Genomic DNA, 57671 nt, shown 5'->3' on the forward strand with positions numbered 1-57671 from the left:
CGAGAATAACGAAGGAAAACGTGTATACGTGACCGAAGTCATTGCCGATAATGTCCGTTTCTTGGAGTCAGCTAACCGTGATAATAGCGGTGGCGGCGGTGGGCAACCAATGCGTGAAGAGCCTTCTTATGGAGGCGGCGGACGCGCGAACAATAACAATAATTCGCGTAGCAACAATCAGGATCCTTTTTCCGATGACGGAAAACCGATTGATATATCGGATGATGATTTGCCATTTTAACATGAGCTGATACTCTTAGGAGATATGGGTTACATGATAGGAAAGGACTGAAAAGCATGGGCTTCAAGCAAAGAGAAGGCGGAGACAACGATAAAAGACCGGCACGTCGTGGCGGCCGTAATAAACGTCGTAAAGTGTGCTTCTTCACAGCTAACAAAATTACTCACATCGATTATAAAGATACGGACTTGCTTCGTAAATTTATCAGCGAACGTGGAAAAATTTTGCCACGCCGTGTAACAGGTACTAGCGCTAAATATCAACGCATGCTGACGATTGCAATCAAACGCTCCCGTCAAATCGCATTATTGCCATACACAACTGAGTAGTTTTTACTCAGCTTGCATACGAAGCAGTCGGCTTATAGCCGGCTGCTTTTTTGTATATATCAATAGAATTATTAATAACAGATCCACTCTAACAAATGGAAGAATTCAATACTGTGGTGATAGAAGCATTCAAGGCTCAAATGAATTATAATAGAGTCTAATCTACTGAAAAGGTACAGGCAGCAGGAATAGCTGTTTATTTCAGAATAAACACCAGGAGTGGATATGAATACATCAAAACGTAAAGGCAAACAGAGAAAAAAGAGTCTGAAAAACTGGATTATAGCTACTCTTTTACTTTCCATTATATATGTATGGTTACAGCAAAAAGATGATATAAATAATATGTGGCCTGGGACAACAATCCAAGAAGCTCTGCCAATCACCGGCCTACATCCTGTGGTAGCAGAGAATGAGAAATTATTGGTACGTAAGGCAGCGAGACGTGGAATAGAGATTGTTATCACCCACGGTTACCGAAGTTCCGAGGAGCAAGATGCACTATTCAACCAAGGACGCTCAAGCGCAGGCAATATCGTTACTAATGCACGTGGTGGTGAGTCATATCATAACTACGGATTGGCAATTGATTTTGCACTGAGGACGCCTGAGGGTGATGTGGTGTGGGATATGGAACGTGATGATAACGGCAATGGCGAGGCAGACTGGATGGAAATTGTGGATCTTGCCAAAGAGTTAGGTTTCACTTGGGGTGGAGACTGGGCAAACTTTCCGGACTATCCTCACTTGCAGATGGATTTTGGACTGAGTATTAATGAGTTAAAACGTGGTAAAAGACCCCCTGACTCTCAGTAAAAGGTGTTATATATACACTTAAATGAATAATTATTAGATAAGCTCTGCATTTTGCAGGGCTTTTTTCTTTCTTTTGTAAAATAAATGATAAAAGATGACAATTTGGTCTTTACATTAGCAAATAAATAAAACTATACTAGATTAACTAGATTTTTTACTCTGATCGCACATATTATTTCAATTGTAAGCATAACGGCTCCGGTTCAATAAAATTCAGCTATAGATCGAGATATAATCATCACTCATATATGTAACATTTACCTCACGCAAAATTAAGAATGTCTACTTAAATCAAAGCATACACATACACTAAATGTAACTATTATGTTATGTATATGTTATATCGGCTAAATGCCTATGTTCACCTCATAGCCAAAAACAAGATAACACCTCTCAAAATTCCTGCTATATGCCTTTATAGTATTACTAATATCCAAATCTGTAGTATAAAAAACATTTATACCAAAAATCTCAAAATAAGCATTGACGTTAGCTAAAATTACACGTATGATTACATTAATTATTTTGATATATAATTCCGCTAGGAATTATCAACATTAATTGACCAATGGTCTAAATATAAGTCTCTTAAACTTGTTTCTCCTAACAATTTGGTATTTTGTATAAGCTATTGTTCGTTATCTTCAAGAACTTGGAAATATACAGTGGATGCATTTCTCTACACACGAATACAATCTACGGAAATTATGGGGTTAGGGTGATTGATTTGAATACAGAGCTATTGGAAGTCAGAAATCTAACAACATCATTCAGAATTGAAGATGACTATTATGCAGCAGTGGATCACGTTAACCTTACGGTGAAGAAAAATGAAGTGTTGGCAATTGTAGGTGAATCCGGGTCAGGTAAAAGTGCTTTTGCATTCTCTCTTATGGGTTTGCATAACAAAGCAAAGATCGAAGGCCAGATCCTCTATAAAGGACAAGATATTGCCAACATCTCCCCAAGCAAGTTAAACAAGCTACGCGGCAAAGAAATGGGCATGATTTTTCAGGACCCATTGTCCGCACTAAATCCTCTAATGATTATTGGTGAACAGATTGAAGAGATTCTCACACTTCATCAGTCCAAGCTGTCTTCTAGAGAGAAGAGAGAAAAGGTCATTCACTTATTGAATCAGGTAGGAATTCCACGTCCCGAACAAATATACAAGCAATATCCCCACGAACTATCTGGTGGTATGAGACAGAGAATTGTTATTGCCATTGCGATTGCCAACAAACCGGAACTACTCATAGCCGATGAACCAACGACGGCGCTTGACGTTACGATTCAACTACAGATTCTGGAGCTGATCCGTGATCTGAAGAATGAAATTAACGCAGGCATTATTCTGATTACACATGATCTGGGTGTCGTAACTGAGATGGCTGATCGCGTTGCAGTTATGTATGCAGGCGAAATTGTTGAAATCGCAGATATCTTCACATTGATGAACGATGCGAAGCATCCATATACCCGCTCATTGTTGAACTCTATTCCCACCCTGTCTGAAGAAAGATCCAAATTACATGTCATCCAAGGCATCGTACCATCACTCAAAAATCTTCCTCGCAAAGGGTGCAGATTCAAAGCCCGAATTCCATGGATTAGTGAATCGGCTCATGAAGAGAACCCACAGATGCATGAAATTGCACCAGGTCACTTTGTACGGTGTACCTGTTACCAGCACTTTCATTTCCCTGACCAAAGCTGAGGAGGAATAACATAATGGCATTACTCGAAGTAGAAGGGCTTAAGATACACTTTCCGATTCGCGGTGGATTGCTTAAACGGGAAATTGGCAGTGTAAAGGCTGTTGATGATGTTAGCTTCTCCATTGAAGAAGGACAGACTTATGGTCTGGTTGGCGAATCAGGTTCAGGAAAAACAACAACAGGCAGAGCCATTATTGGGCTAAACCATGTCACTGACGGAAAGATCCTGTTTAACGGCAAAAATCTGGCTACGGAGCGACGTAAGAACAGGCAGCTCCAGCGGGATGTACAAATGATTTTTCAAGACCCATATTCATCACTGAATCCAAAGAAGCGGGTTATCGATATTATCGCTGAGCCGTTTCGTAACTATGAGCGTCTGACAGCTACCGAGGAGAAAAGACAAGTAAGAGAATTACTTGAAAAGGTTGGCCTGAGTCCGGAATCAATCTACAAATATCCTCATGAATTCTCCGGCGGACAGCGTCAACGGATAGGCATCGCACGGGCTATTGCCCTGAAGCCGAAGTTAATTATCGCTGATGAACCTGTATCTGCACTCGATGTATCGGTACAGGCTCAGGTACTCAACTTCATGCAGGAAATTCAAAAAGAATTAAATCTGACCTATCTGTTCATCAGTCACGATCTGGGTATCATCCGTCATATGTGTGATGAGATTGGAATTATGTATAAAGGTCGATATGTGGAACAGGGCACAACAAATGATATTTTTGAGAATCCGCAACACATCTATACCAAACGTCTCATTGCAGCCATTCCGGATATGGACCCAACCAAACGAGAGGAAATGGTAGCCTTCCGTCAACAGGTCAAATCCGAGTATGAACATTCATACCGAAATTTCTTTGATGAGGAAGGACTTGCATACTCGCTCAAATCCATTTCCGATACTCACCGAGTAGCTCTACCTCAGAAAGGTTGAAGGCCATATGTGGAAAACGATAGTACGCAGAATTATCATAATGATCCCTCAGATCTTTTTACTTAGTCTTTTGGTCTTTCTGATGGCCAAGGCCATGCCGGGCGATGCACTAACCGGATTGCTTGATCCAAGCGTTGATCCCAAAGCATTGGAAGCCCAGCGAGAGAGATTGGGATTGAATAATCCTTGGTATGTGCAATATTGGGACTGGATCAAAAACGCCATCCAAGGTGATTTTGGGCAATCCTTCCGTTTCAAAATGCCGGTTACCGACTTGATCGGTCAGCGTGTAGCAAATACATTCTGGCTCGCACTGGCGACACTTGTACTGACTTACCTGATCGCTATTCCACTGGGTATCATCAGTGGTCGTTACAACGATACCTGGTCTGATCGGTTGATCACGGGATACACTTACCTGGGGTTTGCCGCACCATTGTTCATCTTCGCACTGGTGATGGTATGGATCTTCGGATTCCACTTCGGCTGGTTCCCGACAGGAGGTAGCGTTGCGCCGGGTCTTACACCAGGCACATTCAGCTACGTAATGAGTAAGTTCTATCATCTATTATTGCCGGCATTATCGATGGCACTAATTACAACGGTATCTACGGTTCAATATTTACGTAGTGAAATCATTGATATCAAGCATAAGGAATTCGTTATTACTGCCAGAGCCAAAGGCGCCTCGGAATCCCGGATCTACAACAGGCATATCTTGAGGAACTCACTATTACCTATCGCCGCGTTCTTCGGATATGAGATTACAGGGCTTATCGGAGGTACGGTATTTATTGAAAGTATATTTAGTTATCCAGGTATGGGGCAGTTGTTCCTGAGTTCCATCTCATTGCGTGACTTCAGCGTTGTGACTGCACTCGTATTGTTGTATGGCGTAGCTTCCATTCTCGGGGCATTGCTGTCTGACATAATTCTAGGAATTGTAGATCCACGTATACGGATCAAGTAAGAACTTGAAGATTTCGGGGTGAAAACAAGATGAGCAAGGCCAACGAGGTAGTTGTAACTTCACAAAAGGTTGATAAAAGCCCCTCCAGCTTGAGTATTTTATGGAGGGAGCTTGTCAGAGATAAGGTGGCACTAATCTCGCTCATTTTCTTGGGCTTGGTCATGTTGCTGGTATATGGCACGTCTCTCATTCTGAATCAGGATGATATCGTACGCGTGGATCTGTTTGCCTTATATGAACCACCATCCGCGAAATATTGGTTAGGAACGGATTATGGAGGTCGTGATGTATTTGGCCAGCTGGTCATCGGTACACGTAACTCCCTGACCATTGGAATTATCGTAACGTTAATGACTGGCTTCATAGGTATCTTAATTGGCCTTTTATCCGGTTATTTCGGTGGAATGATAGACAACCTGTTTATGCGTGTTGTTGATTTCTTCATGATCCTTCCGATGTTGATGATTGTTATCGCGTTTGTTACGGCAGTACCGAAATACAATATCATCTCGTTCTCTCTAATCATGACGGCATTTCTCTGGATGGGTATCGCCAGATTGATTCGCTCCAAAGCATTACAGGAACGGGAACTGGATTATGTAAAAGCTTCAAAAACATTGGGCTCTTCTCATCTGAAGATTATGCTCTCACAGGTTCTTCCGAATCTGAGCTCCATTATTATTGTAACGATGACATTGAATCTCGCTGCCAATATTGGCCTCGAATCCGGGCTGTCTTTCCTCGGGTTTGGTTTTCCCGAAAGTACGCCTAGTCTTGGAACACTCGTAAGTTATGCACGTAATCCGCAAACCCTGGAATCCAGATGGTGGATATGGCTACCCGCATCGGTACTGATTCTGGTATTGATGTTGAGTATAAATAATGTCGGTCAAGCCCTAAAGCGTGCGACTGATGCAAGACAAAGAAGAGGTTAAAAAAAGGGAGGAAAGGTTCATGAAAAAGGGATTATTTTCACGGGGACTATTTTTCACGATGATGTTGGTCTTTGTATTGGTGCTCGCAGCGTGCTCTGAGAAAGAGGCAGCTACTCCAGCTCCAGCTTCCAACACAGAAGAGGGAAAAACGGAGGAAAAACCTGCTAATGAAGAGGGCGTTTACTCCATTGATGACTTCAACAATGTCAAAACGAATGAGGGTACTGCGATCGAGGGTGGATCGATTACATTCGGACTTGTATCGGATACTGCTTTTGAAGGTACACTGAACTATAACTTCTATTCCGGTAACCCGGATGTTCAGGTACTGCAATGGTTCGATGAGCCATTACTTACATGGGACAAAGACTATGTGTACACCAATGATGGTGCAGCAACATATGAGACATCTGAAGATGGCAAAACGTTCACACTGACCATTCGTGACAACGTAAACTGGCATGATGGCAAGCCGGTAACGGCTGAAGATCTGCAATTTGCTTATGAAGTTATTGGTAACAAAGCGTATGATGGTCCACGTTATGACTCCAACTTTACTAGCATAGTAGGTATGGAAGAATTCCATGCTGGAAAAGCAAAAACAATCTCTGGTATTAAAGTGCTGAGCGACAAACAAATCAGCATTACGTATAAAGAATCCACTCCGTCCCTGCTGACAGGTGGCGTATGGACGTATCCACTGGCTAAACATATCTTCGGCGATATGGATGTAGCAAAAATGTCTTCTTCCAAAGAAGTACGTGAAAAACCAATTGGTTTTGGTCCATTTAAAGTGGATGTAATCACTCCGGGTGAGTCTGTAACTTATGTTAAGAACGAAGACTACTGGCGTGGGGCTCCGAAACTGGACAAAGTGACTCTGAAAGTTATCAACCCGACAACGGTTGTTCAAGAACTGAAATCTGGCGGGGTAGACCTCGTGGATGCATTCCCGACAGATCAATACAAAGATAATGCTAACCTGTCCAACGTAGAATTCCTGGGCGCAATCGATCGTGCTTATACGTACATCGGTTTCAAACTGGGTACGTGGGATGAAGAGAACGGAAAAGTTGTAAGCAATGCCGAAGCAAAAATGGGCGACAAAAAGTTGCGTAAAGCCATGTGGATGGCTGTAGATAACGATCAAGTAGGTAAACGTTTCTATAATGGTCTGCGTTGGAATGCAACAACCCTGATTCCACCGTCTCACCCAGAATTCCATGATTCCAACAATCCGGGTGTAGCATATGATCCAGAAGCAGCGAAAGCATTGCTCGACGAAGCTGGTTACAAACTGGATGGTGAATTCCGTACGAATCCGGATGGAACACCACTCGAAATCAACTTTGTATCCATGACTGGTGGAGACACAGCTGAACCATTGGCTCGTTATTATGTTCAATCATGGGCAGCTATTGGTTTGAAAGTAAATCTGGAAATGGTTGAGTTCAACAGCTTCTATGACCGTGTAGGTAACACAGGTAAAGATGATCCAAACATTGATGTGTATCAAGCAGCATGGGGCGTTGGTATTGACGTAGATCCATCTGGTCTGTATGGCCGCGATGCACTCTACAACTTCTCCAGATTCTCCAGCGAAGAGAATGACAAATTGCTGGCACAAGGTATCTCAGCTGAAGCATTTGATGTAGACAAGCGTAAAGAGATCTACAATCAATGGCAACAATACATGGTAGATGAAGTTCCTGTATTCCCTACACTGTATCGTGCAGTTGTAGCACCCGTTAACAAACGTGTAATGAACTATGCGATTGGTGATGGAACAGGCGTTTACCTGAGCGACCTGCAAGTTAATGCAGACAAAGCAGTTGTAGCTCAGTAACACATTCTTAAATTAGCAGCTGTAAGGATTGGGGTCCTTTAAGAAGCCGGTTGCTAGATTATTAATGAAGAATTCTCCTGGGAAAATGAATAAAAAGTGTCTTTAAAAACATGGATTCTGTACACTCTGGCATGGGTGTATGGGGTTCATGTTTTTTTTGTAACCAAAAAATAAAAAAAATTTAACTTTTTTTCAAAAAAGTGCAGACAAAATGCCTCTTTACTTCGTCTATATAGGTAAGAGGTGATCATCTTATGAAAAAATGGTGGAAACGGGCAGGTATGCTGCTAGCTCTCTTGCTTATTATATATTTGGGTGTGAAACCGGACATGCTGGTAGGCAAACCGGGAATTAAAGCTGAATCTGCGGTACTAATGGATATGAACTCTGAACAGATCTTAATGGATTTTAACGGCTCCGAAGAGATTGCTCCGGCAGGCGTCAGTAAGTTGATGACAGAACTGTTAGTAATGGAGGCCGTGATCAATGGTGATATAGGCTGGAATGATCTTGTTAATGTGAGTCTGTATGCCAGCTCCGTGGGGGGTAGTCAACTGACCCTGAAACAGGGAGAGCAGTTCACCGTTCAGGAGTTGTTCGAGATCGTAGCTGTCTATTCAGCCAATGATGCAGCGGTTGCTCTGGCTGAACATATCAGTGGTACAGAGCAGAAGTTTGTGCAACAGATGAATCAGAAAGCAACTCAGATTGGGCTGTCTGAGGATACACAATTCACGAATTCAACGGGCCTCAGTGAAAAGCTGCTTGGTCCTAACCGTCCAATGGATATACAAGGGCAGACCTTAATGACGGCTATAGATGCATGCAAGCTTGCGCGATATCTGCTGAATAACCATCCCGAGATTTTAAGAATCTCCAGTCAAATGCAAGTATCAATGCACCAAAAAGGGATGTACATGAGTAACACGAACTGGATGTTGTCCTCCATTGGTGGGCCGTATGCTTACGATGGGAATGACGGATTAAAGACCGGGTATGATGAAGATTCCGGATATCATTTTGTGGGGACAGCTGAACGTGATGGCAAAAGACTGATATCAGTTGTATTTGGAACAGATACTCGTGAAGGGCGTTTTGTGGAGACTCGGAAGTTATTCAACTATGGGTTTTCGGGAAACCGAGTCAGACCAGATTATTGAAGCATTACGCAAGCGTTAGTACGTTAGATAAGATATGAGGGCTGTCCGCAGGTTCGACTGAACATGTGGTAGCTCTATTTTATCGAATCGGGGGTAAATTGATCCATATAACCATATTATTAAATTGACATATGGTTTTCTTTTGTTTTAAAATGACCAGTGAGTCATTATTATTCAACTCGGTTTAATATATATGTACCAAACCAACTGTACGATACTGAATTTACGATCTGATCGGGAGGTAACTTGTGATGCAAAAACAAATGAAATGGCCGCTAATCCTGTTCGCCATAGGGGTATTTATGGCTGCGCTGGATAACGGGATCATCACCTCTTCACTGACCACCTTAAATGCATCATTTGGTGTGTCGCCAACATGGGGAGCATGGACGATTACGCTTTACACGCTTGGGCTTGCGGTGAGTGTACCTATTGCAGGCAAACTGTCGGACCGTTATGGTCGCAAGAAGCTATTTTTGATTGAAGTGGCGTTGTTTGGGATCGGGTCCCTGCTTGTCGCGCTGAGCACATCGTTTACCTTTTTCCTGATTGCTCGTGTCATTCAAGCTTTGGGCGGTGGTGGGATTTTTATCATTGCCAGCTCATATGTATTAAGCAAGTTCCCGGCAGAGCGACAAGGTACAGCCTTGGGTCTACTGGGAGGGATGAATGGTGTTGCCGCTATCTTGGGACCCAATGTCGGTGCTTTTATACTGGATCTGACTGGCAACTGGCATTGGTTATTCCTGATTAACGTGCCTATCGCCATTCTGCTATTCATAGCAGGTATTCGATTTATTCAGGAAGAGCAGGAACTGAATCGTGCAGCAGTGGACTGGAGCGGTATTGCTGTCCTAACGTTGGGTGTACTCAGTTTAATGTATAGCTTCAGCAATCTGGACGGTGTGAACATGCTTCAAAGCCTGGGATCACCGATGTTCTACGGTTTCTTCTTGGCAGGTGTAATCATTCTGGTGCTCTTTTACTTCATGGAAAAAAGGCTGGAAGGATCTGAACGTGAACCTGTTGTATCGACACAGCTTCTGGGCATTGCGTCCTTTCGCTGGACGCTGTTGATTGCCTTTTTCTCCGGAGCCATTCTGGCCTCGGTGATCTTTATTCCCGGATTTGTTGAGCAATATCTCGGCGTATCCAATACGGCCTCCGGGTACTGGTTTACTCCGCTTGCGCTGGCATCTGGCATCGGGGCAGGTGGAGGTGGATACCTCGTTGACCGCAAAGGGCCAATCTGGACGTTATCGGTTGCGGGGCTGCTATCTGCCATTGGATTCCTGCTGTTCCCGCTATGGGTGGAGCATATCTGGCAATTTGTCATCGCGAGTACACTCGTAGGTATCGGTTTCGGTATGATGCTTGGTGCGCCAGTTAACGTACTTGTCACGGAACAGGCGGGGGAGAACAACAAGGGCATCGCGGTAGCGACCAGTTCGTTATTCCGCCAGATGGCGATGGCTATTGCACCTACGATTTTCGCTGGATTCCTGGCACGGTCGTTCATTAATCTGGGGTCCAACATTCAGGCAGGATTTGCTGACAAAGGAATTCAGGTGCCTCCGGAGATGCTGGAGCAATATGCATCGGGTGGAGCAGCAGGGAGTGATGTCTCCAGTCTGACAGAGGGCCTGTCCCAGATTCCTGATGAAGGCATCCGTGATGTGTTGCTCCAGGCAGTGCATCAAACGACAGGGCAGGGTTATAATGGCCTTTTCTGGTCTGCGGTGGTATTCAGTGTGCTTACGCTGGTAGCTGCGCTTATAACGGGACGTCTGCGTCAAAAAGAGAAGAGCCAACATGTGGAAAGTATATCCACAAACTGATTCGATAACGTTAGAAATGAAGAGAACAGTGTACCTTTTGTAGCTAAAAAGGAGTCGCTGTTCTTTTCAATTTAACCGGATTGTAACTTTTCTTGCTCTCGCAATGATTACAATAGAACGAGCGTAAGCGGTGTCTTGATTCAAGAGAGAGAAAACTTCAGTGAACACCGAGTCACAAGGCATCCCAGACGTTTAATTGGTATTATATAAGTTGAACGAATCGTTACACTTCATCACTGCGAGTTCAGAATAACCTTCCGATCGCTGTTATCCCCAGATTTTTTTAAATTACCTTATTCAAAAGGTAAAAATCCGTTGATAAAGGCGAGCGCTACGCTTCTTCAGGTTTTTTCTGACCTCTCCGTTATTAGTGTAAATATTAGATGAAACTTATATAGTAGGCAGTATCATTTCGATAGTGAAGAAGGAATCGATGGATGAAAAGCAGAACTAAAGATAAGAAGAAGAAAAGAAGAAAAGGCCTATATATAACGCTCGTTTCGCTTGTTGTTTTGTTAATCGGAGGGTATTTGTTCCGTCAGCAGCTGGCTGTAGCGGCATTTGATCTGTTTCTCGCCGGTTCGGTAGAAGATCAGTTATCCCGCTCTTATGTACCGCAAGAAGGCAACAACACGCCTGATCCAACGGTATACCGTAAGGAACCTTTCTCCGTATTACTGTTAGGTTCGGACAAACGCGCCTATGAGAAAACGCGTGGACGTTCCGATACCGTCATCTATGCTGTAGTACGTCCGAAGGAATCCCGTGTGTTGTTGGTATCCATTCCACGTGATACGTATGTGCAGATTGTAGGACGGGATGCCAACAAGGACGGCGAAGATGATTATGATAAGCTGGCGCATGCCTATGCTTTTGGTGGGGAGAATATGTCCATCAATACCGTGGAGAAATTTCTTGATGCTGATGTGGGTTATTATGCAACGATCAACTTCGACGGAATCAAAAAAGTGGTTGATGCGCTTGGTGGTGTAAAACTGCCAATCGATGAGGACATTGTGAACAAGAATCCGGATCACGTGCAATTCACGATTGAAGGTGGTAAGCCGATCTATGACGGGCAGGAAGCACTGTATTATGTAAGATACCGTGAGGATAGCGATTTTAATCGTACCAAGCGGCAGCAGATTTTCTTGAACGCGATGGCGAATGAGATGCTGAATTTGAATCAAATCGCCAAAATTCCGGAATTGATTCAGATCATGGGAGACAGCTTCCAGACGGATATGCGAGCATCTTTCATTATTGATCTGGCTAAACAAGTGCTTACTCAGGAGAAACCGCAGATTTCAAGCTTCACCATTCTGGGTGAGGGGATGAAAAAAGACGGTATCTATTATGGTCAGGCTGACGAGAAAGATGTCCAATATGCCAAAGAGCTGATTAACAACTGGATGGATCAATCGACCCCAGCCGGTGAAGTCATGATCCCTGACCGGCAAAAGATTGAATAACCAATTCCATACCAATGATGTGTTGTAGACCACAATCAGCAGTACGTTTATTCGCGGGCTGCTGTTTTTTTTCTTTGTATTGAGAACTATTATCCTTTTGGAACATCCTGCGTTCTGATCCGTATAATATAAGTTGAGCGAGATAAGTTGAACGAAGAAATTCACAAGGAGGATACACAAGGGTATGAACATCGCATTTTTTTTGCTACCCAAACAAGAGGTTACGTGCGTGACGTCGGATTCTACGCTGCGGCAAACGTTGGAACGGATGGAATATCATCGTTTTACGGCGGTACCCATTTTGAATAAAGAGGGCAAATATATTGGTACGGTTACCGAAGGCGACTTACTGTGGTATATGAAGAATGCCGAGGGAAAGATTTCATTTGAAAACGCTTCAAAGTTCTTGCTCAAGGATGTTCCCCTTCGCTTGGATATTAAACCTGTATCCATTAACGCCAACATGGAGGACCTGATTAATCTCGCTAAAGTTCAGAACTTTGTTCCTGTGGTCGATGATATGGATCGGTTCATCGGTATTGTCAGACGGAGTCAGATTATTGAGTACTGCGAGGGCATTGTAGCCAAAGAATCGATCAAGGCTAAGTAAGGCTGTTACGAATTTAAACATTATTGTGTCATGATGGATAATCACAGCCGTCCGGTATCATGTTAAACTTAAGAAGTCCTGAACAAGGGCCGCATTCGAAGTTTTTTACAAATATATAGGTCGATAGGATGTACGGAGGACTCCGCATAAGTACCTGACATCAGTTTCGGAGAACTTCTCCGCTTTTTGGGGTAATTTTGCGGGCCCTCTTTTTATGCTATAATCGAGAATAAAGCTTTTTCGGGGGAGAGTGACTTTCGCCAAATGCCTAAAGAACTGGATGTAGCCAAACGCGCTAAAGTGATTGAATGGCTGAAAACCGAAGTGCTTGATCAGGTATCCCGATTATTCAAGGCGTTATGGGAAGGCAGTACAACTCGAATCGGGGACAGTCTTGCCAGTTTGATTATGAGTAGTTACATATTGGGCCGCAGGCTCGGTATTCCTTTCAAGGATCTGGATGCACTGCTAGTTGAGAAGTTGAAAAAGCATAAACAGGAAGGTCACCAGCTTGAAGACTGGTACCAGGATATTTCCTCGCTAGAAGATCATATGCGTAAGAGGTGAATTTGTTGAAATTTAGCTTTAAATCAGCTGTTTGGAGCGCAGTTTATCTGCTCTTGCTACTTTCGCTGTTAACTCCTTTATCGGTACTTGCCATATTTTTTATGATGATTCCGGGAGTTATTTTGTATGCTTCATTATCTTTAAAATCATTTATATGGCATCTCGTGCCCGTAGCCGTTATTTTGGTCGTATTCCACCCCATCTATCTGTTACTATTGCTCATCTTTACCCTGCCTGCGATCGTTATGGGTCACGCGTATAAAACACGCAAATCAGCCCTGTTCGCGCTGATGGCGGGAAGTGGCATGATGTTGGCAGAATACTTGTTGTTGCTCTTGGTCGGCAGCGTCATTTTCCAATTCGACCTGTCCAGTTATATTGAAGATGTGGTCAAATTGACCATTGAACCGTTAACCAATACATCGAATCAGATGATTAACGGTTTTGCATGGACACCTGAGATGACCGAGGATGTTGCCAAACAAACACAACTTATGATTCCGTTTGCTCTCGTTGTCACATCGATGGTAATGGCCTTTATTACACACGCCATAGCTCGTCCAATTCTGAACGTGATGGGTGTGGTGGTATCGAAGCTTCCACCAGCGAGAGAATGGCGTATGCCGCGTGCATTGATCTGGTATTATTTCCTTGCTCTCTTGATCGAAGTGATCTCCAGACAAAGTGATGGAACATACTGGACCATGATTGCCATGAATCTGTCGCCGTTAATTAATCTGGGCTTCATGATTCAAGCGATCGGTTTCTTCTTCTTTCTCTCACATACAAAGAAATGGAATCCGGTTATACCATATTTCCTGGCGGCAGCGGTCTTCTTCATTGGTCCGCTTCGGATTATCGGAATTATCGATCTGGCGTTCCCGCTTCGTGAGGCAATATCGAAATCAAAACGATAGGGTGATGAGTCATGCCTAAATTTCTGAAGAAACGCTGGCACGGCTACTATACCGTATGGGCGTTCATACTGCTGCTGTTGCTCGTTATGTTCGTTACCATTTATAACTGGACGCTTGGTTTGATTAGTCTGATACTGGCTTCGGCGCTGGGAATCGTCATGATTAAGGCGGAGCTCGCGTTCCGCCGTGAGCTTAACGACTACATTAATGGCCTATCTATTCGGATCAAACGGATGGAGGGGGAAGCGGTCAGCATGCTTCCATTCGGAATTGTGCTGTACAGCGAAGATCGTACGGTAGAGTGGCATAACCGCTTTGTCGCGGAGATGTTCCAGGAGAAGACAATGGTGGGTAATCCGCTACTTAATATGTTTCCCAAACTTCCTCAGCCTAAAGAGAAGAAAGATGGGACGAAGGAACATTCATCCAAGGAGTTGCATGACGAATTCCAGTTGGATGATCGGCATTATGGAGTTATTCATAACCCGCAGGAGCGGTATGTATATGTATACGAGATTACGGAGCTAGCCATTCTTCGTGATAAATATGAAAATGAACGCCTTGCATTGGGAATTCTCGTTCTGGATAATCTGGACGAGGCTGCCCAAGGCATGGACGATCAACAGCGTACAGCGCTGATTGCTCGAGTGACCAGCGAAATTACGTCTTGGGCCAAGCGGTACGAAGTGTACCTGCGCCGTCTGTCTTCTGATCGTTATCTGTTGATGCTGAATCATAAGTCTTTGCAGGAACTGGAGCAGAGCCGATTTGTCATTTTGGATGAGGTTCGGGAGATGACTGCTGACCTCAAAGTGCCAATGACACTCAGTGTTGGACTGGCGTTTGGATCGGATAGCATCAGTGAGATGGGAGAACTGGCACAGTCCAGTCTGGACATGGCACTTGGACGTGGTGGTGATCAGGCTGCCGTGAAGTCCGGACAACGCCTGTCTTTCTATGGCGGCAAGTCTAACGCAGTGGAGAAACGGACACGGGTAAGAGCCCGCGTTATTGCGCACGCGCTGCGTGATCTGATGCAGGAGAGCGACCGGGTGCTCATCATGGGGCACAAAATTCCGGATATGGACGCGATCGGCGCATCCATCGGAGTGTGGAAAGCGGCCAGTCTGTACAATGTGGAAGCCCGAATTGTTCTGGATGGAATTAATCCATCGATTGAACGCATGATGGAGCAAGTGAACAAGGACGAGAAGTTGTCCAAAGCATTTGTATCACCGGAACAGGCAACCCAGATGATGACCGAGCACACGTTGCTGGTGGTAGTGGATACCCATAAGGCCTCCATGACCATGGAGCCAAAACTGGTACAGTCTGCTACCCGTGTCGTCGTTGTGGATCACCATCGCCGGGGCGAAGAGTTCATCAATGACGCAGTGTTGATCTATCTGGAACCTTATGCGTCCTCTGCTGCCGAATTGGTAACCGAACTCTTGCAATACATTCATGATAAGGTACAATTCACTCCGCTAGAAGCTACGGCTCTACTTGCTGGGATTACGGTGGATACGAAGCATTTTGCACTGCACACGGGGTCCAGAACGTTCGAAGCGGCAGGTTTCTTGCGCCGTAGCGGTGCGGACACCATTATGATCCAGCGGTTGATGAAAGAGGATCTGTCAGAATATATTGCTAAGGCAGAAATCATAAAGCATGCTAAAATGGTATATGGAAACATTGCGCTGGCGGTCACAGACCCTGGCAGCAAGATTTCACAGATGATGATCGCCCAGGTGGCGGATACATTGCTGAACATGACTGACGTGGTCGCTTCATTTGTGATTAGTGAGCGTCCGGATGGACTGATTGGCATCAGCGCGAGATCGCTGGGGCGCATGAATGTCCAAGTTGTCATGGAACGACTGGGCGGTGGCGGACATTTGACGAATGCTGCCGTGCAGCTTGAAGGAACGCTTGGAGAGGCAGAAAAACGGCTGACGAACGTACTGGCTGAAATCGAAAAGGAAGAGGGGCTGTTCGAATGAAAGTCATTTTTATAAAAGATATGAAGGGTCAAGGCAAGAAAGGGCAAGTGAAAGAAGTATCTGAGGGTTACGCACAGAACTTCCTATTGCCACGGGGAATCGCACGTCTGGCAACAGACGGCAACATGAAGACACTGGACAACCAGAAGGCGGCTGAAGAAAGACTCAAACAGGAAGAGAAAGCGGAAGCGGAAGCACTTGCGAAAAAGCTGGAAGCAGAAGTGACTGAACTGAAAGCCAAGTCCGGCGAAGGTGGTCGTCTGTTTGGCGCCATTACTAGCAAACAGATCGCAGAAGCTTTGTCTAAAAAGGGTCTGAAAGTAGACAAACGTAAAATTGAGCTGGACGAGCCTATTCGTACACTCGGCGTAACACAAGTAACTGTCAAGATTCACCCTGAAGTGAAGGCAATCTTGAAGGTACAGGTAACGGAAGAGTAAGATGGGCGGCGAAATGTCATTCGACCGGATTCCCCCGCAGAACCTGGAAGCCGAACAGGCCGTGCTGGGTGCAATCCTGTTGCAGGGTGAAGCCCTAATTACAGCGATGGAACGGGTGCAAACCGAGGATTTCTATGATAAACCCCATCAATTAATCTTCGAAGCGATGATCCAGCTTGGCGAGGGAAATCAACCGATTGACCTCGTGACACTGACTTCGCTTCTGAAGGATAAAGGTGAGCTGGAGGACATTGGTGGCGTTAGTTATCTAGCAAAGCTGGCTCATGGTGTACCTACAGCCGCGAACGTAGACTATTACGCTCAGATTATCGAAGAGAAATCGATGCTGCGTCGCCTGATTCGTACGGCAACACAGATCGTGAGCGAAGGATATACAGGCGGAGAAGATGTTGCAGCGATGCTCGGAGAAGCTGAACGTCGCATTCTGGAGATCTCCAACCGTCGCTCCAGTAGTGGTTTTATAGCCATACAGGACGTACTGATGGAAGTATTCGATCGTGTGGAAACACTTCATCAGAATAAGGGTACAACAACAGGTATTCCGTCCGGGTTTATCGATCTGGACAAGATGACTGCCGGATTCCAGCGCAGTGACTTGATCATTGTAGCGGCCCGTCCTTCCGTAGGTAAGACGGCCTTCGCCCTGAATATCGCTCAGAACGTAGCCATTCGGGCTCAGGAGACGGTAGCCATCTTCAGTCTGGAGATGTCAGCTGCCCAGCTGGTGCAACGTATGATCTGTGCGGAAGCCAACCTGGATGCCAGCGTAATGCGTATGGGTGACTTCAAGGGTGATGAAGACTGGCAGAAGCTGACGATGGGTATTGCAGCTTTGTCAGAAGCCAACATCTTTATAGATGATACACCAGGGATTACCGTAGCGGATATTCGTGCCAAATGCCGTCGTCTGAAGAAAGAGAAAGGCCTTGGCATGATCCTGATCGACTATCTTCAACTGATTAGTGGACGTGGTAAAGCAGGGGAGAACCGTCAACAAGAGGTATCCGAGATCTCACGTACACTGAAACAGATTGGCCGGGAACTGGAAGTTCCGGTTATTGCCTTGTCCCAGCTGAGCCGGGGTGTAGAGCAACGTCAGGACAAACGTCCGATGATGAGTGACTTGCGGGAATCGGGTTCGATCGAGCAAGATGCTGACATCGTAGCGTTCCTATACCGGGATGACTACTATAACCAGGAGACCGAGAAGAAAAATATTATCGAGATCATTATCGCTAAACAGCGTAACGGTCCGGTAGGTACGGTGGAACTGGTCTTCCTGAAAAACTTTAATAAATTCGTCAATTACGAGAGGGCGCACAATGACGCCTTCGCGATGTAATGGGCAGGTGCTGACGGCTTTGATCAAGAAGCCAGAATCGTCTGTCCCGAAGATCAACCATTAGAGCAACTGAACGCAAACATGTGTTATAAATACCAGATATAGATTCACATTGAAATGGGTATCCTTGAACCGGTGATAGCAGTCAAGCAAGATTGGACTGGAGTCTCCGGTTTTTTGTGTCGAAATAAGGGGTAAATCCCGAACATTACAGTTGTACTATATATAATTGTTCGCCATTTGATTTGACTTTGAAAAAGGGTACTGGTACACTAATACTGCTGCGTTAAAGTAGCGCAAACCTTCCCTTGAATGTAACGGAAGGACATTTTTACTGTCCGTTAGCACGCTTCTCAGTCGGTTTATTGCGTAACATGCCTGCCGGGATAGAGGACGGACAGACCAATACAAAGGTGCGCAAGGCACCCACGGAGGAATGTTAACTATGTCAACGGTAGTTGTAGTGGGAACGCAATGGGGAGACGAAGGAAAAGGTAAAATCACGGATTATTTGGCGGAGAGCGCTGATGTGGTGGCTCGTTATCAAGGTGGTAACAATGCGGGTCATACAATTCTGATTGATAACAAAAAATATAAACTGACGATGATTCCATCAGGGATTTTCTACACGGATAAAGCGTGTGTGATTGGTAACGGAATGGTTATCAACCCGAAGGCACTCATCGAAGAAATTAACTATATTCATGACAATGATTTTACAACGAAGAACCTGTCCATCAGTGAGCGCGCACATATCATCCTGCCATATCACATGGTACTGGATGCACTCGAAGAAGAGAGCAAAGGCCCGAACAAAATCGGTACGACTGGCAAAGGAATTGGCCCATGTTACATGGACAAATCAGCCCGTATTGGTATTCGGATGGTTGACCTGCTGGATGCTGAAGACTTCGAACTGAAACTGCGTCATCTGGTCAAAGAAAAGAACCGTGTCATCGAGCAAGTCTATGGCGGCCAGCCTGTTGATGTGGAAGAGATTCTGCAAGATTACCTCGGATATGCTGAAATTCTGCGTCCTTACGTACGTGATACATCCGTTGTACTGAACGAATATATTGATGAGGACAAAAAGGTATTGTTTGAAGGTGCACAAGGCGTTATGTTGGACCTTGATCAAGGAACCTATCCATTTGTTACATCATCCAATCCGTCCGCAGGTGGCGTATGTATCGGTTCTGGCGTAGGCCCGGCTCGTATTCAACAAGTCATTGGGGTAGCGAAAGCTTACACAACCCGTGTAGGAGATGGTCCATTCCCTACGGAATTGCATGATGCAATCGGTGACCAAATCCGTGAGACTGGACATGAGTACGGTACGGTAACTGGACGTCCACGTCGTGTAGGTTGGTTCGATAGTGTTGTTGTTCGCCACGCGCGTCGTGTCAGTGGAATTACAGGTCTGTCCCTGAACTCTCTGGACGTAATGACAGGTCTGGAAACCGTAAAAATCTGCACAGGATACAAATTCCGAGGCGAGGTCATCACACACTATCCGGCAAGCCTCAAAATGCTGGCAGAATGTGAAGCGGTATACGAAGAGATGCCAGGCTGGAGCGAAGATATCACTGGAGCTAAGAAACTTGAAGACCTGCCAGTGAACACACAGAATTATGTAAAACGTGTTTCCGAACTGACAGGCATTCCAATTGCCATCTTCTCCGTTGGTCGTAACCGTGAGCAAACGAATCAAGTTCTTCCAATCTACGAGTAATCGAAGAAATAGAGAGATTGTTTCTTGAATTATAAAATAGAATCCTTTGCCGACTTAGGCATGTTAAGCCTCCAGTTGTTGCTTTTATAGCGATGACTGGAGGTTTTTTGTATGTTTTTCGGATATAATCCCGAGATTTCCGTCAATACTGGTTAACAGTAGAGTCACAGACCCCAGCATGCGCATGCTAGACGGGTGGGATAATCGGAGGGAGAGAACGGAATGAAGTTGCTTGTGTGGTTTGTTAAAATCGTGCTAACCGTGTTGCTGGTCAGTTCACTGACACTGCTCACGACCGGATTAATTGTACAGTCATATGCGAAGTCGCTACTCGCGAGTTTCAATATTCAGTGGGAGGGTCAACCCATGGGGTTAACCGCTATGTTCCAAGGTGCCTTGGGCGGTAAAACCAGCGAGGGGAATAAATCAGGAAATGGGACGACAGATCAGCCGACAGGAGCGGACGAAGAGCAGGTTCCGGAAGATGCTGTTTCAGTTATGGGGAATGGAACAGAGAACGGTCAATCTGGCATAGATGCGGGCAACAATGCGTCCCAAGGAAGTGGCTCAGGCGAGGGCACAGGGGAAGGTTCAGGTACAGATACGACCGTAGGATCAAACTCAGGCACAAGTGCAGGCAATGGGACGGATACGGGCACGGGTAATGACTCAGGAACAGATCAGGGTAGTGGTTCAGCTTCAGGCAATGGAACCGGAGCGGCCAGCGGCGGTGCTTCTTCAGGCAATGATGCTATTGTCGTATCACCGGATGACATTACAGGAGCGAAGGACAAGCTGCCAGCAGAGGAGAAAGAAAAAATCTTCAGCCTGCTCATGAATAAGCTTCCACAGAAGGAAATGCAACAGATCTCAGGTGCCATGGAAGGTGGCCTAACGGAACAGGAATTACGTGAGATTGAACAGGTGATCTCGAAGTACCTGACCAGTGAAGAATACGACAACCTGATGGAAGTACTGCAAACAGAATAGGATGATAGGCAGGCAGGGAAGACAGGTGTGCTCATAGACGTATCGCCTGATTCATAATGTAATGGACTTGTCGAGGATGATTGAATATAATTTATTTAGATAAATTCTGGAAATGCCTGTAGGAGGGAAAAGTGTATGAAATATAAAGGTAAAGAACACAACATATAAAAACGTTCAGGCAACATTGCAGAAACCTCCAGTCCAATTCGTGGACCTCCGTTCATAGGTGCTTTCAAGAGAACCGATGGACTTGTGTTTACGAATACACTAATTGGAGGTTGTATTGACCATGAACTTATATCATTCTAATTCAGAACCATCAGTAAAAGAGTTTGCCGAGGCGGCGAAAGAGCGATACGAGCAAGGGCTGCAAGAGGCGGACCAGCCGTTTAGTGGCTGGGATTTTAGCTATGTAACAGGGAGTGGGAGACTCCAGAGCGGAATATTGCCTTGGTCATATGGAACGATGGCGCGCCGATTATTGAATCAAACAGAACGAATGCTCGACATGGGGACTGGTGGAGGAGAGATGCTGTCCAGACTCCGTCCCCTTCCTCCATACACATGTGCGACCGAGGGCTATCTCCCCAATATACCTATTGCAGAGGAACGTTTACAGCCGCTCGGTGTGAAGGTGCTTCCAGTGACTGATGATTCGCAACTTCCTTTCACAGATGGGGAATTCGATCTGATTCTTAATCGGCATGAGTCGTATGATGAGCGGGAAGTTAGGCGGATTCTATCGGTAGGGGGAATGTTTCTAACTCAACAGGTAGGTTGGTCAGATTGCAGGGAGATCAATGATCGGCTCGGCATTCCTATGCCAGCGGATTACGCTGGATGGGAACTGGATCGTGCTGTTCTTCAGCTGGAACAGTCTGGATTCCGTACTCTGGAGCAACGGGAAGCAACCCCTGCACAACGTTTCTATGATATAGGCGCACTGGTATATTATCTAAAGACTATCCCGTGGCAAGTACCTGATTTCAAAGTGGAACAGTTCCGTCAGCCGTTAATGGATATTCATATGGAGATGGAGCACAATGGATTCTGGGAAGTACAGCAAAAGCGATTTGTAATTCTTGCAGTCAAAGAATAGAGACATAAAAGTTAATTTCTATTGTGGCATGAGATGAAATCCAGTTTAAGATAAACCACAAACAGGTTGTTTACGTAATCCCTTATCAGAGTTGATCTGATGAGGGATTTTATATGTATTTTTATGAAAAATAAAGCATATTTCACTGGGTCTTAGAACCTAGTCTTAATTTGCGAACAAAAGTACATAGTACAGCGCATGTTGAGGCATAATGGGTGATGGATCAGCCATACTATCTTATGGATAATTCAGGGAAAGCAAGCGGGGCGTGGCTTTGCGGTGTGACGTGTAGAGTTGAAATGAGTGTAAAACCTGTGTTAAAGTATACGGGTGTGATAAAAGGTTAAAATTTTGACACTTTTACGAGCGCAGCTAAAGTCCTGATTTTGCGGACACCCAATACAAGTATCAACGAGCATGGGACAGACACGATGGGTGATGTCTTGACAGAAATGCGAACTGAGAAGTGCTGAAAAGGAGAGAATCATGAAAGGTTTCAGAGGCATACGCCAACCGGGCAAAGACCGGGTACACGAACAATCCGGGGAACACCGGACGGCCGAAGACAAAAACAACATGAGCATGTCCACCTTCAGTGTGAATAAGAAGCGCGTTCTGGCCTCGCGCAAATGGATCATTACAGCAGCATGTGGTGTATTCATCGCAGCATCGCTCGGGTTCGCAGGCAAACAATATGTTACTGCAAACACCGTACCGTATTATAAAGTAATGGTTAAAGGTAGCGAGATTGGTACCATTGCAGATGAGGCACAATTACAACAACTATTTACAGACAAAACTGAGGAATATCAACATAAATATCCGGATGCAGAGATGGTGCTGAACACGGATGGCATCACAACCGAAACGGTAAGAGCGTACAAACCTGAAGTGAACAGTGACGAGACGCTAGACAAACTGGGTGACATGCTGACAGCCTACGCCCAAGGTGTGGAGCTCAAGGTAGACGGTGAAGTCATTGGTATCGTGAAGGATCAGGCAACAGCGGATGCAATCCTGGAACAAGTGCAGAGCAAATACATATCGGCATCGGCGGTGCGAAGTTCGCTGAAGACGAAGTCGGTATCGGCTAACTCCTCGAAGAAAGACGAGGGACCAAGCACAACCCTGAAGTCGGTAGGCATTAAGGAAGATGTTGCGACGGATGTGGTGAAGGCTGATCCAAACAAAATATGGGATGTGTCCGAGGCGGTTAAGGCTTTAACCGTTGGTAAAGACGCGCCTGTAACTTATTTGGTTCGTGAAGGAGATACGATCTCTTCGATCGCTGCCAAGTATGAAATCACACAAAGCGAGATTCGCCAGCATAATCCGGGCATCAAGGAAACGTCGCTTCAAATTGGAGACGAACTGACCCTGACCGTGCCTAAACCAGCAGTAACCGTTAAGTCGGTTGAGCAGGTTGTTGAACAGATTGAGATCAAACCGCAAGTTGAAGTGCGCAAAAGTGCCGATTTGAAAGCTGGTACAACTAAAGTCGTGCGTCCAGGACAAAGCGGGTTAAAAAGCATGCAGTACCGTATAACCAAAGAAAATGGTGAAGTGGTTCAGGAAGAGTGGCTTGGCCAGGAAGTGATCAAAGTCGCCGTAACCGAAGTAGTTCTTAGTGGAACAAAAGTTGTTGGTGAGGGCTCAGGTGAATTTGCTTGGCCGGTATCAAATGCAACGATGAGCAGCAGCTATGGACAACGCTGGGGTCGCCAGCACAAAGGTGTCGATCTGGTAGGTAACCGCGATGTGAAAGCGTCTGATGAGGGTGTAATTACTTTTGCAGGACAGAAAAGCGGTTATGGTAATGTCATCATTATTAACCACCGTAACGGATACGAAACACTGTATGGTCATCTGAACAGTATTGGCGTTAAGGTTGGGCAAGTGGTTGAAAAAGGCGAGAGTATCGGCGTTATGGGCAACACGGGTCGTTCGACTGGAACACATCTGCATTTTGAGATTATTAAGAATGGAACGGTAGAAAATCCGTTAACGTATCTGAACTAATATAGAGCTTAAGTAGAGCAAGGTTGGCTATGATGCTGGCCTTGTTTTTTGTTGCTGTAAAAAATTTTCAAATGAAAGACCTTTCAAGCCTCCGATCGGGATGTGACGGTGCTTCAGGTATGTTAAACTAGAGAGTATAAACAACAAACTAGAGAAACAAATCAAGCAGGCTTGGTACAAGCTAAACATAGAAGAGAGATATAGACGCTAACGCGGATTAAGCAGGATATAGGGGTGAACTTAGCCGATGCAGGGGAAGATTTTGGTGGTGGACGATGAACAGCCCATCGCGGACATTCTGAAGTTTAATTTGGAAAAAGAGGGGTACGAGGTCATCTGTGCATTTGATGGCATTCGTGCGGTTGAACTGGCGTTATCCGAGAAACCGGATCTGATGCTGCTGGATCTGATGCTCCCGGGCAAGGATGGTATGGATGTATGTCGTGAAGTGCGCGCTCATCTGGAGATGCCAATCATTATGCTTACCGCCAAAGATGGCGAGATCGACAAGGTGCTCGGACTGGAATTGGGTGCGGATGATTACGTGACGAAGCCGTTTAGCACACGTGAGTTGCTTGCACGGGTGAAGGCACAGATGCGCAGACGGCAAAAGCTTGCGATTACGGCTGAAGCGCACGAAGACGAAGAGAAGCAGGTCATGCGGCTGTTTGATCTGGCGTTTGATATGGACATGTATACGGCTTACAAAGGCGGGGAACCGCTCGATCTGACCCACCGTGAATATGAACTTCTCTATTATATGGCGAAGCATTCCGGCAAGGTTATGACACGGGAACATCTGCTGCAAGCCGTATGGGGATATGAATATTTCGGCGATGTACGCACCGTGGATGTTACGATTCGTCGTCTGCGTGAGAAGATTGAGGAGAATCCAAGCAAACCGGAAACGATTCTGACACGCCGCGGGCTCGGTTATCTCGTGCGCAGTGCCAAAAGCGTGGGGATATAATGGGCCGATTCGCGCGATTTTCGTTCTTTCGAACGATTCAGGCGAAATTGATAATTATCTATGTACTGCTGATTCTGATTGCGATGCAATTGATCGGGGTTTATTTTGTGAGCGCGATGAAGAACTCACTAACGAGCAACTTTACGGAAGACTTGCAGGCGCGTGCGGAGATGCTGTCGGTTCTCGTGGGGGAGACGATGGCGGGTGGAGAAGCAGAGGCTGGCGAGGACAAAACGGAAAATCTGCGTGTGCTGGTGAACAACCTGTTCAACATTAACGGTGCCGAGATTCAGGTGCTGGATGCCAGCGGCAAAGTACTGACGACCTCGCTAAGTTCACATTCGGACTATGTCGGGCGCAAAAACACCCAGACCGTCGTCAGCCGTGCGCTGCAAGGCATTCGGGACAATGAGGAATATATCGTGGACGAGGATAATGTTCGCAAAAAGGTCGTCGCCAAGCCGGTGCTGTCCGGCGGCAAGATCATTGGCGCGGTCTACATCGCGGCATCCATGAACGAGCTGTATTCCACGATGGAGGGAATCAACAAAATCTTCATCTCCGGCATCCTGATTGCCCTGGTGTTAACGGCGGTGCTTGGCGTGATTCTGTCCCATACGATCACGCAGCCGATTAAGGAAGTGACTCGGAGAGCGACAGCGGTCGCAGAAGGTAACTTTGATCAACAGACACCTGTATTTGGCACGGATGAGATTGGTCAGCTCAGTCGGGCTTTTAACTATATGACCAGCAGGCTTCGGGATGCACTTTCACTGAATGAAGAGGAGAAGGAGAAGTTGACCTCCATTCTGACGAATATGAGTGATGGTGTGGTTGCTACGGATGAGTACGGTAAAGTTATTCTCGTAAACCGTCGTGCCAGCAGCATTCTGGGTATGCATCCTGCTGATATTGAAGGAAGACACTTCGCTATATTACTCGGCATTGATCCGGAGGATGCGGAAGCCCTCGCGAGTGGTTTCACAGGTTCAACTTTGCTGCAGATTGCACCCGCAGGACAAGAAGAGCCTGTGGTCATTCGGATGACGTTCACACCGGTTCATCGACGTGAACGGGGAATCACGGGAACCATTGCCGTACTTCAGGATGTTACCGAGCAGGAAGAACTTGAAGCATCCCGGCGTGAATTTGTGGCCAATGTATCCCATGAACTGCGTACACCACTGACTACGATCAAGAGTTACGCGGAAGCGCTGGATGACGGTGCACTGGAAGACCCGCAGCTTGCCGGTCGTTTCGTGGGTGTTATTCAGAACGAGACGGAGCGAATGATACGACTGGTGACGGATCTGCTGCATTTATCGCGGCTTGATTCCAAAGAGGCTTTGCTACGGAAACAGCCAACAGACATCCTGGAAATGCTGGAGGAAGTGACGGATCGATTCTCGTTTCAGATGCATCAGAAGGATATTCAGCCTGTGCTGTCTGTAGAGAATGATATTCCGGCTGTTCCGCTGGATCGTGACCAGATTGATCAGGTGCTGGATAATGTCGTATCAAATGCGCTGAAATATACATTGGAAGGCGGCACCATTACGATTGCGGCCAGACGCAGTGATGAACACACACTTGCCATCTCGGTATCGGATACCGGAATGGGTATCCCACAGCGCGATCTGGATCGCATTTTTGAGCGGTTTTATCGGGTGGACAAGGCTCGTTCTCGCAGTATGGGAGGCACAGGGCTAGGACTGTCCATTGCCCGGGAAATTGTGAAGGCACATGATGGAAGCATCTCTCTGGAGTCTGAAGTAGACGTGGGTACGACAGTAACGTTCACACTGCCGATGCGTGAGAAAGGGGGTGAGCACCGTGAAGGAACGGATTAAATCCTTGGTGCTTGCTGCCCTTGTTGTAGCCAGTCTGGTTCAGAGTTATTTTCTGATCTACCGTTTGCCCGGAGGCGGGGATTCCATTGTGACGTCAGAAACGAACTATGTGAAGACGGAAAATATGGGTCAGGAACGAAATATTGAAGAATTGATCTTCCCTGATCAGATGATTATTCATCTGGGTGAGGATAAACATACGGTGTTTTACCCTGGCAATACGTTCTATCAGTTGATCTATTCAAGGTTACAGGGGCGAGCATTCGATGATTTTCAGCGCCGCAGTGTGCAATCGGTGAACTGGGATCAGATTCGCAAGGAGAACCCTGGGTTTGAGTTATCGTTCAAAGAAGGTATTCCCGTAGCATTGTTACAGCGGGTGATGAGGCTTGGGACGGATTCCTTATTCCAAGGGGAGACGATTAACCGAATCTCGATCTATACGTCCAAAAATGAAACGAAGGCCCATGCGCTGTTCTTCAGTGCCAAGGGAGACGTGGTATACGAAGCAACGCAGGCAGACCTGACAGTACAGGACGTGCAGCAGCATGTCGACTTCGGTACAAACTGGACGCCATATACGTTGATGGATGGCGGGTATTATATCCCGGCGGAAGCTCTGGAGACGATTGAGGCGGATGTGCCAACAGGTCAGTTCACGGTTGAGCAGATGCAGCGTAGTCTGTTCTTCGATCCAAGCATGACCCGGAATATCCGGGAAAAAGATGGATCGGAGATCTACACGGATAGTAAACGTAGTCTGCAGGTAAAACAGGAACAGCGCTGGATCAGTTACACCGATCCGGCGGCACCGCCTGCGGGACAGATTGATCCCGCGAAGGATGCGTTGTCTGCGGTTGACTTTGTGAATCAGCATGGTGGCTGGAAAGGCCGTTCGCGCATGATGCTGGAGACCGCCGACATCAAGACGCAGCTTGAATTCCAGCAGTATTATGGTAGCTATCCGATTATGGATTCCATGCAGTTCCGCTTTGGCACGATCAGCATGGAGATGCAACAGGAGACGGTATCCAGCTATGAACGATCGCTGGAATACCTGAACGAAGGTGCAGAGACGAAGAAATCGGTCAAATTGCCTGGCGGAGACAAGCTGAAGGCTCTTATTAAAAAGGTCGCAGGTGAGAATCGCCAGGTGGTGGATGTCTACCCGGCGTATCGTCCTTCTTCAATTGAGGACGGACTAAAGCTGATTCCGGTATGGGTTATTCGATTTGGAAATGGTGAGGAAACTACCGTATCTTGATAGGTTATAATCGTTGGACTAAAAGTAGCTGCACTTTATCACTACGCGTGCAGAATAACTTTCGATTGATAGGTGTGAGCTCCCCAAGGGAGTTTATACTTTCCCTTGGGCAGAGGGCAAATGGCTAACGAATCTGACACGCCTTAAATGCCGAATTAGCCTAGAACGCAAAATCTAACGAACCTCAGCGACGTTATTCGGGCAGAAAATGAGTGAAAACGGATGGAAAGCCTATAAATGAAAGAAATAACTTCTCTCAGATTCGTTAGATTACAAATTTGCGGAAAATGAAGCATATAAGGCGTGTGGAGTTCGTTAGCCAGCAGCGCTAACGTTAATAGAGATTAATTTTCCAAGAGTGTTTGAAAGTATTTCAGCCAGTTAACTGAGGGAGGTGAACGTATTGGATTGGGGACGGGCGAAAAATGTGTTGATCTATGCCTTTCTGCTGCTCAATCTGGTGCTGGGATACCAGATCTGGATGGATGCGCGAGAGACGGCCGGAGCCAATCTGGACTTCACCTCACTGGCAGATAATACACAGCAGGCGATGGAAGAGAAGGGCATTCAGGTGCTGGCTCCGATTCCAAATGAAACGCCAAAGCTGCCAAAGTTGTCCTATGAGTTCATTGAAGAGGACAGGGCTGGCGTGGATATGGAACTGGAACAGCCTGTAGATAGCAAGTTGATCTTCTCGCAAAGTGAGCTGGAAGATGCATTAGAGCGTGAGATTCCACAGATCGGGACATACCGGCTGGATCAGCTGATGGCCGAGGATGGGGCTTTTGTGCTTCACCCACTGGTCGATGGTAAATGGCCGCTCTTCAATGTGAGTCTGGAGCTATTCTACAGCGACCAGAAAATAACGGGTTACCGTCAGACTCCAGTGCGGATTACAACCGCAGAGGAGAGCGATCAGCAGGTGCTTCCGGCGTCGAAGGCGCTGGGAACGCTGATCGAGAACTTTTTGCCAAATGATGCAATTGTCAAAGATATTCAGCTGGGCTATTACGGCCAGTTGTTCAATTCAGATATACAGGTAGCGATGCCGGCATGGCGGTTCGTGCTGGAAAGTGGCGAAGTGTTGTACGTGCAGGGCATCAGTGGGGATGTATTCAGTCCCAAGACAGACAAACCAGGGGAGTAATGCGTTATGGGGATATATTTTACCGTGTTATCCAGCGGTTCGACAGGTAATGCCACAGTCATACAACATGGGGGTACCTCTCTCATGATTGACGCGGGTCTTAGTGCGAAGCGATTGGATGCACTGTTTCAGGAAAGGGAGATTTCTGGGGCAGAATTGGACGGGATTCTGGTTACACATGAACATTCCGATCACATTAAAGGACTAGGCGCGATGTCTCGGAAATATAATTTACCAATCTACGCGAATCTGAATACGTGGGCGGCACTGGAGAAGTCGGTTGGGGCGATTCCAGAGGAAAACCGGAGGGTATTTGAGACGGGTGAAAAGCATGATTTTGGGTCACTGCGCGTGGAATCCTTCGGGATCTCGCATGATGCGGCTGAGCCGGTAGGGTACACATTCGATGATGGTACGGAGAAGCTGTCTGTTGCAACCGATCTTGGGTACATGAGCGACAAGGTTCGCGATGCCATCTCTGATTCTGACGTGCTGGTGCTGGAGGCGAATCATGATGTCGAATTGCTGCGTATGGGGCGTTATCCATGGAACACCAAGCGCCGGATTTTGAGCGACATTGGGCATTTGTCGAACGAAGCGGCAGGGGCAGCGCTTAGTGAACTGATGAACGGACGCATCAAGCGCACGTATCTGGCACATCTTAGCCGAGATCATAATATGATGGACTTGGCAAAAATGTCGGTGCGCGACGCGATGGAGAGCCGTGGATGCTTTTATCGGGACCATGAGTTCAAACTCTGTGATACGTATTACGACCGTCCTACGCCATGGGATAGGGTGGGTGAGTCATAAAGCTGTCCAGTTCGGCGGCTTTGCGCTCGACTTCCTCGCGGGTTAGGATGCCTTTATCAATAAGTAGTTCAATGATGGTGCTGAGTGCAAGGGTATTTCGATAGTGTTCTTCCTTGAGATCGGCCAGCTTGGCCGCCATATGAACTTCATCCATGGCTGTGAGTGTACGTGTGCGATCCATATATATCCTCCTCTATGAAGCTTCGAATTGTCTTTTACTATTATTGTAGTCAGGCTTGATGGAAAACATTCCTCTTTTTGCCGCTAACATTTGTGTGATGAGACGTGTATGCTGAACCTGTGACTATGCAGGGGTGAAAAAGTTCTTCAAATTTGCAAAAATGGCGCTTAGCGGACCGGATTTTGTGGTGATAGATACTATGGACCTTTATTGTTAAGCGCGTTATAGCGGAAATTTGCTTTAATTTTCGTAAATATGCAACTTTTTGTGATTTGACGTGTTTAGTATATGAGGAGCATTGTGATTTTGGCTGTTTTGTGTGTGAAATGGCATGTCATAGAATGCGAGAGCATGATTGATAGAGTCACTGACAGAATGGCGTGTCCGTTCTGTTGTACATAGACGCTGTATCTTGATTTGATGCCGGGATGCGGCGATATGCAAGACCATTTTTTAAAATTGCAAAAAAGCATGGGAAACCGTTGGAGTCTTCACGTAACGAAGACGACAGAAGAAACCTGAAGAAACAGAGTGTTCGCCTTTAGGAACAAATTTTCACCTTGGAAGAGGGGATCAAAAAAATTTGTGAGTAACAGCGATCGGAAGGTTCATCTGTTGGCGGAGTGGTGTATGTGAGAACTCCATCGTTGATCCATGCGACAACTTAGGCGGCAGTCAGGGTCTTGATGCGTGACAACGAAGGGGAGAGGATCACGATGGGATTGTTTGGAGACGATTTTTATTCAACCAAAGTATCAAGACGCGCCGAACCTGAACAGAAAGGCAAACTTCAGATCATCCGCCCTGGAGGCAGAGCACGTGGACGTGACCGCTGGAGCAATCCGCGCAGATCGCGTACAGGAATCAGTTCCACAGTGAAGGTAGCTGTGATTAGCTCGGTGATCAGCTCCATCGTGACCGTCATGCTGTTTAGCTTCATCACACAGCCTGCTTCGTTACCGCTGGCTAATGCTACAGGTAATGGTGGTGGAGGCGGTGCACAGACAGCGCAGGCAGCTGATCCATACGATCGGATTATCCAGGCAGCAGCCCACGTTCGTCCTTCCGTGGTGAGCATTGTGAACCATAAAACGGGTAGCAGTCTATCGATGGAAGATTCGGCGCTGGGCTCAGGGGTCATTTTCAAGAAGGAAGATGGAAAGGCCTACATCATGACCAACCACCACGTCGTGGAGGGTGCGAGTGATCTGGAGATTGTGACCGTAGATGGGGAGACACACAAAGCGAAGCTGGTCGGTAAAGACCGTGTAAGTGACATTGCTGTATTATCGGCAGAAGATAAAGGGCTGGGTGCAGTCGCGGAAATTGGCGATTCCAGCAAACTTCAGCGCGGTCAAACGGTGCTGGCGATCGGGAACCCGCTCGGGCTGGGCGGCACGCTGACATCTGGAATTGTCAGTTACACGGATCGTATTCTACCTGTATCGATTAATCAGGACGGGGTGTACGACTGGGAACAGAATGTAATCCAGACGGATGCGGCGATTAATGAAGGTAATAGCGGCGGTGCTTTGGTCGATTTGAACGGCAAAGTGGTCGGCATCAACACGATGAAAATCTCGGATACGGGCGTTGAAGGTCTTGGCTTCGCGATTCCGATGAACGAAGTGATGAAAACGGTAGATTCCCTGCTCTTGAACGGCAAAGTATCTCGTCCATACCTGGGCGTGTACACGGTCGATCTGAGCAACCCTTATGCACCACTGGATGACGAGCAGCGTAAGGATCTGAAGCTGCCATCTCATGTGGACAGCGGTGTGGTTGTGCTGGAAGCATCCGGTCCGGCATCTGAAGCAGGTATGAAGCTGAATGATGTCATTACGGAATTTGACGGGCAAAAAATTACCTCCACGCTGGATCTGCGGAAATATCTGTACGATGAGAAGAAGATTGGAGATACGATTGAAGTGACCTTCTACCGGGATGGCAAAGTGGAGAAAGTATCGGTGAAGCTGACGGATAAACCGGAGTAAGGGAAGATCAACGAGCGAGCCCATACTGTTGCGTGGATTGAAATAGGGAATGCTAGAAGAGTGATCAGATCAACTGACCACTCTTTTTTAGTTGTTATGGGTGGATGTGCTCGTTCGACAGTAAATGAGTAGATCAACCATTTTTATATTCTCATGATCAGTTAGACCCGGAGCCAAAGGAGCAGATACATAAGACTAGGGCTGTGGTAAACTGTTGTCAATATGTTGGAGACGGTCGCTGATGCAATAACATCTGTTTGTCGATCATATTTTTATTTCAGAATGGAAGGGGTATTTTTGATGAAACATTTGAAGAAAAAGATGCTTGGGGGAACGAGTTTGGCTCTGTCCCTATTTATGTTGTCCGCCTGTGGGTCTGAGGTAGCTACGACAGGAGCATCTGTAGATACAAGTGCTCTGCAAGAGAAGATTGCAGGGCTTGAGAAGAAACTGGTGGAACAGGGAGCCAAGAGCGTTGAGCAGGAGCAAAAGATCGCAGCATTTGAGACCAAGTTGAATGAGCTGAGTACAAGTGTGATTGCGGTGGGTGAGGCTGGTGGTCAAACGCCTGTAACATCGGGAAACAATGGATCGGCCGGGAAAGGCGACGGGGTGCTGATTACCTTTGCCCAGTATGAGAAGCTTGAGGTTGGCATGTCGGTGGGAGATGTCATCGAGATCCTCGGCGGCGAAGGTGAAGCGCTGAGTGAAGCGGAGAATATGGTGGTTTACAACTATAAAGGCACAGCCGGCAATGGTGCTAATGCTGTTATTGCTTTTCAAGGCGGGAAGCTGTTGACGAAGGCGCAGTCGGGATTGAAGTAAAATTAGTATTGGACATGAAGAGTATGAATCTTTGGAATAAAGCGTATTACAGTGTTAGGGGAAGTTAAATAGGGGCCAATCAGAAAATTCTGGTTGGTTTTTTTTGTTTTTATAAAGTCTGTGAGTAGCAGAGAAATAATTAGATATAGATTTTTCTGATAATAACTTGACATACGCATTTAGTTGTAACTATAGTAGTTACATATAATGATTTGAAGGGGGATTCAGTCGAAGCAATTGTACAACCAGACTATAGGATGGTTTAAAAAATCAACGGAATTGGCTGCTGGATACATTGTTATGAATAAACGGCAGCGACATAAAGAGAGGGAGATCAATTAAATGTTTATTAAAAAATCATCAGTGGGCGTTATGCTCGTTCTATGTTTCATGTTAATTCTGAGTGCTTGTGCGGGTACAGCAAGTAAAACCGAAAATGCGGAAGATTCTTCATCCAATGCTGCTAGTGCTGGAAATACAAAGAGCGAGGAAACAAACACACCAGTGGTGGAGCTGAAAGTGACTACCTATAATCCTGGGGAAAACAGCATTTTTGGCGTTTCATCAAACCTGATTGAAGGTCCAACTGAAGTCGTGCTTGTTGATGCGCAGTTCCAAAAGAATGATGCCGAGCAATTGGTCAAAATGATTAAAGATACGGGTAAAAAACTGACCACCGTATATATCAGCCACAAGGACCCGGACTACTACTTCGGTCTATCGGTGATCCGTGAGGCGTTCCCTGATGCAAAAATCGTTGCGACTCCAGCAACGGTGGAAGGAATCAAGGAAACTATTCAAGTGAAGAATGAATATTGGAATCCGATTTTGAAAGAAAATGCACCGACTGCACAGATTGTTCCGAACGTCCTTGAGGGTGCTCAATTGACCGTAGATGGGGAAACCGTAGAGATTATCGGTCTAGATGGTTCCGATCCGTCCCATACATTCCTGTGGATTCCTTCCATTAAAACTGTTCTGGGTGGTGTTCCTGTCTATGAAAATTCGCATGTTTGGATTGCAGATAACCAAACGCCAGAGAGCCGTGACTACTGGCGCCAATTGCTAGACCAAATTATTGCATTGAATCCAGAGCGAGTGATTCCAGGTCATTACCTGGGTACCAGTGCCGGGGATATATCGAGTGTTACATTCACTCGTGATTATATTGCTAAATTTGAAGCAGAGGCAGAGACAGCCAAAGATTCTAAAGAACTGATTGCAGCCATGGAAAAAGCATATCCGGACTTTACGAATACAGGCGATCTGGAGACGAGCGCTCAGGTAATTAAAGGCGAAATTTCTTGGCCTTAAGTATAACGATGGACTTTTGAAAACGGTATAAGTAAAGGGCAAACATCCTTATCCTGTTATGTGGGAGGGATGTTTTTGCTGTCATTAGGCGTGTAGGGGTTTCTTTTCGGCGGCAGGTGTGATAGAACTGAGAAGTGGCTATCCTGTAATGGGATACGCGGTTGTGAATCGGGAACATAGCTGGTTACAGAAAGGATGCTTAACGGATGTACGTTGTATGCAAAGAACACGTGGACATTGCCATCGACATGTTTGTCGATGAGTATGAGGACGCTCCAGATATCGTTGATCTGAAGGAGACGGAATTTGCCGATTGGGACCCGCCTGCGAAGTGCGCCGAGTGCGAACAGCATGCGGAATTTCTCGTCGTTTAGCGTACTGTAGGACTTAGATGGTCGGAGGCGTGACTTAAGGTTGCGCTTCGGGCTGACTTTCCATCCGGTATGAACATCACAGCAAGAAGCCAAGGAGAGCGTGATGAGCGCTCTTTTTGTCTTTTTGGGGGAGATTGGTGGTGGTTGTTAGGCAGCGTGGAGCTGGGTGGGGACGTAGGGGTTAACGTGGGAGTAGGCGAGGGTAGGGGAAGATTAAGGTAGGTGTAGGTGCCGAGTTCCGATTTGGGAGGGAGCTCAGTTGTAGTAAAGGTGCAAGTTGTGGTAATAGAAATGGAAGCTTCTGGGGCGTGGGGAAAGTAAATTTGGGTGACAGCGATGTGGTTAAGGATGGAGGTTTGGTTGGGCCAAGTAGCTCTAACGAACCGGAGACGCCTTATTTGAGGCAAACACCGCCTGGTTGAAATCTAACGAATCGTAGACACGTTATATTACTGAAAAGGCTTCGAAAGAGGTGGGGAGTACTCGTTTGATGCGAAATAGCGTGTTTCAGATTCGTTAGATTTTAAAGTAGCCGAAATGGGGCTGAATAAGGTGTGTGGGATTCGTTAGAATTTGGAGAAATGTGTAGTATAGGTATAATACAGTTGGAACGAACGATGCAATGAAGCATCTTACTTATAGAATATCTCGCAAGACAATTTAGGAGGAATGAGTTTTCATGTTTATTCAGATTATTGGCGTAGGCAAATTAAAGGAAAAATATTTGACGCTGGGCATTCAGGAATATGCCAAGCGGCTCTCCCCGTACATCAAGTTTCAGATGATCGAGGTCGCAGACGAAAAGGCGCCCGATACCCTGAGCGAAGCTGAGGTTCGGGCGGTAAAAGAGCGCGAGGGCGAACGCATCCTCGCGCATGTGAAGAGCGAGGCGCATGTTGTCGCGCTCGCGTTGGATGGCCAGCTCTGGAGTTCCGAGGAGCTGGCATTGGAGATCGACAAGCTCGGCACGTATGGGACGAGCCATGTCGTGTTTGTCATCGGAGGAAGCCATGGGCTCTCCGATGAGGTGTTGCGCCGCGCGAAGCAGCGCTTGAGCTTCGGGCGCATGACCCTGCCGCATCAGCTTATGCGGCTGGTATTGGTGGAGCAGATTTATCGCGCGGTGAAGATAAATCGGAATGAACCGTACCACAAGTAGGGCGAAATTTGCTTGATGTCAACATCTTTGATCCGATATTACCCCGTCTCCTCCATGGAAGAGCGAAGTGTGGAGAGATACCTCGGCCAAGCACTCTCCAACTGCTCCTGTTCCTCTGGTGTGGGCACGACCAGCTCACTGTTCTCCAGGGACACCCGGTCGGTCTGTCACCTTCTCCAGAAAGTGTCCTTGCTGACGCCTCTCCAGCTTACGGATCAAGCCCTTGGCGTGTTGCTTGTCCATCACGAATTTGTCAGGGTCCGCCTTGTGTTTGGCATAGCGGCGAATCTGCTTGTAATAGGCCATCGTATAGTGCTCCAGCATGGCGAGTTGGCGCTCCTGGTCGTAGCCAAGATGACGGCGGCCTAGCGCAATGGTTGCCGACATCCGCAGTACATCATACAGATAGGAGCCGATGCAGCCTTCATCAAAATCATTCACATCATACACAATCTGGCCCGATTCATCACAGAATGCTCCGAAATTTTCAAAGTGCAAATCGCCCTGAATCCATGTCGGCTGTTCTACCGATGTGTGATAGAGAAATAATGACGTGTAGCATCATAATAGAACAGATAGGCACTTCCCCGGAAGAAGGAGAACGACGTTTGCATTATTTTCCGGTAATTCTCAGCAAGCTCCTTCTGATCCAGCTTCATAAACCTCTCATCGAACTCTTCCAGCACCGAGATGAGCGTATCCGGCGCAGCTTGGTACGTGTGCTAATGTCATTGTCGACAATGACTGGCTTTACCATCAAGATGCTCCCCTGTATATAAGAACCTGAATTATGCCTCTTATCATAGTGCACATCAGGGCCACAATCCAAGAGAGGAGAATACAGGCTCCTGCGGATTGTGGCTGGAATTTTATGCTTGATTTTGTAGACGTGATCAGCCAAGCAGGTTACACTCTTTCATATTATGAATTACTTTATCTGCTAAGGAGAACACCCTGATGATTCGTGTGATGCTGATTGATGATGAAGAAGATGCACTCGATTTGCTTGAAATATTGCTGGGACAGCTCGGGAATGTGCAGGTGATCGGGCGATATATGAACCCTGTCGAGGCTATTGAGGTAATACGGACACTTCAGAGCAACGGAAGAGAAAGCCCTATTGATGCCGTGTTTCTGGATAACCGAATGCCAGGCATGAACGGGATGGAGGTAGCACGAGCGATTAGACAAATGATCCCACAGATGCCGATCATCTTCACGACAGCTCATGCAGAGTATGCCGTGGAGGCATTTGAGATTCAGTCGATTGACTATCTGCTGAAGCCCTTTACACCAGACCGATTGCAGAATGCTGTTACTCGTGTTCAGCATTCCATGTCCCATTCTTCGCTTAGCCCCTCGTCCACCAACCCATCCCAAGCTGGACATGTTGAGAATTCGTCTGCTGCCATTCAATGTCTGGGTGGATTCCAGATCAGGCTGCCGGGTAACGGAGGCAGAGTGTTGTCCTGGAAGACGAAGAAGGAAAAGGAGCTGTGCGCTTTATTGATTCACGTTGCAGGGGAATCCTTAAGCACGGCGGCTATTCTGGAAGCCATCTGGCCAGGCTATGACCTGAATAAGGCAAAGACGTATCTGTATACATGCCTGTCTTATTTACGCAAGACCCTGACAGATCATCATATTCCGATCCGTATAAACAAGGTTCATCAGGGCTTTGTGGCTGAATGGGATGGAATGATACTCGATGTCGCCGAGTTCAAGCAATTGGTAAGCCAAATCAAATCGCTGAGCACCCAGTCAGACCACCTGACTAGGAGTGTAACTACTATAGAGATGGATGCCGAGCTTTATGACCAAATGAATCAAATGTACAAGGGTGATTATATGGACGCTTGTGACTTTAGATGGGCGGAGTCCAGGCAGCTGGAGGTTAGAGGGGCCTATATTCGTGCGCTTAGAGTATGGTATGCGTATTTCCACAAGCAGGACAACGCCAGCTTGGCTGTAGATAGTATGCAGCGCATATTGAAGCTAATTCCGGATTCTGAACAGGACGGACGTGAGCTGATCAGACTGCATCTGAACATGGGCAATCGATCTGAGGCCCATCGCGTAGGCTCCCAGTTGGAGCAAGCGGTGTGTCTTCAGTTGGGAGCTGAGCTGGAGGCGGAGACCGTGCTGCTGATTCAGCAGACGAGGGAAAAGGCTGAGTGGAACAACCGATGAAAAAACAAGCTACCGCTGCATGTATTACCATATTTCTGCTGATTGCTGCCTACGGGATTTTCCTGACCTATGTGTCTATGCCCAAAGAACAGATCCCCGTCGCAACGAGCGGAGTGCTGGATCTGACCTCCTGGGGGTTCGCGGAGAACGGAGTGCTACCGCTGGATGGTGAATGGGAGCTGTACCCTGACAAGCTGTTCACTCAGCAAGACTTGATCCCTACTACTGCGGGGGAAGAATTAACAGCAGCAATGATTCAGGTACCGGGATCATGGTCGCAGCTGATACCTACGAAGGGTATGGTGACCTATAGACTACGGATTGAAATGGATCACGTGGCTGCCAGTACGGTATATGGACTCAAAACATCATCTATTCAGGTATCGAATCGAATAATGGTAAATGGCCAGGTGGTTGGCTCCAGCGGGAATCCAGGCAAACAACCGGATTATGTAGCCTTGAATAAGCCACATACAAGCTATTTCACACTTCAGCCTGGCTCGAATGAGCTTCTGATTCAGGTGGCCAACTATGATTTTCGCGCAAGCAGCGGAATCAATGAATCTGTCTTTCTAGGCACAGCTACGCAAATATCAGATCTGTATAATCAGGCCATCATTCATGATTGGATTACCATAACAGCCTTTTTGATGATGGGCTTATATTTTCTCGGCTCATTCTCTCAGCGCAAAAAGGACTTTTCCATTGCTGTAGTTGGTATCGTCTGTATGTGTTTCGCCATATTCACTAGCGTGAATGGTGAGCGGGTGTTGTTCGATGTGGTCGGACTGCTGCCCTTCTGGTTGTATTACCGTATTCAGATGGTGTCAGCGGCAGTTGTGGGGATTGGATTTTTCTTCTATGTCTATTCCGCCTTCCGGCCTTATTGCTCCAAATGGTTCGTTCGCGGCGCCTTGATCTTCGGGGTGATATTGCTTGTGTTGCATGTTCTGTTTGGTGCCAGAATTTCGTTGTCTCCATTTCGAGAAATGTCAACATTCTATACCACCTTTTCATTGTTGTATGCTACCTATGTATTCGTATTGGCCGCACTCCATAGAGTCGCAGGCAGCCTCTATCTAGCTGTAGCAGCCATGGCCTCGAATGTACAAGCGCTGAAGCAGAATATGAACATTTACTATGGAGTACGGATTTTTGAAATGGCGCCGATCGAGCCCTTTCTGATGCTGCTGATGCTGGCCTTGCTGATGTCAGTCCACTTCTCGAACGCCTTCCGTAAAATTGAGGAGCTCTCAGAGGAGCTACTGCAGGCGGACAAGGTAAAGGATGATTTCCTGGCCCGTACCTCACATGAATTCAAGACACCGCTGCATGTGGTCATGAATATTTCACGCTCGATGCTGAGTGATACCGTACATCCGCCAACGGCAGAGCAGCGGGAGAAGCTGCAACTGATGACAGACATGACCAAGAGACTGTCGCAACTGGTGTATGACATTCTGGATCTGTCCAAGCTGCGACAGGGCAAGCTTCAGATTACTGCGGCGCCAATTGATATTCGTGCTGTAGTTGAGATGCAAGTGCGCTTCTACTCTTATCTGGCTGTCGAACGGCAGCTTCAGCTCGTGAACCACGTCCCAGCACATTTGCCTTTTGCACTGGCTGATGAGGGCCGTCTGAGTCAAGTCATCGGTAATTTACTGGATAATGCCATCAAGCATACCGAGCATGGAAGAATTGTGGTAACGGGAAGGCTACAAGGTGATCAGCTAGAAATTTCAGTGCAGGATTCAGGAAGGGGCATTGAGCCGGAGGATCTGGCGTTAATCTTCGATCCGTTCAAATCGCTTCATGGAACGCAGCGAGGCGGCTTCGGATTAGGACTGTCCATCGCAAGACAATTGGTACAACTGCAGAGTGGTACGCTTACGGTCTTCTCTACGCCTGAAGTTGGCTCGACATTCACGATTACGCTTCCTGTCGCCGATCAAGGCAACCCAGCAATTACACTCCCTCCAGTCGCCGAGGTCGATCCCAAGCAAATGCAGTATTCATTTGCTACGCCTTATTATTCGAATCACGCGGGCAAGCACACGGTACTCATCGCTGACGATCAGTACGAGAATCTGAAGGTCCTCATTGACGCACTTCAGGGGCTTGACTATCGGGTAATCGCAGTGAAAAACGGGTATGAGGTGCTCCAACAGCTTCAGCGAGCAGACAAGGTTGATCTGGTCATTATGGATCTGATGATGCCAGGAATGTCAGGCTATGAGGTGTGTCAGGAACTGCGAACACGGTACTCGCTGCTGGAGCTGCCGATTCTGATGGTAACGGCTACCATCCAGCCACAGCACAAGGTAGCCGCCTTCCAGGCAGGGGCGAACGATTATTTGCCCAAACCGTTCGATATGGAGGAGCTGAAAGCTCGTATCGGAAGCCTGCTGGCGATGAAGGAGTCCCTTGGACGTGCGATCCAAATGGAGATAGCTTTCCTCCAATCCCAGATCAAGCCGCATTTTCTGTTCAACGTGTTGAATAGTATTGTCGCATCAAGTTATACGAATATTGAACGGGCACGGGGAATGATTGTCGATCTGGCTGATTACTTGCGCGGCAGCTTTCGATTCAGCAATACGGACGAAAGAATCGCTTTTGAGGAGGAGTTCAAGCTCATACGTACGTATGTCGATATTGAGCAAGCACGTTTTCGCGATCGGATTCGCTTCGAATCAGATATTGCGGCAGGTGCGCTGGACTTGCGTATTCCCCCACTGCTGTTGCAACCGTTAGTAGAGAATGCCATTCGTCATGGCATTGGTGATCGCCTTAAAGGAGGCCTGGTTACTTTAACAGTGAGTGAGTCGGATGGATATTGGCAATTTGTTGTGGCTGACGATGGTGTTGGTATACCACTGGAGCGACTGCAGACACTGCTCGATCGTACTGTGACGGATGAATCGCAAGGGGTGGGCTTACTGAATATCAATAAGCGGCTAACCTATGAATATGGCATATCACTGCGACTGGAGAGCACTCTGGGGCACGGAACGAAGGTAACTGTGCGCATCCCTGCCTCGTCGGTGGGGATGTAAACGGCTGATGAGTATTGACGCGGGTGTTGACGCAAGCAACGGCTCACATGACAGGCTCCTATCCATGATGATAGGGCCTGTTTTTTGTTTTTTTCAGAAATATTCTGGCTGGTTATCGTCATTGTTCATTCAATGATTCATCTAACTGTGAATATAAGCGTGTCAGTAGGAGAGAAGTGATGTAGAGTTATGTCGATTTTTAAGGTTTTTTTAAGGTGTGATCTTCTATACTAGGCTAAAAGAAGTGGGACAAAAGTAATAATAGTTGTGAGAGCGGCAGATTTGTGCTGTCAGGAGGGATCAAGAAATAGACGCTATGAATCAACCAAAGAAAGGAATGAACAGAACGATGAACAGAGGAATGCTGACTGCAAGAAGGGTTTGTTTCATTCTAATTGCATGTATGCTGTCAATGGGATACATCCCTCCATTCCAGACATGGGAAGTGAACCGCGCCTATGCGGCGCCCGAGAAATGGACAACCGTAGGCAACCCTGGCATCTCAGATGGATATATGCAATATCACCGACTGGCGGTGGAGGATGGTACGCCCTATGTGACCTTTCAGAATCAAAATGGCCAGCTGCGTGTGATGACGTATTCCAGCACAGATGGCTGGAGGACACTCGACAACACAGGGCTCAACCAACAGACCTACTACACTACCCCGATTGAAGTTCGGAATGGCGCTCCTTATATCGTCTATCCCGATATGGCGCATGAGGGTAAGCCAATGGTCATGAAGTATATGGAGGGCGAAGGCTGGGTACCTGTCGGCAATCCGGATTCACTGCCGCCAATGGGCTATAATGCTGGACTGACTCTAGACCAGGACGGTACACCTTATATTGCTTTTACGAACAATCGCAAGGTATTTGTCATGAGTCTGGATTCTACAGATGACAATTGGAAATTCATAGGCAACATTATTTACACCTCAAGCAGTCCTTCAGATATACAGCTCAAGATGGATAACGGCGTCCTCTATCTGACCTACCAGTATAACTACAATGGTTATAGAGCTGCCGTCATGAAGTATACAGAAGGAAGCAACTGGACTAGCCTCGGGGATGACATTTTTAATAACAACCTGAATTATTTCTCCGCATTTGACGTCTATGATGGTCAGCCTTACCTCGCATTCGGAGATCGCTCCCACAGCAATAAGGCAACCGTCGTTACGTATAGCGAGCAAAATGGCTGGACACCTGTAGGTACAGAGGGCTTCTCAACAAATGGGGCCTATAATACGAGTCTGGCGATCGATGAAGACGGTACACCCTATGTAGGCTTCCGCAATGGTTCCTCTGCAAAGGCTACTGTGATGAAATACGGCACAGACGGCGTATGGCAAACGGTGGGCAATGCTGAGTTTTCCGAAGGTTTAATTAACGATACCTGGCTTGCGGTAGACCATGGCACTCCTCACATTGCTTTTCAGGACAGTGTATATGGTCAGAAGATGACGGTCATGAAGCTGGGTGAAGCTTACACCGTGTCTTATAACAGCAATGGCGCAACCGCCGGTAATGCGCCTACAGACAGTAACCTGTATGATAATCAGGCTACTGTGACGACAGTGGGTAATACGGGGAATCTGGAGAATCCTGGCTATGCTTTTTACGGCTGGAATACGGCGGCGGATGGTAGCGGAACGGATTATAAGGCCGGAGACACCTTTACGATCCGTAATTCCAATGTACTCCTATATGCGAAATGGGCCTCACTGAACGTAACAGTCGATTATGCGCCAGGCGAGCATGGGACGATCAGTGCGACGAACGAGACAATCGTGAAAGGCGGTCATCCAGCGGCAGTACCCAACGTCACTCCGAACAGCGGCTATCGGTTCACAGGCTGGAGCAGCGATGGGGGTGTAACGAAGCTGAGAACCGACGAGTTGAAGACAACTGTTATCACCCAAGGGATCACTTACACAGCTTACTACACCCAGATTATCAAAGGTGATACCAGCGGCGACGGCATCGTGACGGCTGCGGACGCCCTGATGCTGACAAAGTATCTGAAGGGTAACATTCAATTCACACCTGAGGAACTGGAAGCAGCAGACGTCAATGGTGATGGCGTTGTGGATGATAAGGATGTCAAGGCGATTCTGGCGATTATTACAGGAAAGGGTTGAGCACATGAAATTTTTTGACACGAGGAAGCAACTGACTGGATGGAGAAGATGGACGTCGATATTGCTGGTGATTTGTCTTGTATTGTCCATCACTCCTGCGATTCAAGCCGATACTGCACTGCCTGCGGTTGAAGTGGCCGATGCGGAGGGCAAGCCTGGAGATATAGTAAGTATGGCGGTATATGTTGATCCTGAATTCCTTATTCATAAATTTAACATCTCGCTCCAGTATGACACCAGTTCACTCGAATTGGTGACCTTGGTTAATGAGCTTGATGTAATTGATAATTCCTACTCTTTCAATTTAAGCCAAGGAATCATTAATCTCGATTCTCCAACGGATGATGTCGTAGCTATCATGGAAAAAAGCAAAATCGCGACATTGAGGTTCAAGATTAAGGAAAATGTGCTGCCTGGTGAGGTGAAGGTAACTGTTACCAATCATGCACTTTATGAAGGTGATGACCCAGCAGATCCATCCTACGCGTTTGATGGTACGATCACAGTCTCAGCAGCGCAATATACAGTAGCATTTGACACGCAAGGTGGTAGCGCAGTAACGAGCATTACGGGTGTAAGCAGCGGAACCACCATCAGCGAGCCACCTGCTCCGATCAGAGCAGGCTACAGCTTCACTGGCTGGTACACCGATGCGGCAGGGACAACTGCTTGGGATTTCTCCTCAGCAGGAGTCACGGCAAATACGACTCTCTATGCCAACTGGCTGCGCCACACTGCAACGGTTGGTATTGGTAGTGTAGCAGGAATGCCGGGGGAAACGGTAAAAGTGCCAGTAACGGCAAGTAGTGCCAACTCTGGAATCGGCTCCTATAGTCTGCAGATCGACTTTGATGCTGATGCATTGGAAGTGACGAGCATTGAAGGTGAAGCGGGCGACTACTTCGATTCCAATTATGATAATACAGCAGGCTGGCTCAAGACAGCCTGGGCAGACAGTGACGGTGGAGATACGCCGATTGTTGTTGGAGACAAGCTGTTCACTGTAAGTTTCCTGATCAAGAATGAGGCAGCAACCGGTGACAAGCCTTTGACGATGCAGACGTCAAGCTTGGACCATTTTACGGTAACAGATGCTTCCGTGGCTGAAATGGAGAAGACGCTGAAGGCTGGTAAAATAACGGTCAGCGACATTCCGGCTGTCAACAGTGTAAGCGTCAGTCCCACTACGATTGGAGTAATGCCAGGAGGCAGTCAGCAGTTCCATGCTACAGTGGACGCTTCAGAAGGCGCCGCTACGACCGTAACTTGGTCCATAACCAGTATGAATGACAAAGTAACTATTGATGATACAGGCAAGGTTGATGTTGCGACGGATACCACACCAGGATTGTACACCGTCATGGCTACTTCCACAGCAGACTCCAGCAAGCAAGGTACAGCGACGTTAATGGTACTGCCGATCATTCCAATTCCAGGATTCCCAGGTGACTCAGAAGCACCTGCAGCTCCCCAAATTCTTACTGCAGTTGGAGGAGATCAGCTGGTAGACCTCAGCTGGAATACCGTTACGGGAGCAACATACTATAACATCTATATGGCAACAGAGCCATGGGCATACAGTAATCAGGAGATCGCAAGTGTAACAGACTCAACCTACACAGTCCGGAATCTGAGTAACGGCCAAGCTTATTACTTCACGGTAAAAGCAGGAAATACTCACGGCATAAGCGTTGCTTCGATTCAGGCGGGCGCAACCCCAAGTAACGGAGGTGCTCCAGGAACTGACACACCAACGCCTCCTACGGTATCGGCACCTCCAACGAACGTAACAGCAACTGCAGGGAATAGACAGGCGACAGTCCGCTTCACAGCACCGACAAGTGACGGCGGTAGCCCAATTACCCACTACGAGATTACTGCTGAGCCAGGCGGACAGACTGTGACAGGAACAGCAAGTCCAATCGTCATGACGGGCTTGAGCAACGGCACTAGCTATACATTCACAGTGAAGGCGGTGAATGCAGTCGGGGCAAGTGAACCCTCTGCTGCATCCAATGCCGTGTTCCCAAGAAGCTCTTCCAGTAACGACGACAATAGTGGCATCGGAAATGGAAGCACAGGTAGCGGTACAGGTGGTGGCAGTACGCCATCAACACCAGCGACATCCCCAGCCTCTAACGGCGTGGAGATTCTGGTTAATGGCAAGGCTGAGCAAGCAGGTACAGTTGTCTCTGAAGAGCGCAATGGGCAAAAGGTGACGACGATTCAGGTCGATCCACAGAAGCTGGAGCAGAGACTTGCAACAGAAGGTCAAGGAGCAGTCATTACGATTCCGGTCAGCACAGAGTCGGATGTAATTATTGGTGAATTGAATGGACAAATGGTCAAGAGTATGGAAAGCAAGCAGGCAGTGGTCGAGCTCAAGACGGCTCAAGCCACATACACACTTCCTGCAAGCCAGATCCAGATCAACGCGATTGCAGACAGGCTAGGCAATTTCATCTCACTGGAAAATATCAAGGTACGTATTGAAATTGCTGCGGTGACAGCGAATATGCTGAAGGTCGTTGAAGATGCCTCTGCACAAGGTTCATTCACACTCGCCGTACCGCCACTAGAATTTACGGTGAAAGCTGTGTATGGGGACTCTGTTGTTGAGGTATCAAAATTCAATGCTTACGTAGAGCGGAGCATCGTGATTCCAGCTAACGTTGATCCGAACAAGATCACGACTGGTGTCGTTGTTGCACCAGACGGAAGCGTGCGACATGTACCAACGAAGGTAGTGAATAACGGCGGAACGTACTATGCACAGATTAACAGTCTGACTAACAGCATCTACTCCGTAGTATGGCACCCGACAGAGTTCAGCGATGTGGCTTCACATTGGTCGAAGGGTGCTGTGAATGATATGGGTTCACGGATGATTATTGAAGGCACTGGCGATGGGCAGTTTAGTCCGAATCGGGACATTACTCGTGCAGAATTTGCAGCTATCCTGGTACGGGGGTTGGGACTCGCTTCAGAGCAAGGAGGAACAACCTTCTCAGATGTGAAGCAAGGAGACTGGTATAATCAGGCCGTCAGCACAGCACAGGCGTATGAGCTGATTGGCGGGTATGAGGATGGTACATTCCGTCCGAACGACAAGATTACACGTGAGCAGGCCATGGTCATGCTTGCCAAAGCAATGAAGCTGACTGGGCTGCAGGACAAGCAATCTGGTACCTCGACATCCACAGCTACAGTGCTGGGTTCATTCAAGGATGCAGCAGCCGTATCAACATGGGCACACAGTAGTGTGGCAGACAGTGTACAAGCAGGTATTGTATCTGGTAGAGGCATTGCCGAGCTGGCACCGAAGCAACATATGACTCGCGCGGAAGTAGCGGCAATTATCCAAAGACTTCTGCAGCAATCCGGCCTGATTTAATTAGTTTAGGGGGGCAAGTGCCCCCTGTTTTTACATATGCTAGGCAGATACTCCTTAAGCGGACATGCAGGCTAACAAAAAAATAGGTTATCTACCGCGATTTTCCTAGTACACATATTCTTATTTTCGAGAGGAGAAAGAACAGCTTATGCTTAAAAAAGCAGGAAAGGTCACTTTGTGCCTAGCGCTGATCTCCACCTTGTTGGGCAGCTTGTTACTCCCTAAGGACGAGGTTCAGGCCAATGGTTCAGTTACACCTCCGCAGTATAAATACAAACTGCTCAAGGATAACATAGGTGTTCCTATGAAGCTCTATTACAACAACGATACCTTTTACTACAAGTCACAATTAACTGGTGGCTACAACACCGCACACCAATCCACAGATCTGCAGACATGGACCAAAATCATTGGCTCGAATACCTTCAGTTCAAGCAACACTTTTAGTCTGGACTACCTCTCCATTATTGGAGATAGAGTTTTTGCGACGGGATATAACTCTACGATGTTTCCTGATTTCTCTACTACTTCTTTTTTGGGCTACATGAATGATACATCCAATACCAGCACTAGCTGGACTCCATCTGCCTTTCCTACGGGGCAATTCTTGCTTGGGCCAATTGTTACCGACGGAAGTAATATTGTAATGGGAGCTGGCAATACCAATGTCATTTATCGACAAACCTCCTCCACTGGAAATATAGAAGAGAAGGCATGGACAAGCACTAATTTCAGTGGTGTGCGCATTGTAAATGCTGTATATGATCAGGTTAACAGTCGATTCATTTTGGGAGATCTTAGAAAAAATATTTACTACTCGACTAACGGAGGAGCTTCCTGGAATACCATTCAAGTTGATTCTTCGGATATGGATATGAACGACCTTGCTCAAGCTGGAGGGACAACTTATATTGCTGGCGGTAACGGTGTTTGGAAGCTCGTAGGCACTACAGTAACCAGAATATTGCCCACAGGCAGCAATTACCGCGCTGTAGCTGTTGATGAAGACAATAATGTGTATGTATTACGCTCTGACGGAACTGTGCTCCTGTCATCCAATAGTGGAACATCATGGACACCAGTAGCCGCAGCAGACAGTAGCATCACTTCCACTAATTTTGGTGCTATGGAATATGGTAACGGGAAGCTGCTTGTCGGCGGTAATGGAGGACTATACCAGTTAATAACGGGCACAAATATTACTAAGCAGCCAGAAAATACGCAAGTAAATATTGATGCAGCGGCTACCTTCTCTGTATCTGCCATGGGAGACAGCCTTGCCTATCAGTGGCAGGTGGATACGACAGGCACAGGCAACAGCTTCAAGGATGTGAATGGAGCAACAAGCGGCAGTTTGACGGTTAATCCAGTGTCAAAGAATATGGACGGCTACCTGTATCGTGTCGTCATTACCGATGCCTCCGGGGCACAATACATCTCGAGTACAGCTACCCTTTCCATCCTTATCGTGAAGGCGAAAGTAAGCTACAAATCTGGTGACCACGGAATGATCAGTGCAACGAGCGAGGATGTCGAGGTGGGGATGAAGCCAGAGGCTGTACCAACCGTTACTCCTGACCCTGGCTATCGGTTTACGGGCTGGAGCAGTGATGGTGGTATGACGAAGCTAAGTAGCGACCAGTTGAAGGCGACAGTTATCACTGGGGCGGTCACGTTTACAGCGAATTATGCCCAGATTGTTAAGGGAGATCTGGATGGCTCTAATGGAGTATCGGCAGCGGACGCTCAGCTGCTGGCGAAGTATCTGAAGGGTGCGATCACCTTGACCGCGGATCAACTGGCAGCAGCCGATTTCAATAATGATGGAGTTGTGGACGAGGCTGACGTTAAGGCGATTCTTGCCTTTGTAACGGGAAAAAGATGAGGCATATTAGTTGTCGCTGATGAAGTGAAAATAGCTCCATGTAAAGCCTAATGGCTTTGCGTGGAGCTTTTCTTTTATACTGAAGACATAGCGATAGGGACATCGAGATTTGTATAATAAATGAACTGGGACATCACCAGAAGTCTGCTGAATGTAAATAACAGGCCACTGCCAGCTTGAAGTGAGATGCTCTTTGGGTCTGCTCCATATGATGTTTGACTTGATGCCCACTTTGTTCATTAATGAGGTTTTCATTTTGTTTTTCTATCCGCTCTTCATTTCAAGCTTCCTCCTGTGCCGTTATCCTCAACTCCTGCCGTTCTACTTTATATAACAATCGGCAATCACAAAATCGGCCTTTTCCTTGATGCTTCTTTTTGCTGGATTGGTTGTCAGTATTCACTGTTATTTTAATGATGATCAAATGTAGTAATTCTCTCTGTTTCTCTGGTTCAATTTTCGTTATGATCTTAGAGAAGCCATTCAGAAGTAGCAGGAAGGAGGGGGGCTCTTGCAAAAAAGCAATCATTTCAGAAGAGGTTTCTAGCAATTCGAGAAAAGATATGGAACGAGTGTGGGATATAAGACAACCTTACTGGTATCCATTATTCGATTGCAGTAGAGAAGACCTGATATCTTTTGATTCCGAATATATAGAGAGTGAAGAAAAGCTAAATGATATTATTACTTTGCTTACGCACCATGAAGTTGAGCAGGTGATTGAATTTCTAGAAACAGGTGAGACTTTAAATATACAGGTTTCCAATCTGTATCCTTATTATGGCTGCAATGGCGAGCTTTCAGGTGGTGAGGGGTTTTGGACTTCACACAAAATGGACTGGATTATTTATGTTTCACACGAAGGAACAATAGCTTTTGTGGAGAGTGGCTAGTTAAAGGATTAAAGTCATTATGGTCTGATTGGGGAAACCATACTGCTTGGGATACAAAGAACTAATATTCTATAATAGAGAAGTTCTATGCAAAGAAACCACTCCATGTACGGAGTGGCTTTGTCTTTATATTTTGATCCAATCACCTGAAATGACTGGACCCTCAATCATAAACTAAATTTCAAAATCAATCGTACCCTTTTTGGTTAATTCAAAGGGACCAGGTGTGACATCTGCATCGGGTCTCTTTGATCCGAAGAAATCGGAGTCCAAATGATATGGACTACTGTCCGGCTCCTCAAACTTCATGTTGGCGTGATAAGTCTTTCCAAGCAGATCCGTGGTAACTAACATTGCAGAGATTCCCCGAAGCAATTCGGGATCATGGATCTGAATGTGCACTTTGCCTAGTGCAGGATCCATCTCAATTTTTACGCCCTTCTGTGCAACTATCTTCGCATCCGATTCGTGACGACTTGGAACCGCATCGTTAAGAAATACATTGCCACCCATAGCTACCGGAAGAACGGCATTGCCTATAAAGAAATCCTTTGCGGCATCGCCAAGCTCCATAAGCTCCTCTTTGGTGTATTCCCACCATTTCTTATCTTTCACATCCGGATGTTGATCGTAGCCGCCAAGTCCCACAGCATGCAGATAACATATGGAATTGTCCGGAACACCATCCATGACCGTCTTCCCGTCCTCTCCAACTTCATCTCTTGGTTTAAGCGGAAGATGCTCAAAAAAGGTGATGGGCACAGGCTCATTATTAGGATCATTGTCACCTATAAAGATATTGTTGTAGTACCTGTCATCGCCTCCAGTGATATTGGAGTATCCAGCCATGGCCGTCTCGTGAGGGAAGTGATATGGCGTAATACGAGTAATTTCGGAACGAACTACAAATCGGCCTGCAAACAAATTATGAGCAAATGCCCCGCCCTGAGCCATATTTCTGAAATTCATCGGAGAGAGAAATAGGTTATGATCGACCATATATGGACCATGGCAAACCTCAACGAAGAGGTCCTCCGAAAGATTGTCAAAAAATACATTACGGCTGATGCGAGTGCCCTGTGCCTGCCAGTCCAGCCAAAGCGCACGGTAACAGCTATACATTATATTTTCGCTAATTTGAGTATCCAGGGAAGCATGAAGCTTAATTCCCGCAACTTCGGCACCGTGTCTGAGTCGTTTATGGTGAATATTATAAATACGGTTCTGATATATGTGGCTGAAGGCTGCTCCCATATGACCCACAATACCTGCCTGTTCACAATCATGAATTACATTACCTCGAACAATGTGACTTCCGATGTTATGCTTATGCCAGCCGGAGCGTAATGCTTGTAAAATAACCTCCTGCTCGCGTTGAGTACCGCCTTTACTATGCTTCTCCAAAGACTTGGTGTGGCCTGTGCCGATTTCGGTACCCAGGCTAATACCAACGCATTTGGACTCACTGATTATATTGTTCTCAATAATCCAGCCCTTGCTCCAGTGAGGTCCAATCAAACCTTCCTGGTAGTCTGTAGGCGGTGCCCATTGGGGGGAGGCTTGACGCAGAGTGAAACCGCTTACGGTGATGTAGTTAATTCCCGGTTTCTCAGGCCAGAAGCAATAAGGACGTACATTAATTTCTACATTTTCCGTACGAGGATCTTTTCCACCAAAGTTGGTCCAGATTTTTGTTGTTGTAGAACCAACCTCGGCATACCATTTTAACAATGAATCCTTGGGATACTTGGCTTCGGACCAAACTTCAGGATTGTGAACGCTTTCAATACTATCGCATTCATACAATGATTTGCCATCCAAATAGACATCGCCGAGATGAATTGGGAAGGGCCCGTCAAACAACCAGTCTCCACTGAGCTCTACCTCATAGGGATTGCGAACGGAAAAGAGGGAATTGAGCACTTCTGTGCTCCAGACATGGTTTCCTTCGGACTTCCAGTTGGCAATCCGCTCAGCTCCTGTAATCACGACTTCCCCGTCTCCTGCGGATCGATATACGATTCTATGCTCCGCTGTTCCTCCATTAGCCGGGTTAACCCATTCCCTGTATACTCCCGCATGAACAATAACTGTATCACCAGCCATGGCATAAGCCGCAGCGCGTGATATTGTACGAAGGGGTTGATCCGCTGTTCCTTTTCCTTGATCATTCCCATGTATGGATACATGATATTCCATAACAACTCTCCTTCTATTTTAAAATTATTGTTGTATCCCGTTATTATACTAGAAAATAATTATAATGGCAGAGATAGGAAGGTGTATGTTAGCCTGAATTGATATTGATAAAGTTAAAACCACATCCACTACCCTATGAAGTTGTGGGTTTTTGCGTATTAAAGTCTTCTAGCTATTGTTAAAAGCTATGACTAGCCATGCTTTTTTCATATAACAAGCAATCCTTTTCATCATGCTATACTCATTAGACTAAAAAGTTAGAAGGAGAAATAGTTATGATACCATTTCGTAATGATCATGTAGGTAGCTTTCTACGTCCTGCAGATTTAAGTCAGGCACGTGAACAATATAAATCAGGCAACATCACATATGAGGAATTAAGAGCTGTGGAAGATAAAGAGATTATTCGAATTATTGAAAAGCAAAAGGAAAATGGCGTATTGGCAGTTACGGATGGTGAATTCCGTAGAAGCTGGTGGCATTTTGATTTTCTGGGTGGCTTGGATGGCGTAGAGTTGTATGAGCAATTAGACGGACCGAAATTCCATAATATGCAAACGCGCAAGGGTGGGATTCGTGTTGTTGGTAAAGTTGATTTCTCGAGTCATCCCTTTGTTCAGGATTTTGAGTTTTTGACAAAGCATGCAGGTGACGCAGTAGCGAAACAGACTATTCCAAGTCCGAACATGCTTCTATATCGATTGGAGAATGACGCCAATATCTATACGGACCGAGAGCAATTCCTTCAGGATACGATTGCGGCGTATCAAAAAGCCATTCAAGCCTTCTATGATGCAGGATGTCGATACCTGCAATTAGATGATACAGCTTGGGCAGACCTGTTCTCAGAAGCTGGTCACGATAAGCTACGTGCTAAAGGTCTGGAACCGGCGGAAGAGTTGAAAACGATGCAGCGCATGATTAATGAATCCTTGTCTCATAAACCGGCAGATTTAGTGGTGACGATGCATATTTGTCGTGGTAACTATAAATCGAACTATTTCTCAACGGGTGGTTATGATTACGCTTCTGAAGTTATCTTTGGAGGCTTAAACGTAGATGGATTATTTTTAGAGTTTGATGATGAGCGCTCAGGTGGTTTCGAGCCATTAAAATATGTGAATCGAAAAGATTTGAAAATCGTGCTTGGTTTACTCACATCAAAAACAGGCGAGTTAGAGGATAAAGAACACATTAAAGCTCGGATTGCAGAGGCGGCAACCTATGTTCCACTTGAGCAACTATGTTTGAGTCCACAATGTGGTTTTTCGTCTACAGAAGAAGGCAATATTTTAACGGAAGAACAACAATGGCGTAAACTTCGTTATGTGAAGGAAATTGCAGAAGAAGTTTGGAATTAATCCATCTAAATAACGGAGGGGATTCAAAATGACGATCCAAGCAGACCAAGAGACAATTATAGTTGAAGCGTTCATTAATGGTCAAAATGTAAAATCCCTTTCGCAGGTAGCAAAAGAGAATCCGACAAACCCAACTGAGATCGTAGGTTATTTCCCTGTCACTACGAAAGAACAAGCCGTTGAAGCGATTGAAGCTGCGGCAGGGGCTTTTAAAACATGGAAGCAGACCTCCATTGATGAACGCATTACGATGATGCGCAAGGCGATCGAGAAGATTAGAGCAGCTGAGAATGAAATTGTACATTTGCTGTCTAGAGAGCATGGCAAGCCCCTGTATGATGCACACGGTGAAATTTATGTTTCCTTAATGTGGATGGAGTTTGCTTGTAATGAAGCCAAATCGGCTCTACAGGAAGAGATCAAAGAGCATGAGAATGGTAAAACGATTCTTTCCTATGATCCAATTGGTGTGGTGGCAGCAATTAGTCCATGGAACTATCCCATTGCTTTATCTACGATTAAGATCGCTCCTGCCTTACTTGCGGGCAACACCATTGTGCTTAAACCAAGTCCATATGCGCCACTGGCGGCAGCGAAAGTGGCAGAGATTATTGCGAGTGAGTTCCCGGCTGGTGTAATCAATGTAGTTCATGGTGATGCGGATGTGGGCGTTGAACTGACTAGTAATCCTCTTGTTACTAAAATCGCCTTTACAGGTGGAACCGCAACAGCTAAGCATATCATTAAAGCTGCGTCGGAAACGATTAAGGATATGACGCTTGAGCTTGGTGGTAATGATGCGGCTATCTTCTTGGAAAGCTTTGATGTTCATGATGAGCGAGCAATGCGCCGGATTGTCATTTCTAATTTCTTGACAGCAGGCCAGATCTGTATGATCGCCAAACGTGTGTATGTACACCGTTCTATTTATGATGAGTTTGTGGAAAAATATATAGAGGCGGCTAATCGCTGGATTCGAATTGGCGATCCATTTGATTCAAATACGACAATAGGTCCGGTTAATAACCTGAAGCAGAAAAATGTCGTGCTTGGTTTGGTTGAAGATGCGAAAAAGCGTGGAGCTAAGGTTATTCCTCTCGGTCAAATTCTTGATCAGAAGCTGTTTGACCAAGGTTACTACCTACAACCTACGCTTGTCTTAGGTTGCGATGTTCATGATCCGATTGTAGTTGAGGAACAGTTTGGCCCTACGGTTCCGATTCTTCAATTTGACGATGAAGAGCAGGTTATTCATCTACACAATGAAAGCATATATGGATTGACGAGTTCTGTCTGGGGGAAAGAAGAGGATGCCATCTCCGTTGCACGTCAACTCGAAGCTGGAACGACAATGATCAATACTGCTGCTGTTCAAGGTCTGGATGTTCGCTTCCCTTTCGGTGGGGTTAAGCAATCTGGTATTGGCCGTGAATACGGCGCCGAAGGCATCCGCACTTATACAGAAAAGCATGTCATCAACGTTCCGAAGACACTGGATCTTCCTTATATACCAGAATAAATCTTATAGCACACCACTTCGCATCGTACAGGGGAATGTACATGTGAAATTGAATGTAGGCTCTAACTTTGCGCTTTGTTTACTGATCTTTAAGAATCAGTAGACAGGGCGTTTTTTTGTCAGATCAGTTTGACAGTGGTGACTTTTTTAGAGAGAAAATACCCCCACATCTGATGGAGGTGACGCTGAAAAAATAAAGAAGCCACTCCATTGATGGAGTGGCTTAATACTCAGCTATTATACGGTGAACGGCGGCTATTTTCTACCTAGTGTCTCCCAAATTCCATGGAGCCAGGAATCGAAATCAGCATCTTTGTCGCCCTCGTAAGTATCATAGATATCCAGACGTGTCTTTTGCAATTTTTCCTTAAATTGCTCAAATGTGTGACCTTCAGGAAGGCTTTTTTTAATCCGCAGCAAAATTTTGTTAGTACCTTTAAACAGCTCACCTTTATTTTTGGCAGGCATTTGTACATCTTCATCCAACTGCTTGAGCTTTTGATATGCGGCTTCGCGCACTTGAAACACTTGATCATTTTTCAAAACATGCTGCAGCAACTTAATGGTAGGGGCTGTATTCCAGTTCCCCAATTCGTTCACCGCATTTAGTCTTTCTCTCCAGCTTGACGTCCGGTTAGCCGCTCGTTTGAGCTCTTCAAAGTTCTCCGGTAGTTCGTTAACTGCTCCAATATCATGGTTGTTCGTCAAAATTCAATCTCCTTAATCATCGCCATCTCGGCAGAATGATGAATGTTATTTATGTGATCACTATTATAGCACGAACCTGACTAAACTACTCCTATGAAGCCGATTGGTTAGCCTTTTCCTTAATGAAGTCCACCATATACACCCAACCAATCAGTCCGCATAAAACAAAACCTAATGCATGCAAAGATCCATAAATGGGAATGAAATCGAGTATGGTTAAGGAGTACATATTTTTCAGTAACGGATAGAAGATGGAAATGACAACAACCGTGTAAAAGGCTAGACAAGAAAGGCCTAAGAAGAAGGCTGCCTTATTATCCAAAGCATTTTTCCTCAAGTAAGTAAGGAGATAAGCGGTGTAAACCACAATATTACAGGCGAACAAAGTGACACCGACGTATTCAATTGGCTTGGAGAAAATCATACCAATAGCAATCAATATGGGTCCGATGATATCGATGGCAACAACCCAGGGATACCAACTTTTCTTCGTCATGATGCGTCCCAGTGCACCAATAAAAATCGGAACGATCGCAGATGAGAAATGAAAGTGGAGCGAGCTTAACGCGTGCGTTGCAGGATTAGCTTGAAAGAGGGTCAATTGATATTGATATAAGGTAAACCAAATGCCCCCGATAAAAAAATAAACGAGCCCCGCACCAATCGCTATTTCAGCTGCTTTTCCTTTAGAGATTACAATCGTGGTCAAGCCATAGATGCCAAGCAGCAGTGTGAACAGTAGCCATCCAAGAGACAGAATCCCTGGGATTTCCGTACTTTCTAACCCCCACATCTTATTACTCATTACCGAGGCCAGGGTAAGAAGCGCAGCGGGAAATTGAAGCCATTTCATAGCAGCATAAATCATTCGTTGATGTTTATTCTTTTCGTCATGATTCAAAAGTAAAATCACAAGAGGTACAATGACAAAAGCCGCAAAAAGTATAAATTTTTCAACAAGTTCGAATTGGAAGTAATCAAGGGAAAATATCAGAATGGTTATGATTCCACCGGGAAACACGGGTGCTAATAATGATTTCATTCGTTGCTTCAAGGAACTATTCATGGGGTTTCCTTTCTAACTACGTTTATCGTAAGAACTGCCTGCATCCAGTTGTGTAGCATTCTTTAGTATAGATTCGGCAATTCTTCTTTCAGTAGTCTAACACATTTATTTGTCAATATATGAAAATAAGCTTATCTTACTGCGGTTGATGGAGTCATGGGAAATAGCCCTTCCGCTTTTCAAAGATTTTCACCATAAAGGAGCTGTGGTATCAAATGAATAATGATAAAAGTATAGAAATGAACTACTCTTCAAAAGCAGGGGACATTCTACAGCAGATCAATAGTAAAACTAAGCTAGGCGAATTACGAAAAATCGCAAAGGATATTAAAAAAGATCACGAACTAGCTATGGAACTTTGGTCGACCGAAGCGTTTTTGCCCAGACTATTAGCTATTTTAATTATGGACAAAAAACTTCTTTCACAAGAAGTGCTTAATAAGTTTGATAAGGATATGCAGACTCACACTTTTGATGAGCGAAATAACTTAATGGATTGGTTAATGGCTAATCAGCTCACTAAAGACAAGAAGACCATTGCATTGATGGAGTCATGGGAAAATAGCCCTTCTGCTCTTCAAAGGCGAGCTTTTTGGTATTATCAAGCGCGATTGAGGTGGACTGGACAAACGCCTCCTGATAACACCGAGGACTTACTATCTGCAATTGAAGCTAATATTACGCAGGAAGAGCCGACAGTCCAGTGGGCTATGAATTTCATTGCAGGTTGGATAGGCATTTATGATCAAAAGTACCGTGCACGTTGTATTAAACTTGGTGAGAATACAGGTCTTTATAAAGATGAAATGGTATCAAAGGGTTGTACTCCTAATTATTTGCCAGAGTTCATTGCAATTGAAGTTAACAAACGAAATAAGAATTAGTTGCCTCTGCGAATCCCTATGTGGTTCGAACTAATGGACCTCCCTGACTGCATCCATTAATAATAATGATGCCTTGCCCAATGAGTAGGAACCAAACCACAGGTTTATTTCTTTCATTATTCTTTCATAGCACTCTGTTATAATTTCAAAAATAAGTAATCAAAATGGAACAAACCGGCTGGGAAAAATGAAACGAAATTCAATAAGTTTTTGACTGTACATTAAAGCCAATAAAGATGAAAGGATAAAAGAATAGATATGAATATAGCGATAGAGAAAGAGTTGCAAAAACGGCTACTTGTTCCGTGCGAGCAAAGATTACTGTTACTCCTATTTAAGGAACACGTGAATATAGAAGAAATAGAGGATCAGCTTCAGGGTCTGAATATGGATACGGGTAATCATAATTATCTGCTGATGTTAGCTCATTTTGGGTATAACGTCGATTGGATGGGATTTCCGAAGCATGTC

47 protein-coding genes (2 of these 47 running past the window's edge) are annotated in these 57671 nt (G+C 46.1%); 41 read left to right on the forward strand and 6 right to left on the reverse strand.

Translation table 11 applies throughout. The annotated features are described in order from the left end of the window. The 26 genes from ssb to MKY28_RS26355 form a co-directional block, all read left to right on the forward strand. Positions 1-241, forward strand: the 3' end of a protein-coding gene (ssb, locus tag MKY28_RS26230) for a single-stranded DNA-binding protein (protein ID WP_017691432.1). Its footprint begins 245 nt before the window's first position; 241 of the gene's 486 nt are visible here — the last part of the coding sequence; its start codon lies off the left edge, out of view; its stop codon occupies positions 239-241. Positions 242-297: 56 nt separating this feature from the next. Then, positions 298-570 carry a 30S ribosomal protein S18 gene (rpsR, locus tag MKY28_RS26235; RefSeq protein ID WP_017691433.1) on the forward strand — a complete coding sequence of 91 codons (273 nt, stop codon included), beginning with the start codon at positions 298-300 and terminating at the stop codon, positions 568-570. Between the two features lie 225 nt (positions 571-795). Continuing rightward, positions 796-1386 (forward strand): M15 family metallopeptidase, encoded by a 591-nt coding sequence (locus MKY28_RS26240; protein ID WP_340937388.1) that lies wholly within the window; start codon positions 796-798, stop codon positions 1384-1386. A 727-nt stretch (positions 1387-2113) separates the two neighbouring features. Continuing rightward, positions 2114-3103 (forward strand): ABC transporter ATP-binding protein, encoded by a 990-nt coding sequence (locus MKY28_RS26245; protein WP_340937390.1) that lies wholly within the window; start codon positions 2114-2116, stop codon positions 3101-3103. 14 nt (positions 3104-3117) lie between these two features. Further along, positions 3118-4050 (forward strand): ABC transporter ATP-binding protein, encoded by a 933-nt coding sequence (locus tag MKY28_RS26250; RefSeq protein ID WP_017691436.1) that lies wholly within the window; start codon positions 3118-3120, stop codon positions 4048-4050. Between the two features lie 7 nt (positions 4051-4057). Beyond that, positions 4058-5020, forward strand: coding sequence for an oligopeptide ABC transporter permease (gene opp4B, locus MKY28_RS26255; protein WP_036611942.1), 963 nt, complete (start codon positions 4058-4060; stop codon positions 5018-5020). 29 nt (positions 5021-5049) lie between these two features. Then, positions 5050-5955 (forward strand): ABC transporter permease, encoded by a 906-nt coding sequence (locus tag MKY28_RS26260; RefSeq protein ID WP_036611941.1) that lies wholly within the window; start codon positions 5050-5052, stop codon positions 5953-5955. A 19-nt stretch (positions 5956-5974) separates the two neighbouring features. Further along, positions 5975-7801 carry an oligopeptide ABC transporter substrate-binding protein gene (locus tag MKY28_RS26265; RefSeq protein WP_076252184.1) on the forward strand — a complete coding sequence of 609 codons (1827 nt, stop codon included), beginning with the start codon at positions 5975-5977 and terminating at the stop codon, positions 7799-7801. 254 nt (positions 7802-8055) lie between these two features. Then, positions 8056-8961 (forward strand): D-alanyl-D-alanine carboxypeptidase family protein, encoded by a 906-nt coding sequence (locus tag MKY28_RS26270; RefSeq protein WP_076252182.1) that lies wholly within the window; start codon positions 8056-8058, stop codon positions 8959-8961. 251 nt (positions 8962-9212) lie between these two features. Further along, entirely contained in the window at positions 9213-10799 is a 1587-nt protein-coding gene (locus MKY28_RS26275; protein ID WP_340937391.1) for an MFS transporter, read from the forward strand. A gap of 437 nt (positions 10800-11236) precedes the next feature. Further along, positions 11237-12271 carry an LCP family protein gene (locus tag MKY28_RS26280; RefSeq protein WP_036671869.1) on the forward strand — a complete coding sequence of 345 codons (1035 nt, stop codon included), beginning with the start codon at positions 11237-11239 and terminating at the stop codon, positions 12269-12271. A 184-nt stretch (positions 12272-12455) separates the two neighbouring features. Beyond that, positions 12456-12881 (forward strand): CBS domain-containing protein, encoded by a 426-nt coding sequence (locus MKY28_RS26285; protein ID WP_017691444.1) that lies wholly within the window; start codon positions 12456-12458, stop codon positions 12879-12881. Between the two features lie 264 nt (positions 12882-13145). Next, entirely contained in the window at positions 13146-13448 is a 303-nt protein-coding gene (locus MKY28_RS26290) for a MazG-like family protein (protein ID WP_036611930.1), read from the forward strand. Then, positions 13445-14365 carry a DUF2232 domain-containing protein gene (locus MKY28_RS26295; RefSeq protein ID WP_243391271.1) on the forward strand — a complete coding sequence of 307 codons (921 nt, stop codon included), beginning with the start codon at positions 13445-13447 and terminating at the stop codon, positions 14363-14365. The genes MKY28_RS26290 and MKY28_RS26295 overlap by 4 nt, the downstream gene beginning before the upstream one ends. An 11-nt stretch (positions 14366-14376) precedes the next feature. Continuing rightward, the gene (locus MKY28_RS26300; RefSeq protein ID WP_076216655.1) at positions 14377-16368 is read left to right on the forward strand and encodes a DHH family phosphoesterase; all 1992 of its coding nucleotides are present in this window, start codon (positions 14377-14379) and stop codon (positions 16366-16368) included. Next, positions 16365-16808, forward strand: coding sequence for a 50S ribosomal protein L9 (gene rplI / locus MKY28_RS26305; RefSeq protein ID WP_340937392.1), 444 nt, complete (start codon positions 16365-16367; stop codon positions 16806-16808). The genes MKY28_RS26300 and rplI overlap by 4 nt, the downstream gene beginning before the upstream one ends. A 1-nt stretch (position 16809) precedes the next feature. Beyond that, positions 16810-18171 (forward strand): replicative DNA helicase, encoded by a 1362-nt coding sequence (gene dnaB, locus MKY28_RS26310; RefSeq protein WP_047841021.1) that lies wholly within the window; start codon positions 16810-16812, stop codon positions 18169-18171. Between the two features lie 445 nt (positions 18172-18616). Then, positions 18617-19903, forward strand: coding sequence for an adenylosuccinate synthase (locus MKY28_RS26315; RefSeq protein ID WP_036671866.1), 1287 nt, complete (start codon positions 18617-18619; stop codon positions 19901-19903). Between the two features lie 222 nt (positions 19904-20125). Beyond that, positions 20126-20893: a hypothetical protein gene (locus tag MKY28_RS26320; protein ID WP_340388234.1), complete on the forward strand. Its 768-nt coding sequence runs from the start codon at positions 20126-20128 to the stop codon at positions 20891-20893. A 289-nt stretch (positions 20894-21182) separates the two neighbouring features. Then, entirely contained in the window at positions 21183-21992 is an 810-nt protein-coding gene (locus tag MKY28_RS26325) for a class I SAM-dependent methyltransferase (protein WP_340937393.1), read from the forward strand. A gap of 486 nt (positions 21993-22478) precedes the next feature. After that, positions 22479-24011, forward strand: a complete 1533-nt coding sequence (locus MKY28_RS26330; RefSeq protein WP_340937394.1) for a peptidoglycan DD-metalloendopeptidase family protein — start codon at positions 22479-22481, stop codon at positions 24009-24011. 247 nt (positions 24012-24258) lie between these two features. Next, positions 24259-24981, forward strand: coding sequence for a response regulator YycF (yycF, locus tag MKY28_RS26335; protein WP_017691453.1), 723 nt, complete (start codon positions 24259-24261; stop codon positions 24979-24981). Then, positions 24981-26831 carry a cell wall metabolism sensor histidine kinase WalK gene (gene walK / locus MKY28_RS26340; RefSeq protein WP_076216658.1) on the forward strand — a complete coding sequence of 617 codons (1851 nt, stop codon included), beginning with the start codon at positions 24981-24983 and terminating at the stop codon, positions 26829-26831. The genes yycF and walK overlap by 1 nt, the downstream gene beginning before the upstream one ends. Beyond that, on the forward strand, positions 26815-28095 hold the full coding sequence (locus MKY28_RS26345) for a YycH family regulatory protein (RefSeq protein ID WP_076252171.1): 1281 nt from the start codon (positions 26815-26817) through the stop codon (positions 28093-28095). The genes walK and MKY28_RS26345 overlap by 17 nt, the downstream gene beginning before the upstream one ends. A gap of 403 nt (positions 28096-28498) precedes the next feature. Next, positions 28499-29242, forward strand: coding sequence for a two-component system regulatory protein YycI (gene yycI, locus MKY28_RS26350; RefSeq protein ID WP_047841111.1), 744 nt, complete (start codon positions 28499-28501; stop codon positions 29240-29242). 6 nt (positions 29243-29248) lie between these two features. Continuing rightward, on the forward strand, positions 29249-30055 hold the full coding sequence (locus tag MKY28_RS26355) for an MBL fold metallo-hydrolase (protein ID WP_340018824.1): 807 nt from the start codon (positions 29249-29251) through the stop codon (positions 30053-30055). On the opposite strand, the gene MKY28_RS26360 is transcribed toward MKY28_RS26355, so the two are convergent. After that, complete coding sequence (locus MKY28_RS26360) at positions 30024-30236, reverse strand: hypothetical protein (protein WP_340018823.1); 213 nt, start codon at positions 30234-30236, stop codon at positions 30024-30026. The two genes, MKY28_RS26355 and MKY28_RS26360, sit on opposite strands and share 32 nt — an antisense overlap. A gap of 716 nt (positions 30237-30952) precedes the next feature. Between MKY28_RS26360 and MKY28_RS26365 the strand changes: the two genes are divergently transcribed. The 5 genes from MKY28_RS26365 to rlmH all read left to right on the forward strand — a co-directional run bounded on the left by MKY28_RS26365 (position 30953) and on the right by rlmH (position 35902). Next, positions 30953-32230, forward strand: coding sequence for a S1C family serine protease (locus MKY28_RS26365; RefSeq protein ID WP_074092880.1), 1278 nt, complete (start codon positions 30953-30955; stop codon positions 32228-32230). Positions 32231-32539: 309 nt separating this feature from the next. After that, a complete protein-coding gene (locus tag MKY28_RS26370) occupies positions 32540-33055 on the forward strand; it encodes a hypothetical protein (protein WP_340937395.1) in 516 nt (171 codons plus the stop codon). A 342-nt stretch (positions 33056-33397) separates the two neighbouring features. Beyond that, the gene (locus tag MKY28_RS26375; RefSeq protein WP_339190465.1) at positions 33398-34369 is read left to right on the forward strand and encodes an MBL fold metallo-hydrolase; all 972 of its coding nucleotides are present in this window, start codon (positions 33398-33400) and stop codon (positions 34367-34369) included. A gap of 206 nt (positions 34370-34575) precedes the next feature. Then, positions 34576-34743, forward strand: a complete 168-nt coding sequence (locus MKY28_RS26380) for a CxxH/CxxC protein (RefSeq protein ID WP_017691462.1) — start codon at positions 34576-34578, stop codon at positions 34741-34743. A 679-nt stretch (positions 34744-35422) separates the two neighbouring features. Next, positions 35423-35902 carry a 23S rRNA (pseudouridine(1915)-N(3))-methyltransferase RlmH gene (gene rlmH / locus MKY28_RS26385; protein WP_339190467.1) on the forward strand — a complete coding sequence of 160 codons (480 nt, stop codon included), beginning with the start codon at positions 35423-35425 and terminating at the stop codon, positions 35900-35902. Positions 35903-36037: 135 nt separating this feature from the next. Here rlmH and MKY28_RS26390 read toward each other — a convergent pair whose 3' ends face one another. Together MKY28_RS26390 and MKY28_RS26395 are read right to left on the reverse strand one after the other, a co-directional pair. After that, positions 36038-36400, reverse strand: a complete 363-nt coding sequence (locus MKY28_RS26390) for a DUF2252 family protein (RefSeq protein ID WP_339190469.1) — start codon at positions 36398-36400, stop codon at positions 36038-36040. A gap of 26 nt (positions 36401-36426) precedes the next feature. Further along, the gene (locus MKY28_RS26395) at positions 36427-36561 is read right to left on the reverse strand and encodes a DUF2252 domain-containing protein (RefSeq protein WP_257467764.1); all 135 of its coding nucleotides are present in this window, start codon (positions 36559-36561) and stop codon (positions 36427-36429) included. A 298-nt stretch (positions 36562-36859) separates the two neighbouring features. On the opposite strand from MKY28_RS26395, the gene MKY28_RS26400 reads away from it, so the two are divergent. The 6 genes from MKY28_RS26400 (at position 36860) to MKY28_RS26425 (ending at position 49463) form a co-directional block, all read left to right on the forward strand. Next, on the forward strand, positions 36860-38092 hold the full coding sequence (locus MKY28_RS26400) for a response regulator (RefSeq protein ID WP_340388225.1): 1233 nt from the start codon (positions 36860-36862) through the stop codon (positions 38090-38092). Beyond that, the gene (locus MKY28_RS26405; protein WP_339190474.1) at positions 38089-41148 is read left to right on the forward strand and encodes a sensor histidine kinase; all 3060 of its coding nucleotides are present in this window, start codon (positions 38089-38091) and stop codon (positions 41146-41148) included. The genes MKY28_RS26400 and MKY28_RS26405 overlap by 4 nt, the downstream gene beginning before the upstream one ends. 403 nt (positions 41149-41551) lie before the next feature. Further along, positions 41552-43291, forward strand: a complete 1740-nt coding sequence (locus MKY28_RS26410; protein ID WP_339190475.1) for an InlB B-repeat-containing protein — start codon at positions 41552-41554, stop codon at positions 43289-43291. 4 nt (positions 43292-43295) lie between these two features. Next, on the forward strand, positions 43296-46685 hold the full coding sequence (locus MKY28_RS26415; protein ID WP_339190477.1) for an S-layer homology domain-containing protein: 3390 nt from the start codon (positions 43296-43298) through the stop codon (positions 46683-46685). A gap of 148 nt (positions 46686-46833) precedes the next feature. Next, on the forward strand, positions 46834-48570 hold the full coding sequence (locus MKY28_RS26420; RefSeq protein WP_339190479.1) for a dockerin type I domain-containing protein: 1737 nt from the start codon (positions 46834-46836) through the stop codon (positions 48568-48570). A 563-nt stretch (positions 48571-49133) separates the two neighbouring features. Further along, positions 49134-49463 (forward strand): hypothetical protein, encoded by a 330-nt coding sequence (locus MKY28_RS26425; RefSeq protein ID WP_340388219.1) that lies wholly within the window; start codon positions 49134-49136, stop codon positions 49461-49463. 174 nt (positions 49464-49637) lie between these two features. Here MKY28_RS26425 and MKY28_RS26430 read toward each other — a convergent pair whose 3' ends face one another. After that, entirely contained in the window at positions 49638-51662 is a 2025-nt protein-coding gene (locus MKY28_RS26430; protein WP_340937397.1) for a right-handed parallel beta-helix repeat-containing protein, read from the reverse strand. 275 nt (positions 51663-51937) lie between these two features. Here MKY28_RS26430 and MKY28_RS26435 point away from each other — a divergent pair, with 275 nt between their 5' ends. Together MKY28_RS26435 and MKY28_RS26440 are read left to right on the forward strand one after the other, a co-directional pair. Then, entirely contained in the window at positions 51938-53023 is a 1086-nt protein-coding gene (locus MKY28_RS26435) for a 5-methyltetrahydropteroyltriglutamate--homocysteine S-methyltransferase (protein WP_340937398.1), read from the forward strand. Between the two features lie 28 nt (positions 53024-53051). After that, entirely contained in the window at positions 53052-54542 is a 1491-nt protein-coding gene (locus tag MKY28_RS26440; RefSeq protein ID WP_340937399.1) for an aldehyde dehydrogenase family protein, read from the forward strand. Between the two features lie 255 nt (positions 54543-54797). On the opposite strand, the gene MKY28_RS26445 is transcribed toward MKY28_RS26440, so the two are convergent. After that, positions 54798-55250 (reverse strand): HEAT repeat domain-containing protein, encoded by a 453-nt coding sequence (locus MKY28_RS26445; protein WP_076320167.1) that lies wholly within the window; start codon positions 55248-55250, stop codon positions 54798-54800. A 91-nt stretch (positions 55251-55341) separates the two neighbouring features. Further along, positions 55342-56316 (reverse strand): YndJ family transporter, encoded by a 975-nt coding sequence (locus MKY28_RS26450; protein ID WP_340937401.1) that lies wholly within the window; start codon positions 56314-56316, stop codon positions 55342-55344. A gap of 215 nt (positions 56317-56531) precedes the next feature. On the opposite strand from MKY28_RS26450, the gene MKY28_RS26455 reads away from it, so the two are divergent. Together MKY28_RS26455 and MKY28_RS26460 are read left to right on the forward strand one after the other, a co-directional pair. Next, positions 56532-57200: a DNA alkylation repair protein gene (locus tag MKY28_RS26455; protein WP_340937402.1), complete on the forward strand. Its 669-nt coding sequence runs from the start codon at positions 56532-56534 to the stop codon at positions 57198-57200. Between the two features lie 258 nt (positions 57201-57458). After that, on the forward strand, positions 57459-57671 hold the 5' portion of the coding sequence (locus MKY28_RS26460) for a nucleotidyltransferase family protein (protein WP_340937403.1). Its footprint extends 945 nt past the window's final position; only the first 213 of its 1158 coding nucleotides appear in the window; the start codon lies at positions 57459-57461; its stop codon lies off the right edge, out of view.

The organism is Paenibacillus sp. FSL R5-0473 (genome assembly GCF_038004565.1).
In the GTDB taxonomy this organism is placed as follows: Bacteria; Bacillota; Bacilli; order Paenibacillales; family Paenibacillaceae; genus Paenibacillus; species Paenibacillus amylolyticus.

Bases quoted from the DNA above. Each gene is read 5' to 3' on its own strand.
- MKY28_RS26260 (WP_036611941.1), top strand. From the start codon at position 5,050: ATGAGCAAGGCCAACGAGGTAGTTGTAACTTCACAAAAGGTTGATAAA.
- MKY28_RS26240 (WP_340937388.1), top strand. From the start codon at position 796: ATGAATACATCAAAACGTAAAGGCAAACAGAGAAAAAAGAGTCTGAAA.
- MKY28_RS26380 (WP_017691462.1), top strand. From the start codon at position 34,576: ATGTACGTTGTATGCAAAGAACACGTGGACATTGCCATCGACATGTTT.
- MKY28_RS26360 (WP_340018823.1), bottom strand. From the start codon at position 30,236: ATGGATCGCACACGTACACTCACAGCCATGGATGAAGTTCATATGGCG.
- rpsR (WP_017691433.1), top strand. From the start codon at position 298: ATGGGCTTCAAGCAAAGAGAAGGCGGAGACAACGATAAAAGACCGGCA.
- MKY28_RS26425 (WP_340388219.1), top strand. From the start codon at position 49,134: ATGGAACGAGTGTGGGATATAAGACAACCTTACTGGTATCCATTATTC.
- MKY28_RS26440 (WP_340937399.1), top strand. From the start codon at position 53,052: ATGACGATCCAAGCAGACCAAGAGACAATTATAGTTGAAGCGTTCATT.
- MKY28_RS26325 (WP_340937393.1), top strand. From the start codon at position 21,183: ATGAACTTATATCATTCTAATTCAGAACCATCAGTAAAAGAGTTTGCC.
- MKY28_RS26275 (WP_340937391.1), top strand. From the start codon at position 9,213: ATGCAAAAACAAATGAAATGGCCGCTAATCCTGTTCGCCATAGGGGTA.
- MKY28_RS26455 (WP_340937402.1), top strand. From the start codon at position 56,532: ATGAATAATGATAAAAGTATAGAAATGAACTACTCTTCAAAAGCAGGG.
- walK (WP_076216658.1), top strand. From the start codon at position 24,981: ATGGGCCGATTCGCGCGATTTTCGTTCTTTCGAACGATTCAGGCGAAA.
- dnaB (WP_047841021.1), top strand. From the start codon at position 16,810: ATGGGCGGCGAAATGTCATTCGACCGGATTCCCCCGCAGAACCTGGAA.
- MKY28_RS26405 (WP_339190474.1), top strand. From the start codon at position 38,089: ATGAAAAAACAAGCTACCGCTGCATGTATTACCATATTTCTGCTGATT.
- MKY28_RS26415 (WP_339190477.1), top strand. From the start codon at position 43,296: ATGAAATTTTTTGACACGAGGAAGCAACTGACTGGATGGAGAAGATGG.
- MKY28_RS26265 (WP_076252184.1), top strand. From the start codon at position 5,975: ATGAAAAAGGGATTATTTTCACGGGGACTATTTTTCACGATGATGTTG.
- MKY28_RS26300 (WP_076216655.1), top strand. From the start codon at position 14,377: ATGCCTAAATTTCTGAAGAAACGCTGGCACGGCTACTATACCGTATGG.
- MKY28_RS26315 (WP_036671866.1), top strand. From the start codon at position 18,617: ATGTCAACGGTAGTTGTAGTGGGAACGCAATGGGGAGACGAAGGAAAA.
- MKY28_RS26250 (WP_017691436.1), top strand. From the start codon at position 3,118: ATGGCATTACTCGAAGTAGAAGGGCTTAAGATACACTTTCCGATTCGC.
- MKY28_RS26420 (WP_339190479.1), top strand. From the start codon at position 46,834: ATGCTTAAAAAAGCAGGAAAGGTCACTTTGTGCCTAGCGCTGATCTCC.
- MKY28_RS26355 (WP_340018824.1), top strand. From the start codon at position 29,249: ATGGGGATATATTTTACCGTGTTATCCAGCGGTTCGACAGGTAATGCC.
- MKY28_RS26330 (WP_340937394.1), top strand. From the start codon at position 22,479: ATGAAAGGTTTCAGAGGCATACGCCAACCGGGCAAAGACCGGGTACAC.
- rlmH (WP_339190467.1), top strand. From the start codon at position 35,423: ATGTTTATTCAGATTATTGGCGTAGGCAAATTAAAGGAAAAATATTTG.
- MKY28_RS26285 (WP_017691444.1), top strand. From the start codon at position 12,456: ATGAACATCGCATTTTTTTTGCTACCCAAACAAGAGGTTACGTGCGTG.
- MKY28_RS26450 (WP_340937401.1), bottom strand. From the start codon at position 56,316: ATGAATAGTTCCTTGAAGCAACGAATGAAATCATTATTAGCACCCGTG.
- opp4B (WP_036611942.1), top strand. From the start codon at position 4,058: ATGTGGAAAACGATAGTACGCAGAATTATCATAATGATCCCTCAGATC.
- MKY28_RS26280 (WP_036671869.1), top strand. From the start codon at position 11,237: ATGAAAAGCAGAACTAAAGATAAGAAGAAGAAAAGAAGAAAAGGCCTA.
- MKY28_RS26365 (WP_074092880.1), top strand. From the start codon at position 30,953: ATGGGATTGTTTGGAGACGATTTTTATTCAACCAAAGTATCAAGACGC.
- rplI (WP_340937392.1), top strand. From the start codon at position 16,365: ATGAAAGTCATTTTTATAAAAGATATGAAGGGTCAAGGCAAGAAAGGG.
- MKY28_RS26320 (WP_340388234.1), top strand. From the start codon at position 20,126: ATGAAGTTGCTTGTGTGGTTTGTTAAAATCGTGCTAACCGTGTTGCTG.
- yycF (WP_017691453.1), top strand. From the start codon at position 24,259: ATGCAGGGGAAGATTTTGGTGGTGGACGATGAACAGCCCATCGCGGAC.
- MKY28_RS26410 (WP_339190475.1), top strand. From the start codon at position 41,552: ATGCTGTCAATGGGATACATCCCTCCATTCCAGACATGGGAAGTGAAC.
- MKY28_RS26270 (WP_076252182.1), top strand. From the start codon at position 8,056: ATGAAAAAATGGTGGAAACGGGCAGGTATGCTGCTAGCTCTCTTGCTT.
- MKY28_RS26400 (WP_340388225.1), top strand. From the start codon at position 36,860: ATGATTCGTGTGATGCTGATTGATGATGAAGAAGATGCACTCGATTTG.
- MKY28_RS26395 (WP_257467764.1), bottom strand. From the start codon at position 36,561: ATGAAGCTGGATCAGAAGGAGCTTGCTGAGAATTACCGGAAAATAATG.
- MKY28_RS26290 (WP_036611930.1), top strand. From the start codon at position 13,146: ATGCCTAAAGAACTGGATGTAGCCAAACGCGCTAAAGTGATTGAATGG.
- MKY28_RS26375 (WP_339190465.1), top strand. From the start codon at position 33,398: ATGTTTATTAAAAAATCATCAGTGGGCGTTATGCTCGTTCTATGTTTC.
- MKY28_RS26430 (WP_340937397.1), bottom strand. From the start codon at position 51,662: ATGGAATATCATGTATCCATACATGGGAATGATCAAGGAAAAGGAACA.
- MKY28_RS26435 (WP_340937398.1), top strand. From the start codon at position 51,938: ATGATACCATTTCGTAATGATCATGTAGGTAGCTTTCTACGTCCTGCA.